General features: G+C 74.5%; 54 protein-coding genes and 2 tRNA genes (1 of these 56 running past the window's edge). 52 read left to right on the forward strand and 4 right to left on the reverse strand.

Annotated features, from left to right (window positions below; all coding sequences use genetic code 11):
- From VMF70_02960 to recG, 36 genes are all read left to right on the forward strand, one after another.
- On the forward strand, window positions 1-2750 hold a 2750-nt coding region (locus VMF70_02960), incomplete at its 5' end, for a tetratricopeptide repeat protein (protein ID HTT66968.1).
- 2 nt (window positions 2751-2752) lie between these two features.
- Window positions 2753-3910 (forward strand): DUF4388 domain-containing protein, encoded by a 1158-nt coding sequence (locus VMF70_02965; GenBank protein HTT66969.1) that lies wholly within the window; start codon window positions 2753-2755, stop codon window positions 3908-3910.
- Window positions 3903-4799 carry a tetratricopeptide repeat protein gene (locus VMF70_02970; GenBank protein HTT66970.1) on the forward strand — a complete coding sequence of 299 codons (897 nt, stop codon included), beginning with the start codon at window positions 3903-3905 and terminating at the stop codon, window positions 4797-4799. The genes VMF70_02965 and VMF70_02970 overlap by 8 nt, the downstream gene beginning before the upstream one ends.
- A complete protein-coding gene (locus tag VMF70_02975) occupies window positions 4796-5149 on the forward strand; it encodes a roadblock/LC7 domain-containing protein (protein HTT66971.1) in 354 nt (117 codons plus the stop codon). Before VMF70_02970 ends, VMF70_02975 begins: the two co-directional genes overlap by 4 nt.
- On the forward strand, window positions 5146-5613 hold the full coding sequence (locus VMF70_02980) for a roadblock/LC7 domain-containing protein (protein ID HTT66972.1): 468 nt from the start codon (window positions 5146-5148) through the stop codon (window positions 5611-5613). Before VMF70_02975 ends, VMF70_02980 begins: the two co-directional genes overlap by 4 nt.
- A gap of 4 nt (window positions 5614-5617) precedes the next feature.
- Window positions 5618-6229 carry a GTPase domain-containing protein gene (locus tag VMF70_02985; GenBank protein HTT66973.1) on the forward strand — a complete coding sequence of 204 codons (612 nt, stop codon included), beginning with the start codon at window positions 5618-5620 and terminating at the stop codon, window positions 6227-6229.
- Between the two features lies 1 nt (window position 6230).
- The gene (locus VMF70_02990; GenBank protein ID HTT66974.1) at window positions 6231-8201 is read left to right on the forward strand and encodes a DnaA/Hda family protein; all 1971 of its coding nucleotides are present in this window, start codon (window positions 6231-6233) and stop codon (window positions 8199-8201) included.
- A complete protein-coding gene (locus VMF70_02995; GenBank protein ID HTT66975.1) occupies window positions 8201-9820 on the forward strand; it encodes a DUF4388 domain-containing protein in 1620 nt (539 codons plus the stop codon). The genes VMF70_02990 and VMF70_02995 overlap by 1 nt, the downstream gene beginning before the upstream one ends.
- A gap of 32 nt (window positions 9821-9852) precedes the next feature.
- Window positions 9853-10626 (forward strand): protein-glutamate O-methyltransferase CheR, encoded by a 774-nt coding sequence (locus VMF70_03000; GenBank protein ID HTT66976.1) that lies wholly within the window; start codon window positions 9853-9855, stop codon window positions 10624-10626.
- Window positions 10623-11105, forward strand: coding sequence for a chemotaxis protein CheD (locus tag VMF70_03005; protein ID HTT66977.1), 483 nt, complete (start codon window positions 10623-10625; stop codon window positions 11103-11105). Before VMF70_03000 ends, VMF70_03005 begins: the two co-directional genes overlap by 4 nt.
- Window positions 11086-12183, forward strand: a complete 1098-nt coding sequence (gene cheB / locus VMF70_03010) for a chemotaxis-specific protein-glutamate methyltransferase CheB (protein ID HTT66978.1) — start codon at window positions 11086-11088, stop codon at window positions 12181-12183. Before VMF70_03005 ends, cheB begins: the two co-directional genes overlap by 20 nt.
- Complete coding sequence (locus VMF70_03015; GenBank protein ID HTT66979.1) at window positions 12180-12623, forward strand: chemotaxis protein CheW; 444 nt, start codon at window positions 12180-12182, stop codon at window positions 12621-12623. Before cheB ends, VMF70_03015 begins: the two co-directional genes overlap by 4 nt.
- The gene (locus VMF70_03020) at window positions 12620-13102 is read left to right on the forward strand and encodes a chemotaxis protein CheW (GenBank protein HTT66980.1); all 483 of its coding nucleotides are present in this window, start codon (window positions 12620-12622) and stop codon (window positions 13100-13102) included. The genes VMF70_03015 and VMF70_03020 overlap by 4 nt, the downstream gene beginning before the upstream one ends.
- Window positions 13095-13958, forward strand: coding sequence for a tetratricopeptide repeat protein (locus VMF70_03025; protein HTT66981.1), 864 nt, complete (start codon window positions 13095-13097; stop codon window positions 13956-13958). Before VMF70_03020 ends, VMF70_03025 begins: the two co-directional genes overlap by 8 nt.
- Before the next feature lie 87 nt (window positions 13959-14045).
- A complete protein-coding gene (locus VMF70_03030) occupies window positions 14046-14186 on the forward strand; it encodes a hypothetical protein (GenBank protein ID HTT66982.1) in 141 nt (46 codons plus the stop codon).
- 8 nt (window positions 14187-14194) lie between these two features.
- Window positions 14195-14269, forward strand: a tRNA-Val gene (locus VMF70_03035).
- A gap of 62 nt (window positions 14270-14331) precedes the next feature.
- Window positions 14332-16152, forward strand: a complete 1821-nt coding sequence (locus tag VMF70_03040) for a hypothetical protein (protein ID HTT66983.1) — start codon at window positions 14332-14334, stop codon at window positions 16150-16152.
- Window positions 16153-16199: 47 nt separating this feature from the next.
- A tRNA-Asp gene (locus VMF70_03045) sits at window positions 16200-16276 on the forward strand.
- A gap of 89 nt (window positions 16277-16365) precedes the next feature.
- Entirely contained in the window at window positions 16366-17376 is a 1011-nt protein-coding gene (rsmH, locus tag VMF70_03050; GenBank protein HTT66984.1) for a 16S rRNA (cytosine(1402)-N(4))-methyltransferase RsmH, read from the forward strand.
- On the forward strand, window positions 17373-17657 hold the full coding sequence (locus VMF70_03055; GenBank protein ID HTT66985.1) for a hypothetical protein: 285 nt from the start codon (window positions 17373-17375) through the stop codon (window positions 17655-17657). The genes rsmH and VMF70_03055 overlap by 4 nt, the downstream gene beginning before the upstream one ends.
- Before the next feature lie 4 nt (window positions 17658-17661).
- Window positions 17662-19605, forward strand: a complete 1944-nt coding sequence (locus VMF70_03060) for a penicillin-binding transpeptidase domain-containing protein (GenBank protein HTT66986.1) — start codon at window positions 17662-17664, stop codon at window positions 19603-19605.
- A complete protein-coding gene (locus tag VMF70_03065; GenBank protein HTT66987.1) occupies window positions 19595-21067 on the forward strand; it encodes a UDP-N-acetylmuramoyl-L-alanyl-D-glutamate--2,6-diaminopimelate ligase in 1473 nt (490 codons plus the stop codon). Before VMF70_03060 ends, VMF70_03065 begins: the two co-directional genes overlap by 11 nt.
- On the forward strand, window positions 21064-22452 hold the full coding sequence (gene murF, locus VMF70_03070; GenBank protein ID HTT66988.1) for a UDP-N-acetylmuramoyl-tripeptide--D-alanyl-D-alanine ligase: 1389 nt from the start codon (window positions 21064-21066) through the stop codon (window positions 22450-22452). Before VMF70_03065 ends, murF begins: the two co-directional genes overlap by 4 nt.
- A complete protein-coding gene (mraY, locus tag VMF70_03075) occupies window positions 22449-23573 on the forward strand; it encodes a phospho-N-acetylmuramoyl-pentapeptide-transferase (GenBank protein ID HTT66989.1) in 1125 nt (374 codons plus the stop codon). Before murF ends, mraY begins: the two co-directional genes overlap by 4 nt.
- A gap of 74 nt (window positions 23574-23647) precedes the next feature.
- Entirely contained in the window at window positions 23648-24994 is a 1347-nt protein-coding gene (murD, locus tag VMF70_03080; GenBank protein HTT66990.1) for a UDP-N-acetylmuramoyl-L-alanine--D-glutamate ligase, read from the forward strand.
- Window positions 24995-25074: 80 nt separating this feature from the next.
- A complete protein-coding gene (locus VMF70_03085) occupies window positions 25075-26157 on the forward strand; it encodes an FtsW/RodA/SpoVE family cell cycle protein (GenBank protein ID HTT66991.1) in 1083 nt (360 codons plus the stop codon).
- Window positions 26154-27257, forward strand: coding sequence for an undecaprenyldiphospho-muramoylpentapeptide beta-N-acetylglucosaminyltransferase (gene murG, locus VMF70_03090; protein HTT66992.1), 1104 nt, complete (start codon window positions 26154-26156; stop codon window positions 27255-27257). Before VMF70_03085 ends, murG begins: the two co-directional genes overlap by 4 nt.
- A 92-nt stretch (window positions 27258-27349) precedes the next feature.
- Window positions 27350-28714 carry a UDP-N-acetylmuramate--L-alanine ligase gene (murC, locus tag VMF70_03095; GenBank protein ID HTT66993.1) on the forward strand — a complete coding sequence of 455 codons (1365 nt, stop codon included), beginning with the start codon at window positions 27350-27352 and terminating at the stop codon, window positions 28712-28714.
- Entirely contained in the window at window positions 28711-29391 is a 681-nt protein-coding gene (locus VMF70_03100) for an FtsQ-type POTRA domain-containing protein (protein HTT66994.1), read from the forward strand. Before murC ends, VMF70_03100 begins: the two co-directional genes overlap by 4 nt.
- Window positions 29388-30632: a cell division protein FtsA gene (gene ftsA / locus VMF70_03105; GenBank protein ID HTT66995.1), complete on the forward strand. Its 1245-nt coding sequence runs from the start codon at window positions 29388-29390 to the stop codon at window positions 30630-30632. The genes VMF70_03100 and ftsA overlap by 4 nt, the downstream gene beginning before the upstream one ends.
- A 25-nt stretch (window positions 30633-30657) precedes the next feature.
- Window positions 30658-31851: a cell division protein FtsZ gene (ftsZ, locus tag VMF70_03110; protein ID HTT66996.1), complete on the forward strand. Its 1194-nt coding sequence runs from the start codon at window positions 30658-30660 to the stop codon at window positions 31849-31851.
- On the forward strand, window positions 31848-33131 hold the full coding sequence (locus VMF70_03115; GenBank protein ID HTT66997.1) for a peptidoglycan DD-metalloendopeptidase family protein: 1284 nt from the start codon (window positions 31848-31850) through the stop codon (window positions 33129-33131). The genes ftsZ and VMF70_03115 overlap by 4 nt, the downstream gene beginning before the upstream one ends.
- 18 nt (window positions 33132-33149) lie before the next feature.
- Window positions 33150-33860: a HisA/HisF-related TIM barrel protein gene (locus VMF70_03120; GenBank protein ID HTT66998.1), complete on the forward strand. Its 711-nt coding sequence runs from the start codon at window positions 33150-33152 to the stop codon at window positions 33858-33860.
- The gene (locus tag VMF70_03125; GenBank protein HTT66999.1) at window positions 33845-35506 is read left to right on the forward strand and encodes a hypothetical protein; all 1662 of its coding nucleotides are present in this window, start codon (window positions 33845-33847) and stop codon (window positions 35504-35506) included. The genes VMF70_03120 and VMF70_03125 overlap by 16 nt, the downstream gene beginning before the upstream one ends.
- Before the next feature lie 218 nt (window positions 35507-35724).
- Window positions 35725-36576: a signal recognition particle-docking protein FtsY gene (ftsY, locus tag VMF70_03130; protein HTT67000.1), complete on the forward strand. Its 852-nt coding sequence runs from the start codon at window positions 35725-35727 to the stop codon at window positions 36574-36576.
- 56 nt (window positions 36577-36632) lie between these two features.
- Complete coding sequence (gene recG, locus VMF70_03135; GenBank protein HTT67001.1) at window positions 36633-38735, forward strand: ATP-dependent DNA helicase RecG; 2103 nt, start codon at window positions 36633-36635, stop codon at window positions 38733-38735.
- Window positions 38736-38760: 25 nt separating this feature from the next.
- Here recG and VMF70_03140 read toward each other — a convergent pair whose 3' ends face one another.
- Window positions 38761-39558 carry a hypothetical protein gene (locus tag VMF70_03140; GenBank protein ID HTT67002.1) on the reverse strand — a complete coding sequence of 266 codons (798 nt, stop codon included), beginning with the start codon at window positions 39556-39558 and terminating at the stop codon, window positions 38761-38763.
- Window positions 39559-39703: 145 nt separating this feature from the next.
- Between VMF70_03140 and VMF70_03145 the strand changes: the two genes are divergently transcribed.
- The 4 genes from VMF70_03145 to VMF70_03160 all read left to right on the forward strand — a co-directional run bounded on the left by VMF70_03145 (window position 39704) and on the right by VMF70_03160 (window position 42800).
- Complete coding sequence (locus VMF70_03145) at window positions 39704-40597, forward strand: sulfurtransferase (GenBank protein HTT67003.1); 894 nt, start codon at window positions 39704-39706, stop codon at window positions 40595-40597.
- 82 nt (window positions 40598-40679) lie between these two features.
- A complete protein-coding gene (locus tag VMF70_03150) occupies window positions 40680-41237 on the forward strand; it encodes an iron-sulfur cluster assembly scaffold protein (GenBank protein HTT67004.1) in 558 nt (185 codons plus the stop codon).
- A 73-nt stretch (window positions 41238-41310) separates the two neighbouring features.
- The gene (locus VMF70_03155; protein HTT67005.1) at window positions 41311-42243 is read left to right on the forward strand and encodes a carbon-nitrogen hydrolase family protein; all 933 of its coding nucleotides are present in this window, start codon (window positions 41311-41313) and stop codon (window positions 42241-42243) included.
- Between the two features lie 86 nt (window positions 42244-42329).
- The gene (locus VMF70_03160; protein HTT67006.1) at window positions 42330-42800 is read left to right on the forward strand and encodes a BrxA/BrxB family bacilliredoxin; all 471 of its coding nucleotides are present in this window, start codon (window positions 42330-42332) and stop codon (window positions 42798-42800) included.
- Between the two features lie 91 nt (window positions 42801-42891).
- Here VMF70_03160 and VMF70_03165 read toward each other — a convergent pair whose 3' ends face one another.
- Complete coding sequence (locus VMF70_03165) at window positions 42892-43401, reverse strand: hypothetical protein (GenBank protein HTT67007.1); 510 nt, start codon at window positions 43399-43401, stop codon at window positions 42892-42894.
- Window positions 43398-44495, reverse strand: coding sequence for a PQQ-binding-like beta-propeller repeat protein (locus VMF70_03170; protein ID HTT67008.1), 1098 nt, complete (start codon window positions 44493-44495; stop codon window positions 43398-43400). The genes VMF70_03165 and VMF70_03170 overlap by 4 nt, the downstream gene beginning before the upstream one ends.
- Window positions 44496-44507: 12 nt before the next feature.
- Between VMF70_03170 and asnS the strand changes: the two genes are divergently transcribed.
- Entirely contained in the window at window positions 44508-45806 is a 1299-nt protein-coding gene (gene asnS, locus VMF70_03175; GenBank protein ID HTT67009.1) for an asparagine--tRNA ligase, read from the forward strand.
- A 40-nt stretch (window positions 45807-45846) separates the two neighbouring features.
- Here the strand turns inward: asnS and mazG are convergent, their stop codons facing one another.
- Window positions 45847-46602 (reverse strand): nucleoside triphosphate pyrophosphohydrolase, encoded by a 756-nt coding sequence (mazG, locus tag VMF70_03180; GenBank protein ID HTT67010.1) that lies wholly within the window; start codon window positions 46600-46602, stop codon window positions 45847-45849.
- Window positions 46603-46637: 35 nt separating this feature from the next.
- On the opposite strand from mazG, the gene alr reads away from it, so the two are divergent.
- The 11 genes from alr to fbp all read left to right on the forward strand — a co-directional run.
- Window positions 46638-47732, forward strand: a complete 1095-nt coding sequence (gene alr / locus VMF70_03185; GenBank protein HTT67011.1) for an alanine racemase — start codon at window positions 46638-46640, stop codon at window positions 47730-47732.
- A complete protein-coding gene (locus tag VMF70_03190) occupies window positions 47729-48892 on the forward strand; it encodes a phosphopentomutase (protein ID HTT67012.1) in 1164 nt (387 codons plus the stop codon). The genes alr and VMF70_03190 overlap by 4 nt, the downstream gene beginning before the upstream one ends.
- Before the next feature lie 76 nt (window positions 48893-48968).
- Window positions 48969-49367 (forward strand): cytidine deaminase, encoded by a 399-nt coding sequence (locus VMF70_03195; protein ID HTT67013.1) that lies wholly within the window; start codon window positions 48969-48971, stop codon window positions 49365-49367.
- Window positions 49364-49651, forward strand: coding sequence for a EutN/CcmL family microcompartment protein (locus VMF70_03200; protein HTT67014.1), 288 nt, complete (start codon window positions 49364-49366; stop codon window positions 49649-49651). Before VMF70_03195 ends, VMF70_03200 begins: the two co-directional genes overlap by 4 nt.
- A complete protein-coding gene (locus VMF70_03205) occupies window positions 49635-50837 on the forward strand; it encodes a hypothetical protein (protein ID HTT67015.1) in 1203 nt (400 codons plus the stop codon). Before VMF70_03200 ends, VMF70_03205 begins: the two co-directional genes overlap by 17 nt.
- On the forward strand, window positions 50834-51982 hold the full coding sequence (locus VMF70_03210) for a hypothetical protein (protein HTT67016.1): 1149 nt from the start codon (window positions 50834-50836) through the stop codon (window positions 51980-51982). The genes VMF70_03205 and VMF70_03210 overlap by 4 nt, the downstream gene beginning before the upstream one ends.
- The gene (locus tag VMF70_03215; protein ID HTT67017.1) at window positions 51979-53226 is read left to right on the forward strand and encodes a MiaB/RimO family radical SAM methylthiotransferase; all 1248 of its coding nucleotides are present in this window, start codon (window positions 51979-51981) and stop codon (window positions 53224-53226) included. The genes VMF70_03210 and VMF70_03215 overlap by 4 nt, the downstream gene beginning before the upstream one ends.
- Window positions 53223-54548: a tRNA (N6-isopentenyl adenosine(37)-C2)-methylthiotransferase MiaB gene (miaB, locus tag VMF70_03220; GenBank protein ID HTT67018.1), complete on the forward strand. Its 1326-nt coding sequence runs from the start codon at window positions 53223-53225 to the stop codon at window positions 54546-54548. Before VMF70_03215 ends, miaB begins: the two co-directional genes overlap by 4 nt.
- A complete protein-coding gene (locus tag VMF70_03225) occupies window positions 54545-54826 on the forward strand; it encodes a late competence development ComFB family protein (GenBank protein HTT67019.1) in 282 nt (93 codons plus the stop codon). The genes miaB and VMF70_03225 overlap by 4 nt, the downstream gene beginning before the upstream one ends.
- Before the next feature lie 21 nt (window positions 54827-54847).
- A complete protein-coding gene (locus VMF70_03230; GenBank protein HTT67020.1) occupies window positions 54848-57175 on the forward strand; it encodes a ComEC/Rec2 family competence protein in 2328 nt (775 codons plus the stop codon).
- Window positions 57172-57671, forward strand: the 5' portion of a protein-coding gene (fbp, locus tag VMF70_03235) for a class 1 fructose-bisphosphatase (protein HTT67021.1). Its footprint extends 514 nt past the window's final position; 500 of the gene's 1014 nt are visible here — the first part of the coding sequence; it begins with the start codon at window positions 57172-57174; the stop codon falls past the right edge of the window. Before VMF70_03230 ends, fbp begins: the two co-directional genes overlap by 4 nt.

The raw sequence follows: 57671 nt of genomic DNA on the forward strand, positions 1-57671 counted from the left end.
TCGCTGCGCGCGATCCTGCAGGCGGTGCGGCTCACCTGACGGCGGGGGCGGCGATGCCGGGAACCGTGGCCTCGGATCGCGATCTCGCCGTGCTCCGGTCGTTCGTGCGCCGGATCGATGCCTCCGACGCCGGCGCGCACAACAACCTCGGCGTGCTGTACTTCCGCAAGGGCCTGTTCCCCGAGGCGGTGGGCTGCTTCGCCCACGCGCTCGAGCTCGACGCCAAGATGACCGTGGCGCAGCGCAACCTCGAGATCGCCTGCCGGCGCAGCGGGTTCTACGACCGCCGCATCACCGAGCTGCGGGAACGCCTGCGCCGGCACCCGGAGGACCGCGACGCGCGGTGGGAGGTGGCACGCGCCTGCGCCGCGGTGGGCCAGTACGAGGAGGCCCACGCCGAGCTGACCACCCTGCTCGCCCACAATCCCCGCGACCTCGGCGCGCTGACCCAGCTCGGGCTGCTGGAGCAGCGGCTCGGCAACCTCGAGGCGGCCCTGGAGTGGTTCGACCGCGCCCGGGAGGCGGACCCCGATTCGTCGGTGATCGAGTACCACCGCGGCGAGGTGCTCTACAACCGCGGCCAGAACGAGGTCGCCCTCGGCGCGCTCGAGCGCGCGGTGGCCCTCAACCCCGACAACGCCGAGGCGCACCACCTGCTGGCCTTCGTGCTCGGCGACCTGGGGCGCCACACCGACGCGCGCGCGGCCGCCAAGCGCGCCGCGCGCCTCAACCCGGCGCTGGCCCGCGCCCAGGCCAACCTGGCGCTCGAGGCCCGCGACACCCGGAGCCTGCCGGAGCGCGAGGCGCGGGTCTCGCGCCGCGTCGAGCCCGCAGGCGGGGACCGCGCGACCCTCGCCCACTACCACCTCGCCCAGGCGTTCCGCCAGAAGGGCTACCACCAGGAGGCCCTCCACGAGTACCGGCTCGCGCTGGAGCGCGGCGAGGACCGCGGCCTGGTGCGGCGCGCGATGGCCGAGGTACAGCTGCTCAAGGGCGACCTCGACGCTGCGCTCGAGCTGTACGACGAGCTGGTGGCCGAGGATCCCGCGAGCGCGAAGTTCTGGAACGAGCGGGGGGTCGGCCTGCACCGGGGCGGCCGGCGCGACGAGGCGCGCGCGTCGTACGCCCGGGCACTCGAGGCCGACCCGGGCTACGCGCCGGCACTCAACAACCTCGGCGTGGTGCTGGTGTCGCTCGGCCAGGTGGAGCCCGCGGTGGAGGCGTTCCGGGACGCGCTGACCCGCGCGGGCGACCTGCTGGCGGCCCGGCTCAACCTCGCGCTGCTCCTGACCCAGATGCGGCGCCACCAGCTCTCGCTCGAGGCGTACCGCCAGGTCCTGGAAATGGCGCCCGATTCGACCGTGGCGTGGAACGGCGTCGGCGTGGTGCTGGTCGAGCTGCAGCGCTACGCCGACGCGCGCAACGCCTTCGCCCGCGCCGTCGAGGCCGATCCCGACGACGCGGCGGCGCACTACAACCTCTCGTTCACGCTGTCGAACCTCGGCGAGTTCGATGGCGCGCTGCGGGAGGTGAAGCGGGCGCTCGAGCTGGAGCCGTACTACGTGCCGCAGAAGTACCTCCTGGCCATGGAGCTGCCCGAGGGCGAAGCCGCGCTGCCCGGGCTCCCCGAGCTGACGGTGGAGCGGCCGCTGGTGGACGGCGGGGAGGCCTTCGTGTTCGACCCGCGCCTCCTGGACTCGCTGTTCGCCGAGCTGCGGACCACGGTCGTGCCGGCGCCCGCGCGCGGCGGCACCCGGGGCGAGCCCTTCGGCCTGGCGCGCGATCTCCTGTCCAAGTCGCTGTTCGAGCGGGCCGCGGCCGAGATCACGCGCGCCGTGGCGCGGGGCGGCGACAAGGCCGAGGCGGCGGTGCTGAGCGGCGAGGTGTTCGCGCGGCGCGGCCTGTTCGGCGAGGCCCTGGAGCGGTATCGCGAGGCGCGCGCGCTCGCGCCGGCGCACCGCGGGGCGCGCGCGGGCGAGGTGCGCTGCCTGCTGGCGCTGGACCGCGTGGCCGAGGCCGCGCCGCTCGCCGAGGAGCTGCTCGCGCAGGCGCCGGACGACGTGGACGCGGAGCTGCTCGCGGCCGAGGCGCGCTCGCGCGCCGGCGATCCCGCCGCGGCGCTCGACGTGCTGCGGCGGGCGCAGGTGCGCTCCCCCGAGCGCGCCGACGTGCGCAAGCTCCTCGGCGACGTGGCCCGCGCCGTCGGCGACGGCGACCTCGCCCGCGAGGCGTACCGCGGCGCGCTCGACCTCGACCCGGGCTACGTCGAGGTGTGGGTCGAGTACGGCGGCCTGTGCGAGCGGCGGGGCGACGCGCGCGAGGCCGAGGCCGCCTATCGCTCGGCGCTGCAGCACCTGCCGAGCTACGGGGTGGCCTCGCTCGCGCTCGCCCGGCTGCTCCACGGCCAGAGCCGCGGCGCCGAGGCGATGGACGTGCTGATCACCGTGCTGAAGGGCGACCCGTACGACTTCGAGGCCCTGGTGCTGCTGGCCGAGGTGCTGCTGGAGCGCGGCCAGGAGCTCGACGCCCGCGCGGCGGTCGAGCGCGTGGTGCGACTCCAGCCCGACCACGTCGAGGCCCGCTACCACCTGGGGCTCGCCCTGGCGCGGGAGCGGCGCTACCACGACGCCATCGGCGAGTGGGAGCGCGTCATCGCGCTCGCGCCGGCCGGGCCGCGCGCCGAGCAGGCGCGCGCCCACGCGCGCACCGCCCGCGACCTGGTGCACATCTTCGCCGGCGAGGCGGCCTGACCGTGGCGATCGAAGGCCCCCTCAAGGAGCTCGGGCTCCACGACGTCTTCCAGCTGCTGGACCTCAGCCGCAAGACCGGGGTGCTGCGCATCACCAGCCACCTGCGCGACAATGAGGGCACGGTGTTCTTCGACCGGGGCGCCATCGTGTTCGCGCAGATCCGCTCCAACCCGCACCGCATCGGCGACCGGCTGGTCGAGGGCGGGCGGATCACGGTCGAGGAGCTGTCGCACGCCCGCGCCGTGCAGCAGCGCGAGGGCTCGCGGCGGCGGCTGGGGCAGATCCTGGTCGAGATGGGCGCGCTCATGCCGCGCGAGCTGGCGCACGAGGTGGAGCGGCACATCGAGGAGGCGGTGTTCGAGCTGCTGTCGTGGCGCGAGGGGTCGTTCTCCTTCGCGGAAGGCGGCCTGGAGGGCGCCCCCGCCGACGCGCTGGTCTCGCTCCCCACCGAGAAGGTCCTGATGGAGGGCGCGCGCCGGATCGACGAGTGGTCGCGCATCGAGTCCCGGGTGCCGCACCTCGGGGTCGTGGCCGCGCTGGCGCCGCTGGAGGCGGACGGCGCCGCGGCGCAGCTGGATCTCCACCCGGCCGAGTGGGAGGTGCTGGCCGAGGTGGACGGCGAGCGCGACCTGCGGCAGCTTGCCACGGCGCTGGCGGTGAGCGAGTTCGAAGTGGCGCGCACCGTGTTCGGCCTCGTCACGACCGGGGTGGTCGAGCTGCACGACCCGGTGGCGGTGCGGCAGTCGCGCACCAGCCTCGGTGACGACGCCGGGGCGCTGGTGGCGGCCGCCGAGGTGCGGCTCGAGACCGGCGACGTGGAGGCGGCGAGGGAGGCGGCGCAGACCGCGCTGGCGATGCGGCCGGAAGAGCCGCGCGTGCACCTCGTGCTCGGGCGCGCCCAGCTCGCGTCGGGACTGTACTCGGAGGCCGTGGACGCCTGCCGGCGCGCCATGCGCCTCGCGCCCGACTTTGCCGAGGCGTACCGCTGGTGCGGCTTCGCCCTGGTGGCCACGGGCCGGTTCCGCGACGCGCGCGAGACCTGGGAGCGGTGGGAGAAGCTCGTGGACGGGCACGCCGACGAGGAGCAGCGCCGCCAGGTCGCGGAGGCTCGCTCGGCGGCGGCGGCGCTCGAGCGGATGCTGGGCGGCGAGCGTGGCTGACGACGTCCGCGCGCTCACCGCCGCGCTGGCCCGCGACCCGTCCAGCCTGGCCTACGCCGAGCTCGCCGAGTCGCTGCGCCGCCGCGGCCAGCGGGACGAGGCGCTGCGCGTGGCGCTGCACGGACTGGCCCGCCACCCGCAGCACGCGGACGGGCACGACGTGCTGGCGCGCATCTACTCGGACCTGGGCGACCTGGATCGGGCGCAGCTGGCGTGGAGCAAGGTGCTGGAGCTGGCGCCGGAGCACCCGGGCGCGCTCAAGGGCGTGGCGTTCGTCCGGTTCCGCCAGGGCGACGCCCGGGCCGCGACCGAGGCGCTCGAGCGGGCGCTGGCCATCGATCCGGACGACGAGGCCGCGCAGCGGGCGCTCGAGACGATGCGGCGCGACGCCCCGGTGGCGGACCTGCCGACCGCCGAGCTCCCGGCGGCGGAGCTGCCCACGCCCGGGACCCCGGTGCCGGCGCCCGACGCCGGGGCCGGGCCGGCGGCCCAGGCGGGCGCGGCCAGGGGCGCCGGCGTCCGGGCGCGGCCCCCGGTCTTCAGCGGGTTCGACCGCGCCACGGCGGACATCCTGCTCCTCGACGAGCGGGGACTCGTGCTGGCGGGAGGCCTCGCCTCCCCGAGCGGCGGGGACGTCTCCGAGCTCGCGGCGGCCGGGCTCGCCGGTGTGTCGGGAGAGGCCACGCGCACGGCGCAGCACCTCGCGCTCGGCGGGTGGCGCACGATCGTCGCCGAGGCGGAGAGTGCGAATCTCGTGGTCGCGCCGGTCGGACCCGGCGCGTTGCTCCTGGTGCGGCGCGACCGCAGCATGCCAGTGGGGCTCGCGCTGCGTTTCGCGGAGCGCGCGCGGGGCACGGCCTCGGCCTGGCTGGAAGGGCAGGGGGCGTGAGCGAGGAGCTGGCGCGCGCCCTGGACCGCATCTCCCGCGTGCGCGGGATGCGCGGGTCGATGTGGGTGTCGGCCGACGACGGCCTCCCGGTGGCGCAGCTCCTGATGGAGGGCGTGCCGGGCCGCGCCGTGGCGGCGCTGGCGGCGTCGCTGGTGCGCAAGGTGAGTGGCTCGGCTGGCGCCGTGGGCGCCGGCCGGGTGCGGTTCGTGCAGATGGAGGCGGCGGGGGGCACGCTGCTGGTGGCGCCCGCGCCGCCCGACCTGCTGGTGGTGGCGCTGGCCGACGGGCGCGTGAACGTGGGGCTGGCGCGGCTCGAGATGATGCGGGCTGCCGCGGCGCTGGCGCGGTGACCACCACCGTCGTCGAGCCGTGGGCCGAGCAGCCGCTGCTGCGCTACGTCACGGAGTCGAGCGCGCGGCTGGTGGTGCTGATGACGCCGGCCGGCCAGGTCCTGGCCCAGCACGGCTTCGCCCGCGCCGTGGACCTGATGGCGGCCTCGGCGCTGGGCGCGGCGATCATGGCCGCCTCGGGCGCCCTCGCCCAGCAGATCGGCGAGCGCACCTTCGGTGCCCTGTTCCACGCGGGCGAGCGGCACGGCATCCACCTCGCCGCGTGCTCGACGCCGCGCGGGGCGCTGATCGTGCTCACCGTGTTCGGGAAGGAGACGTCGATCGGGCTGGTGGACCTGTTCTACGACGAGTTCGCCGCGGCGCTGCGCCGCGCGGCGCCGGCCGACCAGCTCCGCGAGCCGGTGCTCGCGGAGGACTTCGAGGCCGACCTCAACCGCAGCCTCGCCACCCTCTTTCAGCGGTGATCACATGTCGCTGGTGAACTTCACGACCCGCGAGATCACCTGCAAGATCGTCTACTACGGGCCCGGACGGTCCGGCAAGACGACCAACCTGCAGTACGTCTACTCGCAGGTCCCGTCCGACCGGAAGGGCCGGATGGTGTCGCTCGCCACCCAGACCGACCGCACCCTGTTCTTCGACTTCCTCCCGCTCGACCTGGGGACGATCTCGGGGTTCGCGACCAAGTTCCAGCTGTACACCGTGCCCGGCCAGGTCTACTACAACGCCACCCGCAAGCTGGTGCTCCAGGGCGCCGACGGCGTGGTGTTCGTCGCCGACAGCCAGGTGCGCCAGCTGGACGAGAACATCGAGAGCCTCCAGAACCTCCAGGTCAACATCCTCGAGCAGGGCGTGGACGCGCGCACCCTGCCGATGGTGCTGCAGTTCAACAAGCAGGACCTCCCGCGCGAGCTGATCCTCTCGCCGGAGGAGCTGGACGAGGCGCTGAACTTCCGCAGCCTCCGGACGTTCCCGGCCGACGCGCTGCACGGCGTCGGCGTGTTCGAGACCCTCAAGGGGGTCGCCGCCGACGTGCTGCGCCGGCTGAGCCAGGGCGGCATGGGCGCGCGGCGGGTCTGACGTGGACCTCAACCCGCGGTTCCGGTTCGAGAGCTTCGTGGTGGGCGGGAGCAACCGGCTCGCCGCCACCGCGGCGCGCACGGTCGCCGAGTCGCCGGGCACGTCGTACAACCCGCTGTTCCTGTACGCGAAGTCCGGGCTGGGCAAGACGCACCTCCTGCAGGCGATCGGTTTCCTCGCCCTCGAGCACCAGGCCTCGCTGCGCGTCGAGTACCTCACCCTGGAGGAGTTCGTCGAGCGCTACCACGCGGCGGTCGCGGCGGGCCAGATCGAGGCGTTCCGCCGCAGCGCCCTGGAGACCGACCTGCTGCTCCTGGACGACGTGCAGTTCCTGGCGGAACACCGCGAGATGCAGGCCGAGCTGCTGCGCGTCACCGAGGCGCTGCAGGGCGCCGAGCGGCAGATCGTCCTGACCTGCGACCGACCGCCGGGCGAGATCGCCGACCTGGACGAGCGGCTGGTGACGCGCCTGTCGGGCGGGCTGCTGGTGGACATCGCGGCGCCCGACTTCGAGACGCGGCTCGCCATCCTGCACCGCAAGGTGACCGAGCGCGGCGCCGACATCCCGCGGCCGGTGCTCGAGACGGTGGCCGAGGTGGGCGCGACCAGCGTGCGGGAGCTGATCGGGCTGGTGAACCGCCTCATCGCCTTCCAGGCGGTCGGCGGCGGCGCGCTCACCCCGGAGGCGGCCCGGACGCTGCTCGCCGACGAGCTGCCCGCCGTGCCCGCGCCCCGCGCCGAGCCCGCGCCGGCGGCGCCGAGCGCGCCGCCCGCCCCGGCCGCGGAGCCGCCGGACGAGTTCGCTTCCTTCCTCAGCGCCATCTCGACCACGGTCGCGCAGACCGTCGAGGCCTGGCGCTCGCGGATCGGCGAGGCCGTGCTCCGCTGGCAGGGCGAGGGCTTCCGCACCACCCGGCTCGAGCAGCTGCTGCTGTCGGACGAGATCCCGGACGTCGGCAGCGCGCTGGCCGACTACGCCGCGCGGGCCGAGGAGCTGCGGCGCCTGCTGGACGAGGCGGTGGAGTACGACCCGGCGGCCGCCGGCAACGCCGTCTTCCACGACCCGGACCGGGTCGAGGAGGCGCGGGCCGTCGCCGAGCGGGTGAAGGCCGGGGTCGAGCCCCCGCCGCCGCCCTCGCGCGGGTTGTCGTTCGCCGAGTTCATCGAGGGCAAGGCGAACGAGGCGGCGGTGCGGGCGGCGCGTGCCGTGGTGCAGGAGCCGGGGAAGCGGTTCAACCCCCTGTTCGTCACCGGTCCGAGCGGCAGCGGGAAGACCCACCTCCTCCACGCCGTCGGCAACGCGCTGCTGGGCGCGCGGAGCGACGCGGTGGTGGCGTGCCTCTCGGCGCAGGCGTTCACCGACGAGCTGGTCCAGGCCATCAACGCGGGCCGCATCGAGTGGTGGCGGCGCCGGTTCCGCCGCGCCGACGCCCTGATCCTCGACGACGTCCAGCTCCTCGCCGGCCGCGACGCCACCCAGGAGGAGCTGTTCAACCTGTTCAACGCCTTCGCCGACGCCGAGAAGCAGCTCGCCTTCAGCGCCGACCGACTGCCCGGCCAGCTCGCCGGGCTCGCGCCGCGCCTCACCACGCGGTTCGAGGGCGGCCTGGCCGTCGAGCTCGCGCCGCCCGACCGGACCATGCGCGCCGAAATGGTCCGCCGGCTGCTCGCGACCCGCAACGTCGTGGCCGAGATCGAGGCGGTGGAGTATCTCGCGGCCCGGCCGGCCGACAGCGCGCGGGCCGTGCAGGGCCTCGTGAACCGCGCCATGGCGCGGATGGACCCGTCGGCGGAGACCCTCACTGTGCAGGCGGCGCGGCTCGCCATCGAAGGGCGCTCGCTGCGTCCGTCGCAGGCGCAGGCCGTGTCCGCGGTCGTCCCGGCCGGCCTCGACGCCGTGATGGGCAGCCGCGAGAAGGTGGTGTGGGACTGGCCCGGTGCGACCGACCGGCTGGTCGAGGAGCTGCGCTGATGGCCATCAAGGGCAGTCTCAAGGAAGCCAGTCTCCCCGACGTGCTGCAGCTGCTGTCCATGGGGCAGAAGACGGGCTGCCTGTCGGTGGCCGACCGGAGCAACTTCGGCTACGTGTACTTCGACCGCGGGCTGATCACCTACGCGTCCATCGTCAACCGCCGCGACCGGCTCGGCGACATCCTGGTCAAGGGCGGCCTCATCACCAACGAGCAGCTGGAGTCGTCGATCGAGCGGCAGGCGCGGGAGCGGGACAAGCGGCTCGGCGAGCTGCTGGTCGAGGAGGGGTTCATCTCGCGCCCCGAGCTCGAGCGCTACATGCGGGTGCAGATCGAGGAGGCGGTGTACTACCTGTTCACCTGGGTCTCCGGCACCTTCAGCTTCGAGAGCGACGTGGTGCCCGAGGCGCAGGACTTCCTGGTCCGCATCACCCCGGAGTCGCTGCTGCTCGAGGGCGCCCGCCGCGTGGACGAGTGGAGCCTGATCGAGAAGAAGATCCCGTCGTTCGACCTGATCTTCGTCGTGGACCGCCCCCGCCTGGGGTCCTCCGGCGTCTCGCTGACGCCGGAGCAGGAGCGCATCCTCCCGCTGCTCGACGGCCAGCGCGACGTGCTGCGGCTGGTGGACGACTCCGGGCTGCTCGAGTTCGACGTCGGCAAGGCCCTCTACGGCCTGATCACCGCGGGGTTCGCCCACCGCCTCGGCCGCACCCAGGCCGAGGAGCTGCCGGTGGGGAGCGACGCGCGGGTGGAGGAGCACCGCAACCTCGGGCTGGCCTTCTACAAGACGGCGATGCTGGACGAGGCCGCGCGCGAATTCCGGCGGGTGCTCGACCTCAGGCCGGGCGAGAGCGAGGCCCACTTCTACCTGGGGCTGGTGGCGCTGCGCCAGGGCCGCTGGGGCGACGGCGTCGACGCCTTCCGCCACGCGGCCGAGCACGGCGGCGGGCACGCCGCGGTGCTGCACAACCTGGCCGTGGCGCTGGAGCAGATGGGCCGCCTCGCCGAAGCGGACGCGGCCTTCGCCGAGGCCGCCTCGCGCGCTCCGCAGGACTGGCGGGTGGCGATGGGCTGGGGCATCGTGGCCCTCAAGCGCGGGCACGGGCCCCAGGCCGTGGAGCGGCTCGACCGGGTCAAGGCCCTCGCGCCCGGCGGCCAGCCGCCGAGCGCGGTGTGGTACTGGGCGCGCTCGCTGGCTGCGGTGCTCGCCGGCCGGGAGGAGGACGCGCTCCCGATCGCCGAGGAGGGGCTGGCCCGCTTCCCGCACGCCGCGCCGCTGCGCAACAACCTCGCGGTGCTGCACGAGCGGCACGGCGAGCCGGAGCGCGCCGAGCAGCTGCTCGCCACCGCGCTGGAGGAGGACCCCTCGCTGCCGCAGGTCTCCAAGAACCTCGGCGACCTCTACTACAAGAGCGGGCGCGCGGACGACGCCCGCCAGGCCTACCAGCGCGCCATCAAGATCGCCCCGCGGCTCGGCGACGACGTGTACTTCAAGCTCGGCAACCTCTCGATCCGCGATCGCGACGCGCAGCGCGCCGGCGCGTACTGGCGGGAGGCGCTGGCCATGAACCCGGCGCACGAGCTCGCGCGCGCCAACCTCGACACGCTGGAGCGGATCTGAAGGCGGCAGCCGAGGACGCGGACCTGCGGTCGCTGATGGGCAAGGTCGAGCGGGAGCGGGGCCTGGTGCTGTCGAGCTACAAGCAGCCCTGTCTGCGGCGGCGGCTCGCGGTCCGGATGCGGGCGCGCGGCGTCCACACCTACGCCGCCTACGCCACCCTGCTGGACCGGACGCCGGAGGAGTACGACCTCCTGCTCGACGCGCTGACCATCAACGTCACCAAGTTCTTCCGCAACCCGGAGACCTTCGCCCTGCTGCGGGAGCGGGTGGTGCCGCGGCTGTGGGCGGCGCCGGGGCCGGTGACCGTGTGGTCGGCGGGCTGCGCCTCGGGCGAGGAGCCGTATTCGCTGGCGATCCTGTTCGCGGAGCGGGCGCGCACCACGGCCGGCCTCCGCGCCCGGCTGCGCATCGACGCCACCGACCTCGATCCCACGGCCCTCGAGACGCTCCGCCGCGCGGAGTACCCCGCGACCGCGGTCGAGGACGTCCCGCCGGCCCTGCGCGAGCGGTTCCTCACCGAGGGGCCGCCCTACCGTCTCGCCGCCGGCCTCGCGCAGGTGGTGCATCCCCTCGCGCACGACCTCACCTGGGAGCCGGCGCCGCAGCCGCCCTACCAGCTGATCGTCTGCCGCAACGTCGTGATCTACTTCGACCGGCCCACCCAGGAGCGCCTGTTCTCGACCTTCGCCGACGCCCTCGCGCCCGGCGGCCTGCTGCTCCTGGGCAAGGTGGAGACGATGCTGGGACCGGCGAAGGCGCGGTTCGAGCTGGAGGAGCCGCGCGAGCGGCTGTACGTGCGCCGGTGACCGAGCGCCTGGTGCGGGTCGGGGACTGGGCGGTGGAGAGCGGCGACACGGTGCTGGTCACGCTCGGGCTCGGCTCGTGCGTCGCGATCGCGCTGTACGATCCGGTGGCCCGCGCCGGGGGTCTCGCGCACCTGCTGCTGCCATCGCCGAGCCTCGCGCGGGACCAGTCGAACCCGGGCCGCTTCCCGGAGACCGTGATGCCGCTGCTGCTGGCGCGGCTGGCGGGCGTCGGGGCGGAGCGGAGCCGGCTGACCGCGCGGCTGGTGGGCGGCGCCAGCATGTTCGGCGCCGGTGCCGCGCCCGGGGCGGTGGCCATGGGCGAGCGGAACGTGGTCGCCGCGCGGCAGGTGCTGGCCGCCGCGGGCGTCCCCGTCGTCGGCGAGGACGTGCTGAAGAGCCACGGCCGGTCGGTCTACTTCTTCCTGGCGGACGGACGCGTCGAGGTCCGCACGGTGGCGCGTGGCACGGTCGTCCTCTAGCGGCGGGCCGGCCGGTGCGGCGCGGCACGGCGTGCTGGTGGTGGACGACAGCGCGCTGATGCGGCGGGTGCTGAGCGACGTGATCGGCGCGTCGGAGGACTTCCGGGTGGTCGGGACCGCCCGGAACGGGCTCGACGCGCTGGCCAAGGTCCGGGCCTACGAGCCGGAGCTGGTGACGATGGACCTGGCGATGCCCGAGCTTGACGGCCTCGGCGCCATCGAGCGGATCATGCGCGAGGCGCCGCGGCCCATCGTCGTGGTGTCCGCCCGGGCCGGCCGCGACACCTCCGAGGCGATCCGGGCCCTGGAGCTCGGGGCCGTGGACCTGGTCGAGAAGCCGCAGGGGCGGGACGACCCCGGGCCGGAGGCGCTCGGCGCACGGCTGCTGGCGGCGCTGCGGGCGGCGGCGGCGGCCGACCGCGCGTTGCTCGGGGCGGTCCAGCCGCGGGCGCCGGATCGCCCGCGCCAGGCGCTCGCGCCGGGCGCGGTCCGGTTCGTCTTGGCGGTGGCGGCTTCCACGGGCGGGCCGCGCGCGCTGGTGGAGCTGCTGCCGGCGCTGCCGTCCGGGCTCGAAGCGGCCGTGTTGGTCGTGCAGCACATGCCCGCCGGGTTCACGCGCAGCCTGGCCGAGCGGCTGGACGGGATCTGCCAGATGCGGGTGCTCGAGGCCGCGCACGGGGCGGCCGTGACGGCCGACACGGTGTACGTGGCGCCGGGCGACTACCACATGCGCGTGCGCGCCGCCGGCGGCGCCCCGACCATCGAGCTGACGCGGGATGCGCCGCTGTGGGGCGTGCGGCCGGCGGCGGACGTCCTGCTGCGCAGCGTGGCCGAGACCTTCGGGCCGGCGGCCATGGGCGCGGTCCTGACCGGCATGGGCCGCGACGGAGCGGAGGGCCTGGTGGCCATCCGGCGCGCGGGCGGCACGACCTTCGCCCAGGACCGCGGCTCGTGCGTCGTGTACGGGATGCCGCAGGCGGCCGTGCAGGCGGACGCCGCCTGCGAGGTGGTGCCGCTCGGCGAGATGGCGGCGCGGGTGGTCGCGGAGATCCGGCGGCGGGCGGGCTCGCGCCCGTGAGCGCACCGGCGTCCTTCCCGTTCGTGGTCGCCCGCCTGGGGGCGGAGCGCTACGGCTTCGACGTCGCCGCGGTGCGCGAGGTCGTGGCCGTCGGAGCGCTGGCCAGCGTGCCGGCACGCTCGGCGGCCGTGCGGGGGCTCATCCCGCACCGGGAGCGCTTCCTGCCCGTCGTTTCGCTGGCGGCCCTGCTGGCGGGCGGCGCGCCGCCGGTCGAGCCCGGAGGTTCCGCGCTGGTGGTGACGATGGGCGGCGCCGACCTGGCGCTCGAGGTCGACGAGGTCGAGGCGGTGGTGGACGGGGACGCCGAGTTCGTGGGAGGCTCCGCCACCGGGTCGCTCCCCGCGCGCGGCGTATGGCGCTGGGGGAGCGCGCTGGTGACGGTGCTGGACGTCGCCCTGCTGGCCGAGCGCGTGACCGCGCTCGAGGAGCCCGAGCGATGACGAGCCAGGACGAGACCTTCCAGATCGTCGTGTTCCGGGTGGGCGGACACGAGTTCGCCTTCAACATCTTCCAGGTGCAGCGCATCCTGCGCTACGAGGCGCCGGCGGCCCTGCCCAAGGCGCCGCCCTTCCTCGAGGGCGTGCTGCAGATCGAGGGCGGCGTCGTGCCGGTGATCGACCTCCGCAAGCGCTTCGAGCTGCCGCACGCTCCGCTCGGCGCCGACACCCGCATCATGGTCGTCGAGGCCGACGGTGCCGTGATCGGGGCCGTGGTGGACGCCGTGAGCGAGGTGCTGCGGGTCGCCGCCGACGCGGTGACGCCGCCGCCGCCGGTGGTGCGCGGGCTGGCGGCGGCCTACGTGCAGGGCATCGTCACCCAGCCCTCGCGCACGGTGGTGCTGCTCCACGCGGGACGGCTGCTCAACTCGACCGAGCGCATCAAGCTCAAGGGGATCGGCGCGGAGAAGGCCCATGGCTGACGACGTCGTGCAGGCGCTGAAGCAGCGCCGCGATCAGATCGCCGGCGCGCTCGACGCGGCGGCGGGGGCCCAGGCCCTCGCCGCGGTCAAGCAGGACATCATCACGCTGTTCAAGCAGGTGGACGGCGCCATCGGCGAGCTGGCGGCCCTCAAGGACGACATCAAGAAGCTGGTGGACCGCTTCAAGGAGCGGGAAGGGGAGAGCCGCGCCGCGACCGCGCTCGCGTTCGACTCGGCGCACCCGGTCGTCCAGGCGGACCACATCGGCGCGTCCACCTTCATCGAGAAGGGCTGGAGCCTGATCTCGCTCGGCGACTACGACGGCGCGATCAAGGCGCTCACCCGGGCGCTGACCCTCTCGCCGGGCGAGGTGCAGGCGGAGTCGCTGCTGGGATGGGCCCAGATGCTGCGCGAGGACTACGACGACGCGCTCGGGACGTTCCAGCGGGTCCTCACCAAGGAGCCCGCCAACTCGCTGGCGCGCGTGAACCTCGGCTACGTGTGTCTGAAGAAGCGGATCTTCGGCGAGGCGATCGAGCACCTGTCCAAGGCCATCCGGATGGCCAACGACAAGAAGGCCACGCTGTACGCCAACTACTACCTGGGCCTGGTGTACCTCGAGCGCGAGATGTACGAGGACGCCGAGAACTTCTTCCGCAAGACCCTGGAGCTGGGGCCGAACCTCATCGAGGCCTACTACGAGCTGGGCCGCGCCCAGTGGCTGGCCGGCGGACGCGAGGCGGCCCAGGCCACCTGGCAGGCGGGGTTCGCGGCCAACAAGTTCAACCCGTGGGGCAAGAAGTGCCGCGAGGCCCTCGAGGCCGTGGCCGCCGGCGGGCAGCCGCCGGCGGTCTGAGACCGCGCTTGACGCGCCTCGAGGCGGCGGCTATCCTCAACCCCCGTGCAGAGTTCCGAGTCTGAGGCCCGGCTGCAGTTCGGGGCCGTGAACGCCGCCCTGTTCGTGGGGGCGGTGGTGGTGCTGGGGGCGGGATACGTGTTGCTCGCCCGGGGCTCGACGACGGCGGCGCCCATCCTGCTCGTGGTGGGTTACTGTATCCTGCTGCCCTTGGGTCTTATCCTGTAGGCTCGCGCGGGCGAATAGCTCAGCTGGTCCAGAGCGCCTGCCTTACACGCAGGAAGTCGGGGGTTCGAATCCCTCTTCGCCCACTTCTTGCACGGGCAGCGCCTGGTGTACGGAGCACGGTGAAGGCCATCGGAGGATCTTTCGCATGACGCGGCGTGGAATGCGGCTCCCGGTATGGGTGCGGGTGATCGGTCTCGGCCTCGTGGCCGGGGCGTCCCAGGTGGCGCCGGCCCGGGCGCAGCTGGCACGGTTGCCGGCCTCTCCCAATGCTCCCAAGCTGCTCGTGGCCCCGTTCGGCCGTGACCAGGCGCCGGATTCGAGCCTGGCGACGGTGGCGGCGGACGCCGTGCGCCAGCGGATGCTGACGTCGCACACGGGCGACTTCGCGACCATCACCAAAGAGTCGGTGTGCAAGGCGCTCGAGGAGAGCGGCTTCTCGTGCACCCAGCCGCTGGAGCCAAGCCAGATCGGGCAGCTGGCGCACCTGCTGAACGCGCGGTTCATGGTGGACGGGATGATCTTCCCGCGCGGCACCGACTCGGTGCTGGCGCTGGCGCGCCTGCTGCAGGCCGTGCGGCAGAACCCCCTCGCGGCGAGCGCGTCCCTGGTGGTGGCCCGCGGCCGAGTCGAGCAGGCGGGCAGCCAGCTGGCGGACCGGCTCACCGACAAGTTCCGCTCCTTCGAGCACATCACGGCGTGCCGCACCGCGCTGGAGGCCAAGGACTACGCCAAGGCCACCGAGGCCGCCAACCGCGCGCTGCGCTACGACCGCGAGAGCGGCGGGGCGTACCTGTGCCTGGCGCAGGTGCTCCAGGCGAACAACGGCAACCCGGACTCGGTGCAGGCCGCCTACGAGCGGGCCCACGACGCCGACTCGCTCAACACGCTGGTCGGCCGCCAGCTGTACCTGATCTACGAGGCCAAGCACGACACGGCGCAGATGCTCCACATGCTGCACCACATCATGCAGGTGGACGTCGCCGACAACGACATCAAGAAGGTGGCGGTCGAGGTCCAGGTGAAGCGCGGGCACCCGGACAGCGCGGTGATGATCCTGGACGACGCGCTCAACCGGAACCCGAACCAGGTCGACCTGCTGGTCCTCCGGGCCATCTCGCTCGGAGCCCAGAGCAAGTTCGCGGACGCGGCGGCGTCGATGGCGTCGGCGGCGTCGGTCGACTCGAACAAGATCGACTCCCTGTTCATCGCCCGGACGCTCGCGTTCTACGACGCGGCCAACGACTCCACCAACGCGTTCACCTGGCGGAGGCTGTGCACGATCCGGACGCCGGGCGACGCGGACTGCTGGTTCAAGTACGCCACCGGGCTCTACGACCGGCACGACACCACCGGGGCGATGGGCGCGATCCGGCACCTGATCCAGCTGCATCCGGAGACGGGCCGCGGGCAGATCGTGATTTCGAACTGGTTCGGCCTCGCCGCGACCGCCTCGCTCGACACGCTCACGGGCCGCAAGAGCGCGCAGGACAGCGCCCGTGCCGTGGTCCTGTTCGACTCGTCCCTGGCCGAGGCCAGGGCGGCCGTAGCGGCGGACTCGTCGTGGCGGCCTCAGGCCGCGCAGATGTTCCTGCGCACCGGCTACGCCGCCCTTCAGAGCAACGACTACCCGAGGACGATCGCGGTGCTCAGCGAGGCGCAACCGTGGGCGGCGGCGGGCGCCAGCGCGGCGCCGATCGCCTTCCTGCTCGGCCGCGCGCAGTTCAACGTCGGGCTGGCGGCGCTGACGCCGCTGCAGGCGCTGAAGGTGGACGTCCACAAGCAGGCGACGGTGGACTCGGCCTGCGTCCTCAGCAAGGCCATCCTGACGGCCTTCACCCCGTCGCAGACGAACATCGCGGCGGGTGCATCGGTGAGCCGGGACGCGGCCAACCAGATGCTGACCTACATGGGGAACGTGACGGCCGCGCTGGCGCCGATGCGCACGCGGCTGAAGTGCCCGCAGTAGCTTGTAGGCGCCCTCTCGCGCTTCTATATTGACGTGCTTGGCCGCGGGGGGCTGTAGCTCAGCTGGTTAGAGTGCCGGTCTGTCACACCGGAGGTCGCGGGTTCGAGCCCCGTCAGCCCCGCCATTACGCCGCCCCACCAGCCAGCATGAGGTGGGGCGGTTTTCGTTGGGTGGGGCGAGGGAGAGGTGAGGCGTGAGACGTAAGAGGTGCACATGAGAAGTGCGAGGCGCCAAGGCGTGAGCGGTGAGGGACCTCTCACTTCCACGTCTCACGTCTCACGTGAACTTCTCGCGTCTCACGGGCCTCACCTCGCACCGCCGGCGACGTTCAACCACCAGCCGGTGATGCTGGAGGAGGTGGCGGCTCTCCTCGCGGGGTGTGCCCGAATTCTCGACTCCACCGTCGGCGCGGGCGGGCACGCCGCGCGGCTCGTGGCCACCGGCGCGCGCGTGCTCGGGCTCGACCGCGATCCCGAGGCGGTGCTCGCGGCCGGGGCGGCCCTCGCCGGCGCGGCGGAGGTCCGCCGCGGGGATTTCGTGGACGCCCCCGCCGACGCCGCCGTCGCGGCATTCCGGCCCGACGGCATCCTCCTCGATCTCGGCGTGTCGTCGCCGCAGCTCGACGACCCGGCGCGGGGGTTCAGCTTCCGTCCGGGGACGGCGCTCGACATGCGGATGACGGCGGGGGAGGGGCCGAGCGCCGCGGCGTGGCTGGCCGACGCCGGCGAGGCCGAGCTGGCCGCGGCCTTCCGCGAGTGGGCCGACGAGCGGCGCGCCCGCGCGCTGGCGCGCGAGATCGTGCGGCGCAGGGCCAACCGGCCGTTCGAGACCAGCGACGACCTGGTGGGCGCGATCCGCGCCGTGCTCGGGCCCCGGAGCGGCCCGGACGACTTCGCGCGGCTGTTCCAGGCCGTGCGCATCGCCGTGAACGGCGAGATCGAGCGGCTCGGGCGGGCGCTGCCGGCGCTGCTCGAGCTCCTTTCGCCGGGCGGCGTCCTGGCCGTGATCAGCTACCACTCCGGCGAAGACCGCGTCGTGAAGCACGCCTTCCAGGCGTGGGGCCGCGCCTGCGTGTGCCCGCCGCAGCAGCCGGTCTGCACCTGCTGCGGCCGGCCCCTCGGCGAGATCCTGACCCGCCGCCCGATCCGCCCCGGCCCCGCGGAAACCGACGCGAACCCGCGCTCGCGCAGCGCGCGGCTCCGCGCGTTCCGGAAGGCGCCATGAAGATGCGCGGCCGGCACTGGGTGGCGCTGTGGCTCGGGGGGTTCCTGGTCATGGGGGCCGCGGTCGTCTGGCGCCAGACGGCGGCGCTGGCCACCGCGCGGCAGCTCAAGGCGCTGCAGACCACCCGCCAGGCCCTCGAGGTCACGCGGGCGGCCGCCAGCGCCGAGATCCGCCGCGCCGCGAGCCGGGCGGTGCTGGTACCGCTGGCCCAGTCCCGCCTGCACCTGCGCTTGCCCCTGGACACCGAGATCGTCATTCTGCAGGACCCTCGGGCCCGGTGACCGGGTGATCAAGCCGCCGTCGCGCATCACGTTGATCGGCATCGCCTTCGCGCTGGCGGCCCTCGCCGTCCTCGCCAAGGCCGTGGACGTGCAGCTGGTGCACGGTCACGAGTGGCGCCAGCGCGCCCGGGCGCAGCAGACCGTGCGGGTCCCGCTGCCGGCGCGGCGCGGCACCCTGTTCGACCGCAACGGCGCCCCGCTCGCGGTGAGCCAGGAGACGTACGGCGTGGGCCTCGCGCCGCAGGAGGTCTCCGACCGCGGCCGGGCCGTCCAGCTGCTCGCGCGCGCGCTGCACCGGCCGGAGGGCGAGTTCTCCCGGGCGTTCGCGTCCGACCGCGCGTGGCTGGAGTGGCCGGGGCCGTTCTCGTGGAACGACGTGATGCCCCTGAAGACCCTGCGCGGCGTGTACCTCGAGACCCGGCTCGAGCGCTTCTACCCGCGGCCCGACCTGGCGCCGCAGCTCGTCGGCCGGCTGAACGACGCCGGGCACGGCGCCAGCGGCCTGGAGCGGGCGCTGGACTCGCTGCTCGCGGGCCAGCCCGGCAGCGCGGTGATGCTGCGCGACCAGAGCGGGCACACCTATCCTTCGCCGTCCCGCCCCGCGGTGGAGCCGCGGCCGGGCGACGACGTGTACCTCACGCTCGACGCGCAGCTCGAGGAGATCGCGCAGCACGCGCTGGCGGCGGCGGTGGATTCGGTGCACGCCACGGGCGGCGACATCGTGATCATCCAGCCCGCCACCGGCGAGATCCTCGCGATGGCGAGCGTGCGCCGGACCGCCGCGGAGGGGAGCGGCCTCGGCGACGCGTTCGAGCCGGGCTCCACCGCCAAGGTGTTCACCGCGGCAGCGCTGCTGCGGGACGGGAAGGCGACGCCCGACGACAAGGTCTACGTGGAGCACGGCACCTACCAGCTCAACGGGCGCGTGATCCACGACGTCCATCCGGCCGACACCCTGACGCTCGCGGACGTCCTGCGGGTCTCCAGCAACATCGGGATGGCGAAGCTCGGCGCCCGCCTGTCGCCGGCCGAGCAGTTCACCGCGCTGCGCGACTTCGGATTCGGCACGCCGACCGGCATGGAGCTGGCGGGCGAGTCGCCCGGGCGGCTGCGCAACCCGCGGGCCTGGACGGCGGAGAGCCAGGCGAGCCTCGCCATGGGCTACGAGCTGGCCGTCTCGCCGCTGCAGCTCGCGGCGGCGTACGGCGTGCTCGCGGACGGGGGGGTGCTGCTGGAGCCGACCCTGGTGCGCTCGGTGCGGGACCGGAACGGGGACGCGCTGTGGACGGCGCGGCCGCGGCCGGTGCGGCAGGTGGTGAGCGCGAAGGTGGCCTCCCAGCTCACCCACATGCTGCAGGGTGTGGTCGAGGAAGGCACCGGCCGGCGGGCGGCGCTCGGCACCTACCAGGTGGCCGGCAAGACCGGCACCGCCCGGCGCGCCATCGGCGGCCGCTACCTCCCGGGCCACTACTGGGCGAGCTTCGTCGGCATCTTCCCGGCGCAGGACCCGCAGCTCGTCCTGGTGGTGAAGCTGGACGATCCCCAGGGCTCGTACTTCGCGGGCTCGACCGCCGCGCCGGTGGTCCGCACGATTCTCGAGGCGGCGCTGGCGACGCCGGGCGTCGCCCTCGACCGCGGACGGCTGGTGCGCCGCTGGCTCCCCGACAGCGGCGGCGAGACGCCGGCCGCCGCGGCCCCCGTGCCGGGCACCGGCATCGTGGTGCCGTGGCCGATGGCGCCCGCGCGGCGCGACACCACGGCGCCGGTGCCGGTGCCCGACGTGGCCGGCAGCGACCTCCGCGCAGCGGCGCGGGCGCTGCACCGCCGCGGCTTCGAGGTGCGCCTCGAGGGTTGGGGCCGGGTCACGGGGACGACGCCGGCGGCGGGCACCCCCGCCCGTCCGGGCCGCACCGTCGTGGTGCGCGCGGAAGGCGACCGTGCAGGCTGACGCGCTGCGCTCGCGCCTCGAGCACGCGGGGCTCCTGGTGCGCTGGCCGGCCGACGCGCCGGCCGTGATTCCGTCGGTCACCACCGACAGCCGGCGGGTGGAGCGCGACGCCCTGTTTCTCGCCTACAAGGGCTCCGCGTCCGACGCCCACGCCTACGTGGGCGCCGCGGCCCGGGCCGGCGCCGCGTTCGCCCTGGTCGAGCACGAGGTGCCCGACGCGGCGATCCCGCAGGCCGTCGTGCGCGACGGCCGGCGCGGCGCGGCCGTCGCCGCCGCGGCGTTCTTCGGGAACCCCGGCGACGCCCTGGTGCTGCTGGCGGCGACCGGGACCAACGGCAAGACGACCACCGTGCACCTGCTGCGCCACCTGTTCGGCGACCGCGCGCCCGCCGGCTCCATCGGCACGCTGGGGGCCATCGACGGGAAGGGCGAGCTGGTGCCCACGCCCGGCGCGCTCACCACGCCCGGGCCGGTCGAGCTCCAGCGGGCGCTGGCGCTCCTGAAGCTCGACGGCGTGCAGACCGTCGCGATGGAGGTGTCGTCGCACAGCCTCGACCAGGACCGCATCGCGGGCCTCGCCTTCCGCGCGGCGGTGTTCACCAACCTCACCCGCGACCACCTCGACTACCACCGCGACGCCGCCAGCTACCTGGCGGCCAAGCTGAAGCTCGACCGCTACCTCGCGCCGGGCGGCTACCAGGTGGTGAACGCCGCCGACCCGGCGTGGGGGGCGCTCCCGCCGCGGCCGGAGCGGATCACCTTCGCCATCGGCGCGCCGGCCGACGTGCGGGGCGAGGACGTCGAGGGGGACCGCCTCGGGATGCGGTTCCGGCTGGTGGTGCGCGGCGACGCCGCGCCGGTCGCCCTCCCGCTGCTGGGCGCGTTCAACGTCGAGAACGCGCTCGCGGCCGCGGCCACCGCCATCGCGCTCGACCGGGACCTCGAGGCCGTCGCGAAGAGCCTGTCGGCGGCGCCGCAGGTGCCGGGGCGGATGGAGCGCCTGACCGACCGGCCGTGCGTGGTGCTGCGCGACTACGCCCACACGCCGGACGCCCTCGAGCGCGCACTCGCCGCCCTGCGGCCCCTCACCAGCGGGCGTCTGATCGTGGTGTTCGGCGCCGGCGGCGACCGCGACACCGGCAAGCGGCCGCTGATGGGGGCCATCGCCGCGCGGGGCGCCGACCTGGCGGTGGTGACGTCCGACAATCCGCGCCGCGAGGACCCGGACCGGATCGTGCGCGACATCGAGGCGGGCATGGCGGGCGTACCGCACCTGAGAATCGTGGACCGCAGGGCCGCGGTGCTCCGGGCCCTCGCGATCGCCAAGCCGGACGACGTGATCCTGTTGGCGGGGAAGGGACACGAGACCCACCAGGTCGTGGGCGAGGAGCACGTGCCGATGGACGAGCGGGAGATCGTGGCCGCGGCGGTGGGCGCCGAGGAAGCCGGGAGCGTGTCGTGACGGCCTTTCCGTGGACCGCCCGGCACGTCGCCGAGGCGCTCGGCCAGCCGGCCGCCTCCTGGGACAACACGTACGCGGGCGTCTCGACCGACACGCGGTCCCTCAAGGAGCGCGAGCTGTTCGTGGCTCTCAGGGGCGAGCGGTTCGACGGGCACGACTACCTCAGCGACGCACGCCTGGCCGGCGTGGGCGCGGTCGTGGTGCGCCACCGCACGCCGCGCTGGCCCGGCTTCGACTGGTTCGAGGTGGACGACACCCTGGTGGCGCTCGGCGCGCTGGCGCGCCACCGGCGCGACGCGCTCGCCGGGCCGGTCGTCGCCGTCACCGGCACGACCGGCAAGACCAGCACCAAGGAGCTGGCGGCCGCGGCGCTCGGCGCGCGGCTCCGCGTGCACAAGTCGGAGCGCAACCTCAACAACCTGGTCGGCGTGCCGCTGACCCTGCTCGCCACGCCGATCGAAGCGGAGGTGGCGGTCGTCGAGTGCGGCGCGAGCGTGCCGGGCGAGATCCCCAGGCTGCGCGAGGTGGTGCGGCCCGACGTGGCGGTGGTCACCACGGTCGCGGAGGGGCACCTCGAGGGCTTCGGCGGCCTGGACGGCGTGTTCGCGGAAAAGCTGGCCCTGCTCGCCGGCGCCCCGACGGCGGTCGTCGGCACCGTGCCGGCCCGCCTCGCCGAGGCGGCGCGCGGCGTGGCCAAGCGGGTGATCACCGCCGGCCTCGAGGCCGGGGCCGACTGGACGGCCGAGAGCGTGACGCTGCTCCCCGACGGACGCCCGCGCTTCACGGTGCGCGGCGTCACGGTGGAGCTGCCGCTGTTCGGCCGGCACATGGTCGCCAACGCCCTGGTGGCGCTGGCCGTGGCGGACGCGGTCGGCGTCCCGCTGGCGGACGCAGCCGGCGCACTGGCCCGTACCCGGCTGCCGGCCGGGCGCTCGGAGGTGATCGAGCTGGGGGGCGTCACCGTCATCAACGACTGCTACAACGCCAATCCCTCCTCGTTCGCCGCGGCCCTGGACCTGCTGGCCGCGCTGCGGGGCGACCGCCGCGCCGTGGTGGTGGCGGGCACCATGCGGGAGCTGGGCGCGGCCTCGCGCGATCTGCATCGTGCGGTGGCCGAGCGGATCCTGGCGGCGCGGCCCGACGTGGTGGCGGCCGTGGGCGAGTTCGCGCCGGCGTTCGAGGGGCTGAAGAAGGGCCGGCCGAAGACGCCGACCCTGCTCACGGGCGAAGCGCCCGAGGCCGTCGTCCCCGGTCTCAGGGAGGCGCTCCGGCCCGGCGACGTCGTGCTGCTCAAGGCGTCGCGCGCAGTGCAGCTGGAGCGCGTGATTCCCCTGTTGTGGCCGTCGGCCCCGGCCGCGGGCGCGACGCACGAGGTGCCGGCGTGATCTACCAGCTGCTGCTTCCCTACGCGCACCAGTACACGTTCGCCAACCTGGTGAGCTACATCTCCTTCCGCGCCGGCGCGGCGATCGCGACCGCGCTGCTGCTGGCCTTCGTCATCGGGCCCGCGGCCATCGCGCGGCTGCAGGCGCACAAGGTCGGCCAGATCGTCCGCACCGACGGGCCGGCGACGCACCTCGGCAAGCGCGGCACGCCGACGATGGGCGGCGTGATCATCCTCGTCGCCTCGGTGGTCTCCACCCTGCTGTGGGCGAAGCTCGACAGCCGGTTCGTGATGATCGCGCTCGCGGCCACGGTGTGGATGGGCGGGATCGGCTTCGTGGACGACTACCTCAAGGTGGTGCAGCGGCGCCCGCGGGGCCTGGTGGCGCGCTACAAGCTCGCGGGACAGATCTCCTTCGGCCTCGCCCTGGGCGTCGTGCTCCTCGTCTTCCCCTGGTCGGGCACCGTGCTCCCGCCGTCGTCCACGACCGTCCCGTTCTTCAAGTACGTGTTCATCGTCCTGGAGCCGCCGCTCTACATCGCCTTCGTCACGTTCGTGGTGACCGCGTGGTCCAACGCGGTGAACCTGACCGACGGGCTCGACGGCCTGGCGACCGGGCTGTCGGCCATCGCTGCGCTGAGCTTCGCCGCGTTCGCCTACCTGTTCGGGCGGATCGACGCGTCGGAGTACCTGAAGGTCTTCTACCTCCCCGGGGCCGGCGAGCTGGCCATCTTCTGCGCCAGCCTGACGGGCGGCTGTCTCGGGTTCCTGTGGTTCAACGCGCACCCGGCCAAGGTGTTCATGGGAGACACCGGGTCGCTCGCCATCGGGGGCGGGCTGGGGACGACCGCCATCCTGCTCAAGGCCGAGTTCCTGCTGGTGCTGGTGGGCGGGGTGTTCGTGGCCGAGGCGGTGTCGGTCGTGCTGCAGACGAGCGTGTTCCGGTACCGGCTGCGGCGCTTCGGCCGGCCGTTCGCCGAGCAGCACCGCGTCTTCCGGATGGCGCCGCTGCACCACCACTTCGAGCAGCTCGGCTGGCACGAGTCCACCGTGGTGACGCGCTTCTACATCCTCGGGCTGATCTGCGCGCTGGTCGGGCTGGCGACGCTCAAGATCCGGTGACCTCCAGCCAGCGTGAGCCGGGTGCGGGCAGCGCGAAGGACGGGGACGGCGGCGGGTCGGCGTCCTCTGGCGCGATGATCCCCGCTGCGTGGCAGGGCGGCGAGGTCGCGGTGCTCGGCCTGATGCGCAGCGGCCGCGCCGCGGCCGAGCTGCTGCTGCGGCACGGGGCGGCGGTCTACGCCTCCGACGCCGGCGACACGCCCGCGGTGCGCGAGAACGCCGCCGCGCTCCAGGCGCTGGGCTGCGCGGTGGAGGTGGGCGGCCACGACCTCGCGCGCGTCGCCCGCTGCCGGGCGGTGATCGCCTCGCCGGGCGTGCCGCCGGACGCGCCGGCCCTCGCGGCCGCCCGCGCGGCGCTCGTGCCGGTCCTGGCCGAGCTGGAGCTGGGCGCGCGGTTCCTGCCGTCCACCCGCCTCGTCGTCGTCACCGGCACGAAGGGCAAGTCCACGACCACCGCGTGCGTCGCGCACCTGCTCCGGGCGGCGGGCCTGGGCGACGCCGAGGCCGCGGGGAACATCGGCAACCCCATCAGCGCCGTCGCCCTGGCGGAGCGGCCACCGGCCTGGCTGGCGGTGGAGGCCAGCTCGTTCCAGCTCCACGACGCGCCGACGCTCAGCCCGGCCGCCGGCGTGCTGACGAACCTCTCGCCCGACCATCTCGACCGCTACCGCACCGCGGAGGCGTACTACGCGGACAAGGCGCTGCTGTTCCGGAACGCCGGGCCCGGGAGCCGCTGGGTCGTGAACGGCGACGACGCGGCGGCGCTCGGGATGGCCGCCGCGGCGGCGGGCACGCGCGAGACCTTCTCGCTCCGCGAGCGGGCGGCGGCGGCCTTCTACGACCGCACCGCCGGCTGGCTGGTGCTGCGCGGCACGCCGCTGCTCAAGCGCGCGGACCTCCGGCTCCTCGGCGACCACAACGTGGCCAACGCCCTCGCGGCCGCCCTCGCCGTGCCGCCGGACGCGGATCGCGACCGCGTGGCCGGGGCGCTCGCCACCTTCCGCCCGCTCCCCCACCGCCTCGAGCCCGTGCGCGAGCTGGACGGCGTGCTGTGGATCAACGATTCGAAGGCCACCATCCTGAGCGCCGTCGAGGTCGCCCTGGCCAGCGTGCCGCGGCCGGTGGTGCTGCTGCTCGGCGGGCGGCCGAAGGTGGCCTCGTTCGCGCCGCTCGCCGCGCACCTAAGCGGCGTGCGCGCGGTGGTGGCCTACGGCGAGGCCGCGCCGGCGATCGAGCGGGACCTGGGGTCCGCCGTGCGGCTGGTGCGGGGGGGCGACTTCCGCGACGTGCTCGAGAAGGCGAAGGGCCTGGCGCGACCGGGCGACGCGGTGCTGCTCGCCCCGGCGTGCACCAGCTTCGACATGTTCGACAACGCGGAGCAGCGCGGCCGGCAGTTCCGCGCCATCGTCGAGGCCTGGTAGTGGCGCGCGCGCCGCGACCGTCGAGCCCGGCCCGCGCGCCGCGCCAGCGGCAGCGCTGGCTCGGTTGGGAAGCGCGGCTGATGGTCATCATCACCGCCGCGCTGGTCGTCTTCGGGCTCGTGTCCGTGTACGCCGCATCGTCCGCGCTGATGCAGCACGGCCGCCCCGTCGGGATGTCGCTCGCGCTCGACCAGGCCCTGGGTGCCGCGCTGGGCGGGCTGCTGCTCATCCTGGCGGCCCGCATCGACCTCGGCCGCGTGCGCCGGCTCGCCTGGCCGCTGATGCTCGGCGCGCTCGTGCTGCTGGTGGTGGTCGTGCTCCCCTTCACCCAGGCCATCGCCCCGCGTCTCAACGGCTCGCGCCGCTGGCTCCGCCTCGGCGTGTCCATCGAGATCTCCGAGATCGCCAAGCTGGTGGCGGTCGTGTGGACGGCGGCGCTGTGCGCCAAGAAAGGCAAGAACCTGAGCCACCTGTTCCGAGGCCTCGTGCCCGTGATGACGGTCATCGGGCCGATGTGCCTCCTGATCCTGCTGGAGCCCGACCTCTCGACCGCCGTGGTGATCGGCTTCCTGGCGATGATCGTGCTGTTCGCGGCGGGCGCGCGAGTCGGCCACTTCATCCTGCTCGGCGCGTTCGCCTTCCCGTTCCTCTGGGACCGCATCCTGCACGTCCAGTACCGCCTGCTGCGGTTGACGGCGTTCCTCGACCCCGGCGCGGACCGGCTCGCCAGCGGCTACCAGATCAACCAGTCGCTGATCGGGCTCGGGGCCGGGCGGCTGTTCGGAGTCGGCTTCGGCCAGGGGCAGCAGAAGCTGGGATTCCTGCCGTACCCATACTCCGACTTCATCTTCGCCACCATCGGCGAGGAGTGGGGCTTCGTCGGCGTGGTGTTCCTGGTGACGCTCTACGGTGCGTGGCTGTTCCTCGCGCTGCGGCTCGCGCGCGCGGCCGCGGATCCCTTCCACCAGTTCCTGGGCGTGGGCCTGGCGGCGTTGATCGGCGTGGACGCCTTCCTGCACATGGGGGTCGGCCTCGCGCTGGTGCCCACCACCGGGCTGGTGCTGCCGTTCATCTCGCACGGACGGTCGAGCCTGGTCGTGGCGCTCGTCGCGACGGGCCTGATCCTCAACCTCGGGACCCGGAAGCGCGCGGCGGCGCGGTGACCACCGTCCTGTTCACCGGCGGCGGGACCGGCGGACACCTCATGCCGGCGCTCGCCATCGCCGAGGAGATGGTGCGGCTCGATCCGTCGGTCCGGCCCTTCTTCGTCGGGAGCCGCCGCGGCGTCGAGGCGTCCGTGCTGCCGCAGCGCCCCTGGCGCTACGAGCTGCTGCCGCTCGAGCCGCTGTGGCGGCGGCGCTGGTGGCGAAACCTCCGACTCCCGTTCGCGCTGGCCGCGTCGCTCCGGGCGGTGCGCGCGATCCTCGTGCGCGAGGCTCCGGCCGCGGTGGTCGGCACGGGCGGGTACGTCGCCGGGCCGGTGGTGTGGGCGGCGCTGCAGCGCGGCGTGCCCGCCGCACTCCAGGAGCAGAACGCGTTCCCGGGGCTCGTGACCCGGGCGCTCGCGCGACGGGCGCGCCAGGTGCACCTCGGGTTTCCGGAGGCGCGCGCCAGACTCTCGGTGGGGGAGGGCACCGCCGTCTTCGACAGCGGCAACCCCATCCCGGCCCCGCCCTCGCCGCGCCCCTCGCGCGGGGAGGCGAAGCGCAGGCTCGGCTTTCCGGCGGAGCGTCCCCTGGTGTTCCTCACCGGAGGCAGCCAGGGTGCCCTCCCGATCAACCAGGCCGTCGCCGGCGCGCTCGCGTCGGGCACCTTCCCGGCCGACGCCTCGCTGCTGTGGCAGTGCGGCGCGCACTCGCTCGATCGGTTCGCCCCGTTCCGGGCGAAGGGCCGCGTCGCGGTGGAGGCGTTCCTCGATCCGATCGCCGACGCCTACGCTGCGGCCGACCTCGTCGTCTCGCGGGCCGGAGCGATGACGCTCGCGGGCCTGGCGGCCTGGGGCCTCCCCGCCGTCCTGGTCCCGCTCCCGACGGCGGCCGCCGGTCATCAGCTGTCCAACGCGAGGGCCCTGGCCGACGCGGGTGCCGCCGTGCTCCTCGAGCAGGAGGCTCTGACGGCGGTCGCGCTCTCGACGGCAGTGGGGACCCTGCTTGGCGACCCTGCAAGAATGGCGGACCTCGCGCGGCGGATGCTCGCGCGCGCGAGGCCGGACGCGGCCGCCGTCATCGCGGCGGAAGTGCTCAAACTGGTGGCCAAGACCTAGCTTACGCTCTTTCCCAACCTCAGGCGGGGTCTTATATTAGCCGCCTGTTGATGCAGCTTTTTGCCCAAGACGACCCTCGCCCCGTCCATTTCATGGGGGTCGCTGGCGCCGGGATGAGCGCGTTGGCGCTCCTCGCACGGCGCCGGGGCGTGCCGGTGACCGGCTGCGATCGCGAGCCGGATGGCGCCGGGGCGGCGGCCAACACGGCGGATGTGCGCAGGGCCGGCGGGATCGTTCTCGCCGGGCACGATCCGAGCCATGTGAGCGGGACGAGGGCCGTCATCGTGACGGCAGCTGTCCCGCCGGACCACCCGGAACTTGCGAGGGCGCGGGCACTTGGAATCCCGATCGTGCGCCGTGCCGATGCGCTGGCTGCCGCCATCGCGCCTGGTCGAGTCGTCGCCGTCGCCGGAACACACGGGAAGACCACGACCACGGTGATGACGACACAGGCGCTGGCGGCCGCCGGGCTGGATCCCACGGGGATCGCTGGCGGCCGCGTCGCTTCGTGGTCGGGCAGCACCAGGTTCGGCGGCGACGGCGTCTTCGTCGTCGAGGCGGACGAGTACGACAAGGCGTTTCTCGCACTGTCCGCCGAAGTCGCTGTCATCAATAACGTTGAAGCCGACCACCTCGAGTGCTATGGCAGCATTCAGGCCCTCGAGGAAGCGTTTGCGCAGTTCGCCGGGCCGGCACGGCGAGTGATCGCTGGAGCGGACGACCCCGGCGCGAGCCGGGTCGCCGCCCGGGCCGGTCGCCCGACCTGGACCGTAGGCGTTGCGGCGCAAGCGGATGTGCGGATTTCGGACGTGCGGCAGTCCGCCGCCGGCAGCACGGCGAGGGTGACCTTGCCGGGGGCCGGGGAGGCCGAGTTGAGGTTGAAGGTGCCCGGCCTTCACAACATCCGCAACGCTGCTGCCGCTTTGGCGGTCACGGTGGAGCTGGGGGCGAGCGTCGAACCGGCACTCGGCGCCCTGGCGGCGTTCACGGGGGTCGGGCGGCGCTTCGAGCTGGTGGGGTCGGCGGCGGGGGTGACGGTCGTGGACGACTACGCGCACCACCCGACCGAGATCGCCGCGACGCTGGAGGGGGCCCGGCAGGCGTACCCGCGCCGGCGGCTGGTGGCGGTCTTCCAGCCGCACCTGTTCTCGCGGACCGCGCTGCACGGGGTGGGGATGGGCGCGGCGCTGCGGGCGGCCGACGTGGTGGTGGTCAGCGAGGTGTACGCGGCGCGAGAGGCGCCCGTGCCGGGCGTGAGTGGGCGGCTGGTGGCGGACGCGGCCGCGCGGGCGGGCAACGAGGTGGTGTGGGTGCCCGAGCGGGCGGAGCTGGTGGCGCAGGTCGCGTCGCTGGTACGCGAGGGAGACGTCGTGCTGACGCTGGGCGCGGGCGACGTCACCGCCGTGGGGAGGGATCTCCTCACGCGGCTCGAGGAGCGGAAGGGCGCCAGGGCGTGAGGCCATCCCGGCGGGTGGCGGCGGTGGTGGTGGTGGCGCTGGCGAGCGCGGGCTGGTGGGGTCCCTGGGTGCTCGGACGGTTCCGGTTCTTCGACGTCCGTCGCGTGGAGGTGCGCGGCACGCGCTACCTCGCTCCGGCGACGGTCGTCGCGGCCCTGGGCCTCGGGAGCGGCGCGAGCGTGTGGTCGAACACGCGGGCGATGGAGCGGCGGGTCGGCGCGCTGGCGGGCGTCCGTGCGGCCGTGGTGGCCCGCCGGGTGCCGTCCACGCTGGTGGTGACCGTCGCGGAGGTGGAGCCGGTCGCGCTGGCCAGGGGGCCGGACGCGCTGGTGCCGGTGGACGACAGCGGCCGGCCGTTGCCGTACGATCCCGCGGCCGTCCCGCTGGACGCGCCGGTGATCGCGAAGGCCGACGCGCCGCTGCTGGCGGCGCTGGCGACGGTGCGGTCCACGGACTTGGGGCTGTACGCGGACATCGCAGCGGCGCGAACCGCCGCCGGGGGGAGCGTGGTGCTGGAGCTGGGGCAGGGCCGGCTGCGCGTCGCGACACCGCTCGATCCGGCGGTGGTGCGGTCGCTGGCGGCGGTGCGGCGCGACCTGGCGGCGCGGGGTCAGCGGTGGACGGAGCTCGACGGCCGGTTCCACGGCTGGATCGTCGTGCGGCGGGCGGCGGCGTGACGCGCGAGCTGGTGTGCGGGCTCGACGTCGGCACCACCAAGACGTGCGCGGTGATCGCGGAGGTCGCGGGCGAGCTGCCGCGCGCGCCCGAGGCGCGGATCCTCGGCGTGGGCCGGGCGCGCACCAGCGGGGTGCGGCGGGGCGTGGTGCGGGACATCGACGAGACCACGCGCTCGGTGGTGGAGGCGGTCGCTGCGGCGGAGCGGATGGCGGGCTTCAAGGTCGAAGGGGTGTGGGTCGGGATCGCGGGCGAGCACGTGCACGCGATCACCTCGCCCGGGGTGGTGGCCGTGACGGGCCCGGAGATCCGCAAGGCGGACGTGGACCGGGTGATCGAGGTCGCGCGCGCGGTGGTGCTGGGGCCGGACAGCGAGATCCTGCACGTGATTCCGCAGGAGTTCATCGTGGACCGGCAGCGCGGCATCGCCGATCCGGTGGGGATGACGGGGACGCGGCTGGAGACGGACGTGTTCCTGGTGACGATGTCGAGCTCGGTGGGCCAGAACCTGCGCAAGGCGGTGGAGCGCGCGGGCTACGACGTGGCGGGGTTCGTGCTGGAGCCGCTGGCCGCGAGCTACGCGACGGTGACGGAGGACGAGCGGGAGCTGGGCGTGGCGCTGGTGGAGCTGGGCGGGAGCAGCACCGATCTCGCCATCTTCCACGACGAGAAGTTCCGGCACCTGTGGACGTTCGGCTTCGCCGGGGCGCACGTCACCAGCGACATCGCGATGGGGCTGTCGGTGACGCAGGCCGACGCGGAGCGGCTGAAGGAGCGCTACGGCATCGCGTACCGGCCGCTGGTGGATCCGCAGGAGACGATCGAGCTGCCGAGCCCGGCGGGGCAGGAGCCGCGGCACGTGCTGCGCGACATCCTGGCGGACATCATCCACCAGCGCCTCGACGAGGTCCTGGGCGCGGTGGCGCGCGAGATCGAGCGGGTGGGGTACGTGGGGAAGCTGCCGGCGGGGGTGGTGCTGACGGGCGGGACGGCGATGCTGGCGGGGGTGGTGGAGCTGGCGCGGGACGTGTTCGGGATGCCGGTGCGTCTCGGGGTGCCGGGCCAGCACCTCTCGGGGAGCCTGATCGACGCGGTGGAGCAGCCGCGCTTCAGCACCGCGACCGGGCTGGCGATGTACGCGATGCACGAGCTGGCGCGGGGTGCGGCGCAGGCGGGGGTGCGGGCCGTGACGGTGGACCGGGTGTTCGGCTCGGTGCGCCGGTGGTTGACCGACTTCTTCTAGACCCAGCGAATCGGGGAGCGGCGTCATGATCTTCGAGCTCGAGGAAACCGTCCAGCAGAACGCGCGGATGAAGGTCGTCGGCGTCGGGGGCGGTGGCGGCAACGCCGTCAACCGGATGATCGAGGAGCACCTGACCGGGGTGGAGTTCATCTCGGTCAACACCGACGCGCAGGCGCTGCTGAACTCCCGCTCGGACATCAAGGTCCAGATCGGGAAGAAGCTGACGCGCGGGCTCGGGGCGGGGGCCCGGCCGGAGATCGGCCGCCAGGCGATCGAGGAGAACCGCGACGACGTCGGCCGCGTGATCCACGGCGCCGACCTGGTGTTCGTGACCTGCGGGATGGGCGGCGGCACGGGGACGGGCGCCGCGCCGATCATCGCCGCGATGGCGCACGAGATCGGGGCCCTCACGGTGGGGATCGTGACCAAGCCGTTCCTGTTCGAGGGCAAGAAGCGGATGAAGCAGGCGGAGATGGGCATCGTCGAGATGCGCAAGCACGTCGACACGATGATCGTCGTGCCCAACGAGCGCCTGCTGGCCGTGGCCGGGAAGGGGATGCCGTTCCTCGACGCCCTGAAGAAGGCGGACGAGGTGCTCCTCAACGCCACCCGCGGCATCTCGACGCTGATCAGCGTCGCCGGCCTGGTGAACGTGGACTTCGCCGACGTGCGGACCGTGATGCAGAACGGCGGCTCGGCGCTGATGGGGACGGGCACGGGCAAGGGGGAGAACCGGGCGCTGGAGGCGGCGCAGCAGGCCATCTCGAGCCCGCTGCTCGACAACGTCTCGATCAACGGCGCGACCGGCGCGCTGGTCAACATCACCGGCGGCGCGGACCTCACCCTCGGCGAGGTCACGCAGATCAGCGACACGATCCACGACGCGGCCGGCGACGAGGCGGACGTCATCTTCGGCGCCGTGGTGGACCCGTCGATGGAGGGCGAGATCCGGGTGACGGTGATCGCCACGGGCTTCGACCGGCGCGACATCAAGGAGGCGGGGCCGCGGGCCGCGGGCGTCATCCAGTTCCCGCAGCGCCAGGTGGCGGGGCTGCGCGGCGCGGGGGCGCAGCCGGCCGCGGCCACGGGCGGCGCGGGCACCCCGCCGGCGGCGCCGCGGCGCCAGGCGCCCGCGACCCCCGCGCCGCCGGCGCAGCCCCCGGCGGAGCCGCTCTCCGACATGGAGATCCCGACCTTCATCCGCAGGCAGATGGATTGACCGACCGCACCCGGCAGGTCGCCACCCTGGTCGCGGCCGCCGCGCTCCTGGGGGCGGCGGCGGTGGGCGTGGCGCGGCGGCACGGCCTGCTGGGCGGCCTCCCGACGGCGCCCGCGCTGGTGGTGACGGGCCCTCCCGTCGAGACCATCGTCGACACGCTGAGGCGCCGCGAGACGGTGTCCCAGCTGTTCCAGCGGCGCGGCGTCACCGACGTGGACTGGTCCGCGGTGGCGCAGGCGGTGCGCAACTTCCAGCCCCAGCGGCTCAAGGCGGGCCTGGTGTTCCTCTTCCAGCAGCGTCACGGCGCCGCCGTGCCGCACGCGGTGGCGGCGCGCACCTCGCGCGACGAGCGCCTGCTGCTGACCCGCGTCGCCGACCACTGGACCGCGTCGGTGGAGCGCATCCCCTGGCACGCGGAGCCGCTGGTCGTGACCGGCACCGTCACGCGCGACGCGGCGACGGTGTACCAGGCGATGGACAACGCGGTGAGCGACGCGCTCCTCTCGCGCGACGAGCGCAGCCAGCTGGTGCTGGCCCTCGCGGACGTCTACGACTGGGAGGTGGACTTCGCCCGCGACCTGCAGCCCGGCGACGGGTTCCGCGTCGTCGCCGAGCGCCTGGTGTCGGCGGACGGGGAAGCCCGCTTCGGTCGCGTGGTGGCCGCGCGCCTCGAGCTGTCGGGCCAGCGGCTCTACGCCTTCCGGCTCGACGACGGCGACCGGCCCGCGTTCTGGGACGAGAACGGTCGCTCGCTGCGCCGCGACTTCCTCCGCTCGCCGCTGCGCTACCGGAGCGTGAGCAGCCGGTTCAGCAGCTCGCGCTGGCAGCCGATCCTCCACTATTACCGGGCGCACCTGGGCACCGACTTCGCGGCCGAGCTGGGCACGGAGGTGCGGGCCATCGGCGCGGGCACGGTCATCTTCGCGGGACGCGAGGGCGGCTACGGCAACCTGGTCGAGATCCGGCATCCGCGCGGCTACGAGACCCGCTACGGCCACCTGCTGCGCTTCGCCGCGGGGGTCGAGACGGGCGCGCGGGTGGAGCAGAACCAGGTCATCGGCTACGTGGGCAGCAGCGGCCTGTCCACCGGTCCCCACCTGCACTTCGAGGTGCGGCAGAACGGCCGGGCCGTCAACCCGCTGCGGCAGCTGGGCGGCGCCGCCCCCGGCGCGCCGATCGCCGCCGATCTCCGGCCCGCCTTCGACCGCGAGAAACAGCGGCTGCTGATGCTGCTCGAGCCACCGCCTCCGGCCGTCATCGCGAGCACGCCGCGCACCTGAAGCGTCGCCTCCCCTCCGATGGACCTGTTCCCCGCCATTGACCTCAGGGCCGGGCGGGTCGTGCGCATGCGGCGCGGCGACCCGGCCTCCGAGTTCGTCTACGATCCGGACCCGGTCGCGGTGGCGCGGCGCTACGCCCGGGCCGGGGCGCGCTGGGCGCACGTGATCGACCTGGACCGGGTGTTCGGCTTCGGGGAGCAGACGCCGCTCATCGCCGAGCTGGCGCGGGGCGGCGCGCTGCGCCTCCAGGTCGGCGGCGGCCTCGACACGCCGGCGCAGGCGGCGGCCGTCCTGGACTGCGGGGTCGAGCGCGTCATCGTGCGCGCGTCGGCGGCCCGGGAGCCGGGCGGGCTGGAGGCGATGGCGCGGCAGCTCGGAGCGGCGCGGCTCGCGGTGGCCGTGGACGCGCGCGCGGGATGCGTGGATCTCGACGGCGCGATGGCGGGCATGCCCGCGGTCGAGCTGGCCCGGGCGGCCGCGCAGGCCGGCATCGGCACCGTCGTGTACACCGACCTCGGGCGCGAGGGCGGGCTCGGCGGCGCGGACGTCGGCGGCGCGACCGCGCTCGCCCGCGAGGCCGGCGTGGACGTGATCGTGTCGGGCGGCGTCGGCGCGCTGGACGACGTGCGCGCGATCCGCGCGGCCGGCCTGGCCGGCGCCGTGGTGGGCCGTGCCCTGTTGGAAGGCCGGTTCACGCTGGCCGAGGCCCTCGCGTGTACGTCGTCGTAGGTCTCGCGGCGGCGGCCGCGGCGCTCGCCGTCTACCTCGTGCTGGAGAAGGCGGGACCGGGAGCCCTGTGGCTGGCGGCGCTGCGCGCCGCCGCCTGGGGCGCGGTGGCCGCGCTGCTGATCGACCCCGGGTGCCGCCGGGCCGGCGGCGGCTTGCCGCCGGTCGTGCTCCTCGACCGCTCGCTCTCGATGACCGATCCCGCGCCGGGGCCGGCGGGACTCGCACGCTGGCGCGCGGCGCTGGACACGGCCCGCCGGATCGCGGGGCGCGGCGGCCGCATCATCCTGTTCGGCGCGCAGCCGGCGGCCCTGCAGGGGCCGGCGCTGCCCGGGGATCCGTCCAGCCGGCTGCTGCCGGCGTGGCGCGAGGCCGCCGCCCTCGGCGGGCCCGTCGCGGTGGTCACCGACGGCGAGGTGGACGACGCGCGCGAGCTGCCGCCGGACTTCCTGCGCCTGGCGCGCATCGTGGTGCTGCCCAGGCCCGCGCGGGCTGACGTCGGCGTGGCCGCCCTGGACCTGCCGCTGGCCCTGCGCCGGGGCGATACGGCGACGGCCGGCGTCGTGCTGGTCGCCGCCGGCACCGTTCCCGCCGACACCGCCACGCTGGAGCTTCGCGAGGGGACGCGCGTCGTCGCGCGGACCAGGGTCGGACTGGGAGCGGGCGGCAGTCTCCGGCGCCAGCTCCGCTTCGTGCCGGGCGCGTTGCCGGCGGGCGTGGATCACGAGGATCGCCGCTATGAGGCGCGGATCTCCGGGGTGAGCGACGACGCGGAGCCGCGCGACGACGCGCGGGCGACGCTGGCCGAGGTCTCGCGCACCAGCGCCATCGCGGTGCTGTCCGACAGCCCCGACTGGGACTTCCGGGCGCTCACGGCCACGCTGCAGCAGACCGCCGGCGTCCCGGTCGCCGCGTTCGTGCGGGTGGCGCCGGGCGGGCCGTGGCGCGACGCCGCCTCGCTCCGGCCCGTCGCGCAGGCCGCGGTCGAGGGTGCGGCGCGCGCCGCCGCGCTGGTGGTCGTGCACGGCACGGCCGCCGGCACGACGCCCCTCGCGGCGCTCGCGCGCCACGCCCTGTGGCGGTGGACGACGCCCGGGACCGGCGTCGTGGCCGGCGACTGGTATGCGGTCCCGTCGGCCACGGCGTCGCCGCTCGGCGCCGCGCTGGCCGGTGTCCCGGCCGAGAGCCTGCCACCGCTCGAGGCGCTGGCGCAGCAGCCGGGGGACTCCGCCGGGTGGACGGCCGTGTCGGCCCGCCTCGGCCGCCGCGGGCGCGCCTGGCCGGCGATCGTGGGCGCGGAGCGCGGACCGGTCCGGGTGGTGCGCATGCTGGGGTCGGGCTTCTGGCGCTGGGCCAGCAAGGGCGGCGTGGCCGCCGAGGGATACCGGTCGCTCGTCGCTGCGCTCAGCGACTGGCTGCTGACGGCGCCGGAGCGCGAGGGGGCGGCGCTCGCCGCGCGGCGCGACTCGCTCAACCGCGGACTCGACGAGTGGCTGCCGAGGGCGCGAACCTTGAGCGGCCAGCCGGGGCTGCGCGCGACGGGCCCAGCCGAGACGGAGCCGCTGCGCCGGATGCCGTGGGTGTACGGGGCGGCGCTGGGGGCTTTGGTGCTGGAGTGGGTCGGGCGGCGGCGAAGGGGAATGAGGTGAGGACGCAAGGAGTGACGAGGTGAGAGGTTAGAGGTGAGAAGTGAGACGTTCAAGTGAGAAGTGAGGGTGAGGGGTGAGACGTCTCACCCCTCACGCCTCCCGCTCCTCACGCCTCACCTTAACTTCTCACTTCTCGCGCCTCACCTCTCACCCTGGAGGTTCCTCTGGCAGGTCTGTGGGACCGCATCAGACGCCTCGCCGTCACCGACGTCGGTGCGTTGCTCCGCGGGTTGGGCAAGGCCGACCTCGACGAGCTGGAGCGCGTGCTGATCGAGGCCGATCTCGGCGTTGCGGCCGCGGAGGAGCTGGTGGCCGAGGTCGGCGAGCGGGTGCGCCGCGGCAAGCTCCGGAGCGGCGAGGAGGTCCGCGCGGCGCTCGAGGAGCGGCTGGCGGCCATGCTCGCCGCGCCCTCGGGCGGCGGGCCCGCGCCCGGCGTCGTGGCGCGGGCGGAGCCCGGCCCCACTCTCGTCCTGATGGTCGGCGTGAACGGCACCGGCAAGACGACCGCCGCCGCCAGGCTCGCGCGCCGGTTGCGGGCGGAGGGCCGGCAGCCGCTGCTCGTGGCGGCCGACACCTACCGGGCGGGCGCCGTGCAGCAGCTCGAGCGCTGGGCGGAGGCGCTGGGGCTGCCGTGCGTGAAGGGCGCGAGCGGCGGGGATCCCGCGGCGGTGGTGTTCGACGCCATCGAGGCCGCGCGCGCCCGGGGCCTCGACACCGTGATCGTGGACACCGCCGGCCGGCTGCACACCCAGGACGACCTCATGAAGGAGCTGCAGAAGGTGGCACGGGTGGCCGCTCGCAAGCTGCCCGGCGCGCCGCACGAGACCCTGCTGGTCCTGGACGGCTCGACCGGGCAGAACGCGGTCCAGCAGGGTCGCGCGTTCAAGGCCGCGCTGCCGGTGACCGGGCTGTTCGTCACCAAGCTCGACGGCACGGGCCGGGGCGGCACCGTCGTCGCCCTCGCCCGGGACCTCGGCCTGCCGGTGCGGTTCCTCGGCGTGGGCGAGGGCGCCGAGGACCTCGAGGTGTTCGACGCCGCGACCTACGCGCGCAGGCTGCTCGGTGCCTGAGGCGGCCGCGGGCCGCGCACGGCGACCGCGCCGGCGGCTCGCGCCGGTGGTGCGCCGTGCCTGAGCTCCGCCTCGACGCGCCGGTCCAGTTCCTCAAGGGCGTCGGGGAGCGGCGCGCGGAGCTGCTCGCGCGGCTCGGCATCGCCACCGCCCGGGACCTGCTCCACCACATCCCCTTCCGGTATCTCGACGCCACCCAGATCACGCCCATCGCGCGGGCGCGTGGCGCACGGGTGGGCACGGAGGTCACGGTCGTCGGGCGCGTGGTCTCGACCGGCATCCTCCCGACCCGGCGCGGGCTGCGCGTCTTCCAGGCGGTGCTGCAGGACGCCTCCGGCCTGATCGAGTGCGGGTGGCCCGGCCGGCCGTTTCTCGAGCGGAGCGTCCTCAAGGGACAGCTGCTCCTCGCGACCGGCCCGGTGCGGCACTTCCACGGCCGGCAGCTGCAGCCGCGGGAGTGGGTCGTCCTCGCCGACAGTGACGAGCAGCCCCGCGGCCAGGTGCTGCCCGTCTACCGGGTCACCGACGGGCTCACGGTGCGCCAGCTGCGGTCGCTGGTGGACCGGCACCTGGACGGCCTGCTGGCGAGCGTCGTCGAGGAGCTGCCGGCGGCGTGGCGCACGGCCGCGGGCGTGGTGGCCCTGCCGGACGCGCTCCGGCAGGTGCACCGGCCCGCCGACGTCGCCCAGGCCGAGGCCGGGCGCCGGCGCCTCGCGTTCGAGGAGCTGATGCTGTTCCAGCTGGTGCTGGCGCGGGCCCGGTGGCTGGCGCGGCGCTCGCGTGCCGGCATCCGCTTCGAGGTGCGGCGCGAGTTCACCAGCCAGCTCCGCCGCAACCTCCCCTTCGAGCTCACGGCGGCGCAGAAGCGGTGCATCAAGGAGATCGTGGCGGATCAGACCTCCCCCGTCCGGATGCACCGGCTGCTGCAGGGCGACGTCGGCTCGGGCAAGACCGTGGTGGCGCTGTTCGCGATGCTGGTCGCGGCCGAGAACGGCTTCCAGGCGGCGCTGATGGCGCCGACCGAGCTCCTGGCCGAGCAGCACGCGGCCACTCTCACCCGCCTGCTGGCGCCGCTGGGGATGATCCCGGAGCTGCTGCTCGGCCGGATGACGGCGGGCGAGAAGGCGCAGGTGCGCGAGCGGCTGGAGCAGGGCAGCGCGCGCCTCGTGGTCGGGACCCACGCGCTGATCCAGGGCGAGGTCGCCTTCCACCGGCTGGGCCTCGCCGTGATCGACGAGCAGCACCGCTTCGGCGTGGCGCAGCGCGCCCTGCTCGCGGAGAAGAACGCGCGCGAAGGCCCCGACGTGCTGCTGCTGTCGGCCACGCCCATCCCGCGCACTCTTGCGCTGGCGCTGTACGGCGACCTCGACGTTTCGCGCCTGGACGAGATGCCGCCCGGCCGCAAGCCGATCCGCACCGCGATCCGCGACGACCGCGCGCGCGCCCGGGTGTACGACTTCGTGCGCCGGGAAGTCCGCGCCGGGCACCAGGCCTACATCATCTATCCGGTGATCGACGAGACCGAGAAGCTCGACGTGAAGGCCGCCGCGAAGATGGCGGCGTACCTGGCCGCCGAGATCTTCCCCGACCTCGTGGTGGGCCTGGTGCACGGGCGGTTGCCGGCGGACGACCGCGACGTCGTGATGCGGCGGTTCCGCGCCGGCGAGGTCCAGGTCCTGGTGGCCACGAGCGTGATCGAGGTGGGGATCGACGTGCCCAACGCGACCGTGATGCTGATCGAGCACCCCGACCGCTTCGGCCTCGCGCAGCTCCACCAGCTCCGCGGCCGCATCGGGCGCGGCGCGGCCGCCAGCCACTGCATCCTGATGGTCGAGAACGGGCTGCGGAATCCGGCGTCCACCGCGCGGGCGCGGCTCGAGAAGTTCGCCGCGACCGACGACGGGTTCGCCATCGCCGAGCTGGACCTGGCCGACCGCGGGCACGGCGAGCTGGTGGGCGCGCGGCAGGCCGGGCCCGTGGAGTTCCGGTTCGCCGACTGGTCGCGGGACGGGGACCTGCTCGCCCTGTCGCACCGCCTGGCCCGCGACGTGATCGCGGCCGACCCCACCCTGAGCGCGCGCGGGCTCCGGCCCGTCGTGGCGCAGATCGGTCGGCGCTTCGAGCGCGGCCTGGAGCTGTTCCGGGCGATCCCGGGCTAGGACGGCCGCCCGCGGCGCGCGGCCGTCAGTTGACGGTCAGCGTGTACGCCCCCACCTGCAACGAGTCGGCCGCGCCGATCCACAACAGCAGGATGTCCTCCGACGCGCTGCCGTAGCTCACGCTGGCGTTGGTCAGGGTCGAGTCCAGGGCGGACTGGGCCACCGTCCCGCCGCTCAGGCTGGAAACCTGCACGCCGGGGGTGAACGCCGTCGAGTGCTCCGTCAGCTGCAGCTGCGCCCCGGCCTGGACCCATCTGAGGTACAGGTGGTAGTAGTACTTCGTTCCCAGCGGCCCGTCGGTGTGATCCGCCGTGGTGATCGTCTGCGTCGTGGCGACCGAGGACGAGAGCCACGTGACCGACTGATTGCCGGCGACGGCGGTGCTGTCCCGGGCGACGGTCAGGCGCAGCGGACCCGTGGGCGTCGTGCCGGAGGAGTTGGCGACCACCTCGTAGGACCCGGCCCTGAGGATCAGGCGCACGGTCGTCGTCGTGTCCGGCTGCTGGGTCACGTACGAGTTGGCGATCATCACGCCGGTGGAGTCCGTGAGCCACGTCAGCGTGGCTCCGCCCGGGGAGGACAGCGACAGCACCAGCTTGGCCTGAGAGTCCACGCGGAACTGATAGGCGTTGGCGTAGGTGTTGTCGGTGAGGCGGCACGACCGCGAGGTGAGCGAGTCCTGGAGCGTCACGCCGATGGTGAGCGTGCCCACGACGCCGCACGTGGGGCTCGGCGAGGGGTTGTCGAGCGAGACGCAGGCTCCGACCCCGAGCAGGCCGGCGGCGGCGATCACGCGCGAGGCGCCGCGGAGCGAGTGACGCACGGAAGTCTCCTTGTGTGCGAGGCCATCACGACAGCAACTGCAAGATGGTGGGTTTAGCGCCGTCGGTCACCCCCCCACTCCGGGACCGCGGCCGGCGGGCCGAGGGCGCCCGCGGCCCGACCCCGGCAATTCCAGGAGAGCCGCCATGTCCGAGACCGGATCACCGACCCCTGTCACCGCGATTGCCGAGCGCGGGTACGCCCATCCCGATGTCCTGGTGTCCACGGCGTGGGTGGCCGAGCACCTCAAGGACCCCGCGGTCCGGATCGTCGAGTCCGACGAGGACGTGCTGCTGTACGAGACCGGGCACCTCCCCGGCGCCGTCAAGGTGGACTGGGTGGCCGATCTCAACGACCCGCTGGTCCGCGACTACCTCGACCGGGACCGGTTCGCGAAGCTGCTGCGCGCGCGCGGCATCGACGACGACACCACCATCGTCTTCTACGGCGACAAGAACAACTGGTGGGCGACCTACGCCTTCTGGGTCTTCCGGCTCTTCGGGGTGCGGAACGTGAAGGTGATGGACGGCGGCCGGCAGCGCTGGTCGGACGAGAAGCGGCCGCTGGTGACCGAGGTCGGGCGGCATGCGGAGGGCAGCATCAAGGTGGGCGAGCGCAACGACCGCGCCATCCGAGCGTTCCGCGAGGATGTGCTGGCGCACGTCCAGGCGCATCACAAGCTGGTGGACGTGCGCAGCCCCGAGGAGTTCCGCGGCGAGCGGATGCACATGCCGGACTACCCGAACGAGGGGGCGCTCCGCGGCGGCCACATCCCGGGCGCGAAGAGCATCCCCTGGGGCCGCGCCGTCAACCCGGACACCCACTGCTTCCGCACGGCGGCCGAGCTCCGGACCATCTACCAGCAGGAGAACGGGCTCGAGAAGAACGACGACATCGTGGTCTACTGCCGGATCGGGGAACGCTCCTCCCACTCGTGGTTCGCGCTGAAGTACCTCCTGGGCTACGCCAAGGTGCGCAACTACGACGGGTCGTGGACGGAGTGGGGCAACCTGGTGCGGGCGCCGGTGGAGAAGCCCTGAGAGAAGGCAGCGTTCCGGGGCCGGTGGTCAGAGCGGCTGCGAGACGGCAAGTTGCGAGTGGTTACCAGACGTGAGAGGGGCGGTGGACAGAGAGACCCGGATCGCCTGGCTGGTCGATCACTTCCAGCATCCCCGCCATCGAGGCCCGCTGGCGGACGCCGACGTGCGCATGCCCGGCGGCAACCCCGGGTGCGGGGACCTGGTGACCGCGTACGTGAAGGCTCCCCGCGACCAGGATCGCGTGGCGGCGCTCACCTTCGAGGGCGAGGGGTGCACGCTGAGCCAGGCGGCGGCGTCCATCCTCGCCGAGCGCGTGAACCAGCAGCACCCCACGTTCGACGAGGTGCTGGGCCTGACGTACGAGGAGATGATGGACCTGCTGGGCCGCGACCTCGTCAGCTCGCGGCCGCGCTGCGCGACGCTCGCGCTCGGTACGCTCAAGGCGGCCGTGCGCCGGCTCTCGATGGACCGCCGGCTCAGGGCGGCGGGCAGGACGGACGAGGAGATCCGCGCGCTCCGGGGCGAAGGCGCGGCCACCGCCGGCGGGCCCGAAGCGGACGGCCTGGTCTTCGGCGACGGGGCGGCCGGCGCCGCGGCCGACACCGCGGCCCGCCTCCCGGATCCCCTGCGGCGGGGCTAGCCCGGGCCGCGCCCGGTATATTGCGCCCCCGGTCCGCCGCACCTCACCCCGGGGAACGGAGGCGACGACGCCGATGACCAGTCCGCGCGTGGTGCGCGTGGCGGCCGTGCAGGCCAGCCCGGCCTGGCTCGACCGCGAACGGAGCCTGTCGCGCCTCGGCGAGTGGGCGCGCCGGGCGGCCAAGGACGGCGCCCAGATCATCGCCTTCGGCGAGACCTGGATCCCGGGCTACCCCGCGTGGGTGGACAGCTCGCCCGACGCGGCGCTGTGGGGACATGCCGGGGGCAGGGCGGTGTTCGCGCGGCTGGCCCAGAACGCGGTCGAGGTGCCGGGCCCCGCGTCCGAGGCGATCGGCAGCCTCGCGCGGGAGCTGGGGGTGACGCTGGTCGTCGGCGTGCACGAGCGCGCCGGCCGTACGATCTACAACGCGCTGCTCACGTTCGGCCCCGACGGTGCGCTCGCCAACCACCACAGGAAGCTGATGCCCACCTACGCCGAGCGGCTGGTCTGGGGACTGGGCGATGGCGCCGGCCTCAAGGCCGTCGCGACCGGCGCCGCCAGGGTCGGGGGCCTCGTCTGCTGGGAGCACTGGATGCCGCTCGCGCGGCAGGCGATGCACGACACGGGTGAGGAAGTGCACGTGGCCGCCTGGCCCGGCGTGCAGGAGATGCACCAGATCGCCTCACGTCACTATGCGTTCGAGGGCCGCTGTTTCGTCGTCGCCGTCGGGAGCATCCTCCGGGTGGCGGACTGGCCTCCGGAGCTGCCGCCCGCCGAGAAGTACGCCAGGGACCCGAGCGGCCTCGCCCTCAAGGGCGGAAGCGCGATCATCGCGCCCAACGGCCGGTACCTCGCCGGGCCCGTTTACGACGCCGAGGCGATCGTGGCGGCGGACTGCGACCTGGATGAAATCACCCGCGAAGCGATGACGCTCGACGTCAGCGGCCATTACAGCCGTCCAGACGTGCTGGAGCTCAAGGTGAACGGTGGGAGACAGCACGGATGAAGCGAGCAGCCGGGGGCCAGGAGCTCTGGGACAGGGGTTGAGGGCCGGGTGGGAACTCGGCGGCGGACCCTCTACTATTAATCACTATGAACCCACTCAACATTGTACGGCAGCCTGCTGCCGCGAGCCAGGCCCAGACCATGTACGACGAGCGCTTCGTCGCGCCGATGCGCGAGGAGCTGGTGCGCATCGGGTTCCAGGAGCTGCGGACACCCGAGGAGGTCGACGCTGAGCTGCAGCACCAGCAGGGCACGACCCTGGTGGTGGTGAACTCCATCTGCGGTTGCGCGGCGGGCCGCGCCCGGCCGGGCGTGGCGCTGGCGGTACGGCACGAGCCGCGTCCGCAGCGGCTCACGACCGTGTTCGCAGGCCAGGACCGGCCGGCGACGGACCGCGCCCGGAGCTACTTCGAGGGGCAGCCGCCGTCGTCGCCGCAGATCGCGCTGTTCAAGGACGGCCGGATGGTGTTCATGATGCAGCGGCGGGAGATCGAAGGCAGGGATGCGCCGGAGATTGCGGAACAACTGATCGAGGCGTTTGACGAGTACTGCGGTTGATGCAGCCTGAGAGGTGAGAGGTGAGAAGTGAGACGTTGCGGTGAGAGGTGAGCGGCGAGAGCGTCACCTCGACCTCTCACCTCTCACCTGTTCACCGTATCTCCACCGGCACCCTCACTCCCACCCTCGTCTCGCGTAAGCCCGGCTCCACCAGGAGTCCGTTGAACGGAATATTCGGCGGCTCGCCCGTATGCCTCAGCTCGAGCACGAACAGCACCGCCGCGCCGACGGCCGACACCTGGCCGGCGACCAGCCAGACCCGCGCTGCGCGGTCGTGGCGCACGACCTGCTGGTAGGTCGCCTCCGCCATGGGGTCCGCGTAGCGCCCGTTGGGGGCGAGCGTGCAGGTGATCTGGCCGCAGTAGCGGACCAGCGCGGCGAAAGCATCGTTGCCGGCGTTGTGCGCGTGGATGCCGACGGCCGTCGCGCCGACGGCGAGCGCCGCCGCGGCCCACTTGCCGTACCGGATCGCGGCCGGCGTGACGGGTCGCGCGGCGACGGCCGGCGGCCGCCCCGCCGCGGTGTCCGCCTGCGCCGGGGCGACGCGCGGCACCGCCGCCGCCACCAGGGCGCAGCCCCAGACCAGCGTCGCGCTCCTCACTGGAACGCCACCACCTCTCCCCGCTCCGACGCGGCGACGAAGAACCGCCCGTCCACGACCACCGGCTCGACGAGCGGCGGGTGCACCGTCCCCGTCCAGCGCCGCGCCCCGGCCCGGTCCACCAGGCTGATCCGCCCGCCGACCTCGGCCACGATCGCGCCGCCGGCCACCGGCACCGGTCCCGCGCGCGCCACCACGCCGAGCGCCACCCGGGTGGCGCGCGCCGGCGCGTCGAGCGGGACCCACCACAGGTCGCCGTCGTGCGTGAGGACGACGGCGGTGTCCCGCTGCACGGCCACGGCGCCCACCACCCCGCTCCCGACGTCGAGCGTCCAGCGGGTGGCGAGGGTGGCGGTGTCGCAGGCCTCGAGCGCGCCCGCCGTCGTGCCGAACAGGAGCACGCTGTCCGCCACGGCCGGCGCCGCCAGCACCGCCGCGGACGTCGCGCGGCGCGCGCGCACGGCCCCGGTCGCGCCGTCCACCAGGTAGAGCGAGTCGGCGGCCGTGGCGACGATCACGCCGCCCCCGACGGCCACCGGGGGGGCGCGCACGGCGCCGTGGAGGCGCACGCGCCACTGCAGCCCGCCGCCGCTCGCCGAGAGCGCGGTGAGCCAGCCGTCGGTCGTGCCGGCGTAGACCTGCGCGTCGTGGATGGTGATGGGCGCCGCGACGTCGCCGAGCGACCGCGCCCACACCCGGTTCCCGCTCGCGAGATCCAGCGCCAGCACCTGGCCGGCGGCCGTCTCGGTCGCCAGGTACACGCGGTCGTAGTCTACCAGCGGGCCACTGCCGAGGTTCGCGCCGAAGCGGCGCCGCCACACGATCGCGCCCGTGCGCCGGTCCAGGACCGTGAGCTGCCGGTCCACCTGCGAGAGCAGCACCAGGCCCTCCGTCAGCGCCATCGCGCCCACGACGCCGCGGCCGACGTCGATGCGCCAGGCCGGCGCCGGGTCGGCGGACAGTGTGTCGGCGGTCGCGTTCGCGCGCCGCTCGGAGCCGAGGTACGTCGTCCAGCGGCGCTCCTGCGACGCCGGAGCCAGGCGGTTCACGGGCGCGCACGCGTTGACGGACACCAGCGCCGCGGCTAGAATCACCCGCCACGCCTTATGCCGACCCGCCAGGAAATCTCCGCGCTCCCCGCTTCCATCGGTTCGACGGTCGCCGTTCAGGGATGGGTCCTCACGACGCGCTCGTCCGGCAAGATCGCCTTCGTCGTGATCCGCGACGGCACCGGCTACCTCCAGGGCGTGCTCGCGAAGGCGGACGTGCCCGAGGAAGCCTGGCAGCGCTTCCAGTCCCTGACCCAGGAGACCTGCGTCCGCCTGGTGGGCGAGGTGCGCGCCGACCAGCGCTCGCCGGGCGGGGTCGAGCTGGCCGTCCGCGACCTCGCGATCCTCGGCCCGAGCGTGGACTTCCCGATCACGCCCAAGGAGCACGGGACGCCGTTCCTCCTGGATCACCGGCACCTGTGGCTGCGCAGCCGGCGCCAGGCGGCCGTCATGCGGATCCGTCACGAGACCATCCAGGCGATCCGGGACTTCTTCCACGCGCGCGGCTTCTTCCTGGTCGACACGCCGATCCTGACCGGCAGCATCGGGGAGTCCGGCGGCACGCTCTTCAGTACCGAGTACTTCGACCTCGGCAAAGCGTACCTCGCGCAGACCGGCCAGCTGTACGTCGAGGCCGCCTGCGCAGCCCTCGGCAAGGTGTACTGCTTCGGCCCCACGTTCCGGGCCGAGAAGTCCAAGACGCGCCGCCACCTCACCGAGTTCTGGATGGTCGAGCCCGAGGTCGCGTTCGCGACCTCGGACGACAACATCCGGCTCCAGGAGGAGTTCCTCGCCGCGGTGGTCGCCCGCGTGCTCGACCGCCGCGCCGAGGACCTGAAGGAGCTCGAGCGCGACACGTCCCGGCTCGCCGGCATCGTCGCGCCGTTCCCGCGCCTGTCGTACACCGAGGCCGTGGAGCTGCTCCAAGCGAAGGGCTCCTCCATCACGTGGGGCGCGGACCTGGGGGCCGAGGACGAGACCCTGCTCGTCGCGGACCGGGAACGGCCGTTGTTCGTCTACAACTACCCGCGGGCGGCCAAGGCGTTCTACATGAAGGAGAACCCGGACGACCCGCGCACCGTGCTGTGCGACGACTGCCTCGCGCCCGAAGGCTACGGCGAGATCATCGGCGGCAGCCAGCGCGAGGACGACTACGACCGCCTGCTCGCCCGCATCCGGGAGCAGGGCCTGCCGGAGGACGCGTACGGCTGGTACCTCGACCTCCGCAAGTACGGCACCTTCGTGCACTCCGGCTTCGGCCTCGGCGTCGAGCGCACGGTGGCCTGGATCTGCGGGCTCGAGCACATCCGCGAGGCGATCGCCTTCCCGCGCACGATCTACCGCATCACGCCCTAGCGGTGGCCGGCGGCGCCGCGCCGCTGCGGCCCGCCCGGCGTCACGCCGCCGCCTCGGCCGCCTTCACCTCGTCCCACAGCCGGTCCAGGGCCGCCAGGTCGGCGCGGCCCAGCTCCACGCCGCGCTCGGCGGCCTTGTGCTCCAGCGCGCGGAACCGCCGCGCGAACTTCTCGGTCGCGCCGCGCAACGCGGTCGAGGGATGCACGCCCGCCTTGCGCGCCACGTTCACCGCCGCGAACAGCACGTCGCCGATCTCCGCCTCGGGGTGCTCGCGGGCCTCGCGCACCTCCTCCTCGAGCTTGGCCAGCGGCCCGGCCAGGTCGCTCCAGTCGAAGCCGACCGCCGCGGCCCGCTCCTGGAACCGGAACGCGCGCTCGAGCTCGGGGAGGCCCGGCGGGAGGTGGCCCAGGTGCCCCACCGTCTCGCCGCGCGCGGCGGCCTCGTGGCGCCGCTCCTCGGCCTTGACCCGCTCCCAGTGCGGCTTCGGCTCGCCCGCGAACAGGTGCGGGTGGCGCCGCTTCATCTTCCGCTCCAGCGCCCCGGTCACGTCGGCCAGCGCGAAGCTGCCGCGCTCCTCCGCGATCACCAGCTGGAAGCAGAGATGCAGCAGCAGGTCGCCCAGCTCGGCCGCGATCCGCTCTTCGTCGCCGGCGGCGAGCGCCTCGTCGAGCTCGGCCACCTCCTCCCGGAGGTACGGGCGCAGCGTCTCCCGCGTCTGGGCGCGGTCCCAATCGCACCGGCGGCGCAGGTCGCGCACCAGGTCGAGACACGACCCAAATGCCGAATCGTCTTGCATTTAGCCTCCCGCCCGGGTACGGTACTCAGTTTGTGATGCCAGAGCAAACCACCGCGGCCGACGCCCCCGCCCCCGCCCGCACCTGGGTCGAAGTGGACCTGGGGGCGGTCGTCGCGAACGCCCGCACCATCGCGGCGCGCGCCCGGGGCAGCCGCCTGCTGCCGATCGTGAAGGCGGATGCCTACGGACTCGGCGCCGTTCCGGTCGCGCGCGCGCTCGAGGCCGTGGATCCGTGGGGCTTCGCGGTCGCGACGGCGCACGAGGGCCGCGAGCTGCGCGAGGCGGGGATCACCCGCCCGATCCTGGTGATGGGCCCGCAGTCCCACGCGCTGGACCTGGTGGCGCGCCACGGCCTCACCCCGGCCCTGGGGAGCGTGGAGCAGATTTGTGCGTGGCTCGACCTCGCACCCGGCCGGCCGTTCCACGTGGAGGTGGACACCGGGATGGCGCGCTGGGGCCTGCCATGGCAGGCGTTCGGCGCCGAGGCGGCGCGGTTCCGTGACGCCGCGGGCTTCGAGGGCGTGTTCACGCACTTCCACTCGCCCGCCGAGGCGCCGGCGTCGGTCGCGGAGCAGTGGCGCCGCTTCCAGTCCGCGCTGGCGACGCTCGAGCGGCGGCCGCCGCTGGTGCACGCCGCCAACAGCGCGGCGATCCTGGATTTTCCGGGGACGGCCGCGGACCTCGTGCGCCCCGGCATCTTCCTCTACGGCGGCCGCGCCGGCGCCCACGAGCCGCGGCGGGTGGTCGAGTGGCGGGCCCGGGTGCTGGCCACGCGGTGGCTGGAGCCCGGCGAGACGGTGAGCTACGGCGCGACCTGGCGCGCTCCCGCCGGAGCGCGCACCTGCATCGCCACCATCGCGGCCGGCTACGCCGACGGCGTGCCGCGCGCGTTGTCGAACGCCGGCACGGCCCTGGTGGAAGGCCGGCGCCTGCCGTTCGCGGGCCGGGTGACGATGGACTTCACGATGGTCGCCGCGCCCGAGGCGCCTGCGGCCGGCGCGATCGCCACCCTGATCGGGAGCGACGGCGCCGCGGCCGTCGAGCTGGACGAGTTCGCCGCCGCGGCCGGCACCATCAGCTACGAGATCCTGACCGGACTGGGGCGCCGGGTGACGAGGGTGTACCGGTGAGCCGCTTCTTCCTGATCGTGCTGGACGGGCTGGGCATCGGCGAGGCGGCCGACGCCGCCGCCTACGGCGACGCGGGCAGCGACACGCTGGGCAACGTGGCGCGCCGCGTGGGCGGGCTCAAGGTCCCGGTCCTGGAGAGCCTGGGACTGGGCTGCATCCGCCCGCTGGAGGGTGTGGCCGTGGTCGAGCGTCCCCGCGCCGCCTTCGGCCTGATGCGTCCCACCGCCGCCGGCAAGGACAGCACCACCGGCCACTGGGAGCTGTGCGGCCTGCCCGTGATGCGCCCGTTTCCCACCTACCCGAAGGGCTTCCCGCCCGAGGTGATCGAGGAGTTCGCCCACCGCACCGGCCGGGGCGTGCTCGGGAACAAGACGGCCTCGGGCACGGGGATCATCGACGAGCTGGGCGCGCGCCACCTCGAGACGGGCGACTGGATCGTCTACACCTCGGCCGACTCCGTCTTCCAGGTGGCGGCGCACGAGGCCTTGATTCCGCTGGCCGAGCTGTACCAGGCGTGCCGGGAGGCGCGCGCGATGCTGACCGGGAGGCACGGGGTCTCGCGGGTCATCGCGCGGCCGTTCGTCGGCACCCCGGGCGCGTTCGAGCGCACGGCGAACCGGCGCGATTTCTCCCTCGACCCGATCGGTCCGACCCTGCTGGACCGCCTCGCGGAGCGGGGCATTCCGCGGCACGGGATCGGCAAGGTGGACGACCTGTTCGCGGGGCGGAACATCACCTCGACCCACACCCCGACCAATCCGGACGCCTACCGGCTTATTCGCGAGGCGCTGCAGCGTGTAGATTCCGGGCTGGTGTTCGTGAACGTGATCGAGTTCGACCAGAGCTGGGGGCACCGCAACGACGTCCCGGGCTTCCACCGCGGCCTGCTCGAGCTGGACCGCGAGCTGGCGGGGCTGCTCCCGCTGCTCCGCGACCGGGACGTGCTCGCGCTGACCGCGGACCACGGCAACGACCCGACCTCGGCGTCGACCGACCACGCGCGGGAGAACGTGCCGCTGCTGGTCTGCGGCCCGCACGTGCGGCCGGTGCCGCTCGGCGAGCGCGCCAGCTTCGCGGATCTGGGCCAGACGGCGGCCGAGTACTTCGGCGTCGGGCCGCTCGGGGCGGGAACCTCGTTCCTGCGCGAGATCTTGGGATGATCCGGCGATGGCCGAGGCGCATCGAGCGGGCGGCGCGAGGGACGCACACGGGCCGGCCGGAGCCCCTCGCGGCGCCGTGAGCGACCGGCTCCTGGAGGCGGCGCGGGCGGCGATGGCGCGGGCCTACGCGCCCTACTCGCGGTTCCGCGTCGGCGCGGCGCTCGAGGCGGAGGACGGCACGGTGATCGCGGGCTGCAACGTCGAGAACGCCTCGTTCGGCGGCACGATCTGCGCCGAGCGCACGGCGCTGGTGACGGCGGTCGCCGCGGGCCACCGCCGTTTCCGGCGGCTCGCCATCGCCAGCGAGGCCGCCGAGCCCGTGGCGCCGTGCGGGCTGTGCCGCCAGATGCTGGTGGAGTTCGGCGGGGCGCTGGAGATCGTGTCCGTCGGCGCCCGGGGCGGCCAGGCGACCTGGCGCCTCGACGCGCTGCTCCCCCACGCCTTCACCGGCGAGAGCCTTCCGGAGGGCGCATGAAGATGGGCCGCGTCGTGGGGTCGGTGGTGGCGACCCGCAAGGACCCGTCGCTCGCGGGCACCAAGCTGCTCGTGGTCGAGAACCTGTCGCCCGAGCTCAAGAGCGAGGGCGGCTACGTGGTGGCGGTGGACGCGGTGGGCGCCGGGGCGGGCGAGGTCGTGCTGTACGCCTCGGGCTCGTCGGCACGCCAGACGGGCGTGACCAAGGACCGGCCGGTGGACGCGGTGATCATGGCGATCGTGGACAGCTTCGAGGCGCACGGGAAGAATGTCCGCCTGGCGTAGCGCGGCGGTCGCGGCGGCGCTGGCAGCCGTCGTCGGGTGCTCGGAGAAGCTCAGCACGCCGGGCAAGTGCCCCTCGCTCTGCCCCTCGAGCAACGTGCAGCTCGCGGACACGCTGCTCACCACGGCGGACGTGTCGGACACCAGCGTGCGCGGCTACGTGCTGGTGCGGGAGGCGTCGTACCTGCTGGCCTCGACGCTCGACTCGCTGCGGAGCGTCATCCTGGTCCAGTTCGACAAGCTCGACACCGTCTGGTACCCGGGCAGCGACACGGCCTACTCCGGCATCCAGGACAGCGTGCTCCTGTCGTTCCACATCAACCAGCGCGACACCGCGGTCAAGCAGCTCCGGCTGCTGGTGTACCGCCTGCCGGGGCACCTCGACACGGCCGCGACCTACGCCTCGATCCAGCCGTATTTCGCCGACTCGCAGCTGGTGGACACCATCCCGATTCCGGATACCCTGCAGGCGGGCGATACGCTCAGCGCGAAGATCGCCGACAGCCTGCCGATCCCCGCCGCCGATTCGGGCCTGGTGTCCCTCGGCTTCGCCATCGTGGCGGCGGGGAAGACGGCGTTGACCCTCGGGTCGGGCAACTTGAGCACGGTCGCGCCGTCGCTGACGTACTTCGTGGAGGCGCGCGCTCCGCTGGACAGCCTCCGCCATTCGTTCGCGCTGTCGCCCAACCCGGGGCTGTTCGTGATGTCGCCCGACCCGTCCCAGCCGACGGCCGGCGTGATCACGCTGGGAGGGATCCCCACCGCCCGCGCGCTGGTGCGCCTGTCGCTGCCCAAGGTGGTGCTCGATTCCAACGCGGTCGTCCGGGCCACCCTGCTGCTCACCACCACCGGTCCGGTGGGCGGCTTCGCGGGGGACAGCTTCTACGTGATCGCGGAGCCGATCGTGCGCGACTTCGGGGTCAAGTCCGTGCTGTGGCCGGACTCGGCGGTGAGCGGCCTGGTGAAGGTCGCGCAGGGCCAGACCGGCCCGGTCGGCGTGGACATCGCCCCGATCCTCCGCTTCTGGGGCACCACGGTGGGCGACTCGACGCCGCGGGTCCTGATGCTGCGCGCATACCCCGAGGGCTCGATCATCGGCGAGGCGCGGTTCTTCGGCCGGGCCGGCGGGGCGAACGGCCCGCAGCTGCGGGTCACCTACGTGAAGCCGTACTCCTTCGGGCTGCCGTGAGGCCGCGGCCGCTGAGCCTGGCCGTGGCGACGGCCGCGGCGCTCGCCGGCGCCTCGCGCGCGGCGGCGCAGGACTCCGTGTTCGGCATCCGCGGACTCGGCTTCCTCGATCGCAGCCTCTCGGCCTACAGCGCCGCGATGGGCGGCGCGCTGGCGCCGGTGGACGGCGCGTCGGCCGTCAACCCCGCGTCCCTCGCGGTGTGGCACGGCACCGCCGGCTGGGCGGTCGGCGCGGGCTCGTTCCACAGCTTCGACGGCGGGTCGGGGTCCACGACGCTGAGCGCGACGCGCTTTCCCCTGCTCGGCGTCGCCGGCGCGGTCGGGCCCCGGATCGTGCTGGGCGCGACCGTGTCGGACTACCTCGACCGGAACTGGAGCGTGTCGCGGGCGGGCATCGATACGCTGCGGGGTGCGCCGGTCGCGACCCAGGACGAGACGCGGTCGGTGGGCGGCATCAGCGACCTCCGCCTGGCGATGGCGTACCGCATGCGCGGCGTCGTCCTCGGGGTCGGGCTGCACGTCCTCACCGGCTCCACCCAGACCAGCGTCAGCCGCCAGTTCCCCGTCGACTCGGCCTACCTGCCCTTCACGCAGCAGCAGGTTTCGTCGTACCGGGGAGTGGGCATCTCGTTCGGGGCGCTGGCGAGCCCCGTGCACAGCGTGCTGGCGGGGGTGAGCGTGCGGCTCAACGGCCGCCTGCGGGCCGCCTCCCCGGATTCGGTGATGCACATTGGCATGCCGGTCGAGGTGAACGGGGGCGCGAGCTGGGTGCCGGTCACGGGGCTCCTGGTCGCAGGCACGGTCGGGTACGCGGGCTGGAGCGCGGCGGCGGGCGCGCTGACCGCCGCGGGGAGGGGAGGCTCGCGCGACGTCTGGAGCGGAGGCATCGGGGCCGAGGTGACGTTCCTGCGGTTCGCCGGCAAGCCGCTCGCCCTGCGCGGCGGCGTCCGGTGGCGGCAGCTCCCGTTCCCGGCCGACAGCGCCGGCACCAGGCTCGGCGAGCGCGCCGTCACGGGCGGCCTCGGCTTCGACACCGCCGGCGGCCGCGCCACCGTGGACGTGGGGCTGGACATCGGCAGCCGCACGGCGGGCGACCTGGTGGAGCACTTCACGACGGCGTACGTGGGCCTGACCATCCGCCCGTGAACGTCCTGCTGCACACCTTCGGCTGCAAGGCCAACCAGTACGACACGGAAGTCGTTCGCCAGCGCCTTGAGGACGCGGGCTGTGCGGTGGTGGACGCCCCCGAAGCCGCCGACGCGGCGGTCGTGAACTCGTGCACGGTGACGCACGTCGGCGAGGCCAAGCTGCGCGCGCTGGTGCGCCGGCTGGCACGGCGCAATCCGGCGATCCGGACGGTGGTGATGGGGTGCGCGGCCGCCCTGGACGACGGCCGCATCGCGGCGCTGCCCAACGTGGCCCGGGTGGTCGGCGGGGCCGACGCGGAGGCGGTGGCCCGGGCGCTCGGCGTCGGCGGCGGCGGGGCGCCGGGGCTGCGGCGGTTCGCCGCCGGCTCCCGGGCGTGGCTCAAGATCCAGGACGGCTGCGACGAGCACTGCACCTTCTGCGCGACGGTGCTGGCCCGCGGGCGCGGTCGCTCGCGGGAGCCGGAGGCGCTGGTGCGCGAGGCCGCGGACCTGGCGCGGTCGCACGCGGAGATCGTGCTGACCGGCGTGCACATCGGCACCTACGGGCGGGATCTGGGCGGGCGGTGGACGCTGTCGACGCTGGCGGCGCTGTTGGTCGAGCGGGTGCCCGACGTACGCTACCGGCTCTCGTCGGTCGAGGCCACCGAGGTGGACGCGCCGCTCGTCGAGCTGATGGCGCGTTCGCCGGAGCGCCTCGCGCCGCACCTCCACGCGCCGCTGCAGTCGGGCAGCGACCCGCTGCTGCGGCGGATGGGGCGGCACTGGTACACCGCGGCGACGTACCGCGCCGCGATCGAGCGGCTGGCGGAGCGCGTCGCGCCCCTGGGGCTCGGCGCCGACGTGATCGTCGGCTTTCCGGGCGAGACGGCCGCCGCGCACGACGCGACCCGGCGACTGCTCGAGGCGCTGCCGTTCACCTACCTGCACGTCTTCCCTTATTCGCAGCGCGAGGGCACGGCGGCGGTCCGCCTCGGGCCGCCGGTCGAGCCCGCCGCGGCGCGGGAGCGGGCCGCGGAGCTCCGGGCCCTCGGGGCCGCGCGGGAGGCGGCGCACCGCGCCGGCCGCGCGGGCGCGCACGCCGACCTGGTGCTCGAGTCGCGTCGCGGCGGCGTGTGCGAGGCGGTGACGGAGGACTACCTCACGGCCCTCGTGCCGGCCGACGCGCCCTGGGCGCTGGGGCGCGCGCGGCTCGCGGCGCGGCTGGTGTCGCGCGGGTCCGCGCTGTGGGCGGAGGCGGCGTGAGCGCCGCACCGAGCTTCTTCATCGAGACCTACGGCTGCCAGATGAACGCGGCCGACGCGCAGCTCATGGCCGGCGTGCTGCTGCGGGAGGGGTTCGTGCGCGCCCGGTCGGTGGACGAGGCCGAGGTGGTGATCGTCAACACCTGCGCGGTGCGCGATCACGCGGAGCAGCGGGTGCTGGGCCGGGTGGGCGAGCTCAAGCGCGCCAAGCGCGCGGGCGACGTGCTCGGCGTCGTGGGCTGCATGGCGCAGCGGCTGGGCGAGCGCCTGCTGGAGCGGGCGCCGCACGTGGACTTCGTCGCGGGCCCCGACGCCTACCGGCAGCTGCCGCAGCTGGTGGGCCGCGCCCGCGAGGGCGAGCGCGCGGCCGACACGGCGCTGCGGGCGGCCGAGCACTACGAGGACGTGGTGCCCGACCGCGAGAGCGCGGCCTCGGCCTGGATCACGGTGCAGCGCGGCTGCGATTACCGGTGCACGTTCTGCATAGTTCCGATGACGCGCGGGCCGGAGCGGAGCCGGAGATTGGCCGACGTCGTCCGCGAGGCGGAGCGGCTCGCCGCGCGCGGCGTGTCGGAGGTGACGCTCCTTGGCCAGACGGTCAACTCGTACCACGACGGCGAGCACGACTTCGCCGACCTGCTGCGGGCGGTGGGAGCCGTGCCGGGCGTCCGCCGGCTGCGGTTCACCAGCCCGCATCCCAACGACTTCTCCGGGCGGGTCGTCGCGGCCATGGCGGAGGTGGCGGCCGTGTGCGAGCACGTCCACCTGCCGGCGCAGAGCGGCAGCAGCGCGGTGCTCCGGCGGATGCTGCGCCGGTACACGCGCGAGCAGTACCTCGCCGTGGTCGAGCGGCTGCGCGGCGCGATCCCGGGCCTGGCCCTCACGACCGACCTCATCGTCGGCTTCCCGGGCGAGAGCGAGGCGGATTTCGCGGCGACCCTGGCCCTGGTGGACGAGGTGGGCTTCGACGACGCCTTCACCTTCCGGTTCAGCCCCCGCGCGGGCACGGCGGCCACCCGGCTCGGCGACGAGGTGCCGGACGGCGTCGCCGCCGAGCGGCTGGAGCGGCTCATCGCGGCGGTGCGGCGCACCGCGCGGGCGCGGAACGCCGGCCTGGTGGGCACCACGCACGAGGTCCTGGTGGAGCAGGCGGCGCGGCGCGGCGCGGCTCTGCAGGGGCGCACCCGGCAGCACCGCGTCGCCATCTTCGACGGTCCGGTCGAGTGGATCGGGAGCTATCGGACGGTCCGCTTCACCGGGACCACGGGGGCAACCTTCAGCGCGGTCGCGGTCGAGGCCGTGCTCCACGGGGGCGAGCGATGAAGAACGTCCTGGAGGCGGTGGTGGCGCGCAAGTACGAGGACCTGCTGCCGGACGTCCCGGATGCCTGCGGCTGCCCGCTGTGCCGCGAGGACATTCTCGTGTACGCGCTCAACCGGCTGCCGCCCCGCTACGTGGCGACCCTGACGGGCAAGGTGCTCTCGGAGGTGCAGATGGAGGCCGACCAGGGCAAGGCCGACGTGACGGTGGCGCTGATGGACGCGTTCCGCGTCGTGGGCGATTCGCCTCGGCACGCCCGGAGTCGGCGAACGGCGCGCTGAGCCTCGGCGGCCGGCAGTAGGATGCCGGCCGTCGTGTGGTGTGCCGTGGGCTTCGTGGCCGGCGACCTCGCCGGCCTGTTGTTTTTCCGGCTCGGCTGGGCGCTCGCGCCGCTGGTCGCCGTCGCGGGCATGGCGGCGTGGCGGCGCCGGCCGGCCGCCGCCGCGGCGCTCACGGCGGCGGCGGCCGGGATCGCGTGGGGCACGGCGGCCGCGCTCCACGCCTCCCGCGACTGCCGGGCGCAGTGGCGCGAGGGCGAGCGGGTCGCGCTGGTCGTCGGCCTGTGGGACCTCGCCCCGCCGGGCGGTGCGTCGCGCGTCACGGTGCGGTGGCCGGCGGCGTGCGCGGGCCGGATGACGGTGGCCTGGCCCGCGGGGACCGCCCCGCCCTCGACCGCGGCGGTGGTGGTCGGCACGTGGCACCGGAGCGGCGCGCGCGTGGCCTCCTCCTGGCCGGCGCGCCCGGAGCGGCTGGGCCGGCTGGTGGCGCGCCGGGTGCGGCCCCTCGCGCTGCCGGCCGGCCCGCGCGAGCGCCTGCGGCTCTCGGCCGAGCGCGCCCTGGTCCGGCTGTTCGGTCCGGCCCGCGCCCCGCTCGCCGCCGCGCTCACCGTCGGCACCGGCGACCAGCTCGACACCGAGGTCCACCAGCGGTTCGCCCGCGCCGGCCTCGCCCACGTGCTCGCGATCTCCGGACTCCACGTCGGCATCCTGGCGGCGGCGCTCCTGCTGGTGCTGGGCGCGGCGCGGGTGCGGCACGGGGCGCGGCGGCCGGCCGCGACCGCGCTGGTGGGCGCGTACGTCGTCCTGCTCGGCTGCCCGCCGCCGGCGCTGCGGGCGGTGGGACTCCTGGCGCTGTGGTCCCTGGCGCGCCTCAGGCAACGTCCGGTCGTGCCCTTCACGCCGCTCGCGACCACGGCGCTGGCGGTCGCGGCGCTCGATCCCTGGGCCGTGGTGGAGGCCGGCCCGTGGCTGTCGTTCGCGGGGGCATGGGGTTGCGTGGCGGCGGCGCGGGCGTGGACGGCGCTGCGCCGCGAGCACTCCCTGCCGCGGAACCGCCGGGTTGCGGGCGCGCTCTCCCTGGCCGCGGTCTCGGGCGGGGCGACGCTGGCCACCGCGCCCTTCAGCGTGCTCGGCTTCGGCACCATGGCGCCGGCCGCGCTGGTTTCCAACGTGCTCGCCGTGCCGCTGGTGGGCCTGGTGGTGCCCTCGCTCGCCGTCACGCTGGTCCTGGCCGCGGCGCTGCCGGCCGCGGCGCCGCTGGTGGCCGGCGCCGCCGCGGCGGGCCTCGACGCGATGGACGGAGTGGCCCGCCTGGCGGGCGCGTTGCCCCTGGCATCCGTCCCGTTCGAGCGCCGGCTGCTCGCGGCCGCGCTGCTCGGGGCCCTCGGCCTCGTGGTGCTGCGGCCGGTTCCACGCACCGGCCGCGGGGCGGCGCGGCGGGCCCTCCTCGCGCGCGCGGCGACGGCCGCCGCCCTGGCCTCGTGCGCCGCCGTGTGGTGGCCGCTCGTTCCGCAGGGCGCGTCGGGTTTCAGGCCGGGGTGGCTCGCGCTACATTTTCTCGCGGTCGGCGAGGGCGACGCCGCGGCGATCGTGACGCCCGGCGGCCGCTGGATCGTGGTGGACGGCGGCCCCCGGGTGCTCGGCTTCGACGCGGGCGCCTCGGTCGTGACGCCGTTCCTGCGCCGCAGCGGCGTGGCTCGCCTGGCACTGGCCGTGGCCTCGCACGGCGACGCCGACCACCTCGGCGGAATGCCGACGGTGATCCGGAACTTCCATCCGGAGCTGGTGCTGGAGCCCGGCGAGCCGCGGGCGACGGCGGGATACCGCCGGTTTCTCGCGGCCGCGGCGCAGGCGGGGAGCCGCTGGAGGCCGGCGCGCGCCGGGGACCGCCTCGAGCTGGACGGCGTGCTGCTGCGGGTCTGGCACCCCGACAGCGCGTGGATGGAGCGCCGGCTGCCGGCGAACGAGAACTCGGTGGTGCTGACGGTCGAATACGGCGACTTCCGCGCGGTGTTCCCGGGCGACGCCGGCCTGGCGATGGAGGGAGCGCCGGACGTGGCCGGCCGGATCCCGGCGGCCACGGTGCTCAAGGTGGCGCACCACGGCAGCCGCTCCGCCACCGGCCCCGCCTGGCTGGCGGAAGTGGCGCCGAAAGTGTGCATTATCTCCGTCGGCCCGAACCGGTACGGCGAGCCCGATCCGGGGACCGTGGCCGCGCTGGCGGGGGCGGGCTGCAACGTGTTCCGCACCGACGCCGCGGGCACGGTGACGGTCGAAACGGACGGCAGGGCGGTGCACGCATACGCCGGGCCGCGCGACACGACGTTCACCCTCACGCGGGGGCAGCCGTGAAGTCGCAGCTCGCACGCGTCATCACGATCGAGCGGTTCATCCTGGACCAGGAGGAGCTGCACCCCGAGGCCACGGGGGAGCTGTCCAACCTGCTGTACGACATCGCCCTCGCCGCGAAGATCATCAACAGCCACGTCCGCATGGCCGGCCTCGCCGACATCATCGGCAGCGCGGGGCTGATCAACGTGCAGGGCGAGGTGGTGCAGAAGCTGGACGAGTTCGCCAACGCCACGATGAAGCACGCGCTGCTGAGGACCGGGCGGGTCTGTCTCATCGGCTCGGAGGAGGACGCGGAGCCGATCCCGACGCCGCCCGGCCAGGCGGCGGGCAAGTACGTGGTGCTCTACGATCCGCTCGACGGGTCGTCCAACATCGACGTCAACGTCTCCATCGGCACGATCTTCTCGGTCCACAAGCGGCTCAGCCCGGACGGCGGCCCCGGCGTGCTGAGCGACTGCCTGCAGACGGGCCGGGAGCAGGTGGCTGCGGGGTACGT

It is taken from the genome of Gemmatimonadales bacterium, from assembly GCA_035502185.1.
In the GTDB taxonomy this organism is placed as follows: Bacteria; Gemmatimonadota; Gemmatimonadetes; order Gemmatimonadales; family JACORV01; genus Fen-1245.

Coding starts and splice junctions, on each gene's coding strand:
- VMF70_02995 (HTT66975.1), top strand. CDS start 8,201: ATGGCCATCAAGGGCAGTCTCAAGGAAGCCAGTCTCCCCGACGTGCTG.
- VMF70_03040 (HTT66983.1), top strand. CDS start 14,332: ATGACGCGGCGTGGAATGCGGCTCCCGGTATGGGTGCGGGTGATCGGT.
- VMF70_03155 (HTT67005.1), top strand. CDS start 41,311: ATGACCAGTCCGCGCGTGGTGCGCGTGGCGGCCGTGCAGGCCAGCCCG.
- murD (HTT66990.1), top strand. CDS start 23,648: ATGATCCCCGCTGCGTGGCAGGGCGGCGAGGTCGCGGTGCTCGGCCTG.
- mazG (HTT67010.1), bottom strand. CDS start 46,602: ATGCAAGACGATTCGGCATTTGGGTCGTGTCTCGACCTGGTGCGCGAC.
- murC (HTT66993.1), top strand. CDS start 27,350: ATGGGGGTCGCTGGCGCCGGGATGAGCGCGTTGGCGCTCCTCGCACGG.
- VMF70_03020 (HTT66980.1), top strand. CDS start 12,620: ATGACGAGCCAGGACGAGACCTTCCAGATCGTCGTGTTCCGGGTGGGC.
- VMF70_03160 (HTT67006.1), top strand. CDS start 42,330: ATGAACCCACTCAACATTGTACGGCAGCCTGCTGCCGCGAGCCAGGCC.
- ftsZ (HTT66996.1), top strand. CDS start 30,658: ATGATCTTCGAGCTCGAGGAAACCGTCCAGCAGAACGCGCGGATGAAG.
- alr (HTT67011.1), top strand. CDS start 46,638: ATGCCAGAGCAAACCACCGCGGCCGACGCCCCCGCCCCCGCCCGCACC.
- VMF70_03225 (HTT67019.1), top strand. CDS start 54,545: ATGAAGAACGTCCTGGAGGCGGTGGTGGCGCGCAAGTACGAGGACCTG.
- rsmH (HTT66984.1), top strand. CDS start 16,366: ATGAGAAGTGCGAGGCGCCAAGGCGTGAGCGGTGAGGGACCTCTCACT.
- VMF70_03200 (HTT67014.1), top strand. CDS start 49,364: ATGAAGATGGGCCGCGTCGTGGGGTCGGTGGTGGCGACCCGCAAGGAC.
- VMF70_03205 (HTT67015.1), top strand. CDS start 49,635: ATGTCCGCCTGGCGTAGCGCGGCGGTCGCGGCGGCGCTGGCAGCCGTC.
- VMF70_03230 (HTT67020.1), top strand. CDS start 54,848: ATGCCGGCCGTCGTGTGGTGTGCCGTGGGCTTCGTGGCCGGCGACCTC.
- VMF70_03055 (HTT66985.1), top strand. CDS start 17,373: ATGAAGATGCGCGGCCGGCACTGGGTGGCGCTGTGGCTCGGGGGGTTC.
- VMF70_03120 (HTT66998.1), top strand. CDS start 33,150: ATGGACCTGTTCCCCGCCATTGACCTCAGGGCCGGGCGGGTCGTGCGC.
- asnS (HTT67009.1), top strand. CDS start 44,508: ATGCCGACCCGCCAGGAAATCTCCGCGCTCCCCGCTTCCATCGGTTCG.
- VMF70_02985 (HTT66973.1), top strand. CDS start 5,618: ATGTCGCTGGTGAACTTCACGACCCGCGAGATCACCTGCAAGATCGTC.
- VMF70_03085 (HTT66991.1), top strand. CDS start 25,075: ATGGTCATCATCACCGCCGCGCTGGTCGTCTTCGGGCTCGTGTCCGTG.
- VMF70_03145 (HTT67003.1), top strand. CDS start 39,704: ATGTCCGAGACCGGATCACCGACCCCTGTCACCGCGATTGCCGAGCGC.
- VMF70_03025 (HTT66981.1), top strand. CDS start 13,095: ATGGCTGACGACGTCGTGCAGGCGCTGAAGCAGCGCCGCGATCAGATC.